Raw genomic sequence first — 47109 nt, forward strand, 5'->3', positions numbered from 1 at the left:
GGTGAACTGGACGCCTTGTCCGACGCCTGGGCCGCACGGCTCGCCGCCCTCGGTGCCGGGCCCGGCACGTTCGTACCGGTGCTGCTGCCCCGCTCCCCTGCACTGCTGGTGGCGCTCGTGGCCGTCCTCAAGTGCGGAGCGGCCTATGCCGCGCTGGATCCAGCCTGGCCCGTCCCCCGGCTGAGAACCGTCCTCGCCCCGCTCCGCCCGCCGGTGGCCATCGCACCTGGCCCGTTCGACGGCTGGAGCGGACCGGTGTGGTCCCCGCCGGACGGCGACCCCAGGGAACTGGCCGACCGCTGCACGCGATCTCCGCTTCCTCCCGCACCGCCCCTGACCGGCCACAGCCCCGCCGTCGTCTTCTTCACCTCCGGCACCACCGGCCGGCCCAAGGCGGTCCTCAGCAGCCACCGGGCCACCACCAGTCTCTTCTGTGACGCCTTTCCACCGTTTCCGGCCGCTCCCGTCATGCCGCAGGCCGCTCCCGTCGGCTGGGACGCCTTCACCCTGGAGAGCTGGGGTCCGCTGTTACGCGGCGGCACCAGCGTTCTGGTGCCGCGTGCCCCGCTCCTGCCGGCCGTTCTGCGCACTCTTGCCGACCGGGACGGCGTCGACACGGTGTGGCTGACCGCGTCCCTGTTCAACCTCTTCATCGACGAGGACCCGGACTGCTTCCACCCGCTGCGCCGGGTGCTCACCGGCGGCGAGCGGCTCTCCGTGCCCCATGTGCGTACTTTCCTGGAGCGCTGCGCGGCCGATCTGTTCAACGGCTACGGACCCGTCGAGACCTGTGTGTTCGCCACCGTCCACCGGGTCGTGCCGGAGGACTGCGACAGGCCGGGCGGAATCCCCGTGGGCCGCCCCGCCCCCGGCCGCCGCGTCCATGTGCTGCGGGAGGGCCGCCCCGTGCCGCGGCACACCGTCGGCGAGATATGCGTCGCCGGTGACGGTGTCGCCCTCGGCTACCTCGGTGAGCCGGAGGCGACCGGCCGTGCCTTCCCCGTCCTGGCGCCCGACGGGATCCCTGAACGGATGTACCGCACGGGCGATCTCGGCCGGTTCGGCCCGGACGGGCTGCTGCACTTCGCCGGGCGCGCCGACCTGCAGGTCAAGATCCGCGGGCACCGCATCGAACCGGAAGAGGTCGAGAACGCGTCCCGCGCCGTCGAGGGCGTCGGCGACTGCGCGGCCGTGCCCGTGTCCGCCGCCGACGGCACCTGCACCCGGCTGGCGCTCTTCTACACCTGGGACGGCACCGGCTCCGGGCCGCCGCGGCCCGCCGCCCTGCGCCGGGCCCTCGCCGCCGTACTGCCCCGGCATCTGCTGCCCGACGTGATGCGGCACACCGGCTCACTTCCCTTGACCGGCACCGGAAAGCTGGACCGCGCCGGGCTGGCCGCGACGCTGCGGCACCACGAAGGGCATCGGGAAACGGAGGATCCCGCATGAGCATTCCATCCGGCACCGACGCCCCCATGTCGTTCGAGCAGGAGTCCATCTGGCTCAACGATCAGTTCACACCCGGCTCCGGCCGCTACGTGGAGTCCTGGACCCACCGGCTGCGCGGCAGCCTCGACACCTCCGCCGTCGCCGCGGCCCTCACCGGGCTCGTCGCCCGCCACGCACCCCTGCGCTCCGCCCTGTTGCTTCAGGACGGCAGGACGGTACAGCGGATCTCCCCTCCCGCGCCGGTCCCCCTCGCCATCCGGCCGGTGGCTCCAGGCGAACTGGAAAACGCGCTGCGGGCCGCGGTGTCCGAGCCGATACCGCTGGACCGGCCGCCGCTGCTGCGAGCAACCCTGCTGCAGCGCGGCCCGGACGACGCGGTGCTCGCGGTGGCCGTCCACCATGCGGTGATCGACGGCTGGAGCCTGCGCGTCTTCGACGAGGAGTTCACCGCGTTGTACCGGGCGGCTGTGGAAGGCCGTCCCCCGCGACTGCCCGGCCCGGTTCCGTCGTTCGCCGAGCACGCCGCGGCCGGCCGCGCCGACACCGCGGGCGCCGAGGAGGACCTGCGGCACTGGCGCGCGGTGCTTGCCGGCGCGCCCGCCGAGACCTCCTTCCCGCTCGACCGGCCGCGCCCCGCACGGCTCGGTCCCCGGGGCGGCGATGTTCCCTTCACCATCGGACCCGAACTCGGTGCGGCCCTACGGAAGCTCTGTCGGACACTGCGTGTCACCCCGTTCACCGTGTTGGCCGCCGCTCTCAGCGCCTTGGTCAGCAGGCTCGGCGACCAGAACGACGTGGTGCTCGGCACGCCGGTCAGCCGGCGCGACCGGCTGGAACTGGAACAGGTCGTCGGCTGTCTCACCGACGTCATGCCGCTGCGCCAGAAGCTGCGCACCGGGATGTCCTTCCGTGAACTCGTCGCGGACATGGCCGCCGTCGTCCGGGACACCATGGCGCACCGCCGCGTCCCCCACAGCCGGCTGGTCCGAGAGCTGACCCGGTCGCGCGAGGTGTCCCGTTTCCCGCTGTTCCAGATCGTGCTCACCGTCGACGATGCCAGGGGCCCGGGGCTGCGGCTGCCCGATGTCACCGCCGAGCGCCTGTATCCGCACGACGGAACCGCCAAGTTCGACGTGTTCCTGCATCTGGTGCCGCGCGACGGCGGCTACTTCGGCCGTCTGGAGTACGCCGCCGAGCTGTTCACCCCGGCCACCGCACGCCGTCTCGCGGACCGCTACGTTGCGCTGCTCACCGACGCCACTGCCCACCCTGACCTGGCCGTCGACGACCTGGCCGTCATGAGCCGCGCGGAGCAGCACGCTCTCGCCGCCCGCTCCAGGCCCCTGGCCGTCCCCGCCGGACCCCCGCCGCCCGCACCCGAGGCCGTCGCCCGCACCGTACGGCGCGTCCCGGATGCGGTCGCCCTCGACGACGGCGGCGAGCACATCACCTACGGGCGGTTGTGGGACCGCTCCGGGTCCATTGCCCGCGCGCTGGTCGCCCGGGGGCTGGCCGGCCACGTCGTGGCCCTCCGCGGGCGGCGTACGGCCGCCACGTTGACCACTCTGCTCGGGGTGATCCGGGCAGGCGCCGCTTGCCTGTGCCTCGATCCGGCCGTGCCCGGGGAGCGTGCCGCGTTCATGCTGCGCGACAGTGGCGCGGCCGCCCTGCTCGTCGAGGACGACGCCCAGCCCGGGCCGCAGCCACCGGGGGTCTGCGTCCTGCGCCCCTGCGACCTGGCCGGGGCCCGGGACATCGCCCTGCCCGACCCCGGCCCCGAGGACCCCGCCTACGTCGTCTACACCTCGGGTTCCACCGGGCGGCCCAAGGGCGTGGTCCTCCCCCACCGGTCACTGGCCGCCCTCGTGGACTGGCAGTGCCGTGTCTCCCGCGTCGCCGACGGCGCCCGCACCCTGCAGTTCGCCTCATTCGGCTTCGACGTGGCGTTCCAGGAGATCTTCACCACCTGGGGGGCCGGCGGGCGGCTCGTCCTCATGCCGGACGAGGTCCGCGGCGATCCGCATCAGCTGCTCGACCTGGTGGAGCGGCATGCGGTGGAACGCCTGTTCCTGCCGTACGTGGCACTCCAGCAGCTCGCCGAGTACGGCGCCGCGCTCGGCCGCCGGGCCGGCAGTCTCCGCGAGGTGATCACCGCGGGTGAGGAACTCGTCGTGACACCGGCCGTCCGGGCGTTCTTCACCTCCGTCGCGCCCCGGGCCCGGCTGGACAACCAGTACGGCCCCTCCGAGACACACGTGGTCACCCGCCAGCCGCTCAGCGGCGACCCCGCCTCATGGCCCGACCGGCCGGCCATCGGCCGCGCGGTGCCCGGCAGCGCAGTGCGCGTACGCGACGCCCGGCTATGGCCCCGCCCCTTCGGTGTCCCCGGCGAAATCTGCGTCACAGGCGCGGCCGTCGGCAAGGGTTACGCCGGAAACACCCGGTCCGACCGCTTCGTCCCCGATCCGGACGATCCCGGCGGCACCGCCCTGCTCTACCGCACCGGCGACATCGGCACGCTCCTGGAGGACGGCACGATCCGATTCCTCGGCCGCGCCGACGGCCAGGTGAAGATCCGTGGCCACCGGGTGGAACCAGGTGAGGTGGAGGCTTGCCTGAAGAGCCTGCCGGGGGTCGGGGACGCCGTCGTCCTTGTGACCGGCGAGACCGCGGTGGACCGGCGGCTCACGGCCTGTTACACCGGCCGCGCCCACCCCCTGAAGGTCCGTGCCGGACTCGCCGAGCGGCTCCCCGCACCGCTGGTGCCCAGCGTCCTGCTTCCGGTCCCCGCCTTTCCCCGCACGCCCACGGGCAAGACCGACCGGGCCGCCCTGCGCCACCGGTACGCGGACGCCCGCTCCCTCCCGCCCGCGCCCCGGGACACCGCCGCCCCCGGCACGGCCGCGAACGAACTCCTCGCGGCCGTCACCACGGTGTGGGAGGACGTCCTGGGCATCGGACACATCGGCCCCGAAGACGGATTCTTCGAACTGGGCGGAGACTCTCTGCTCGCCGTCCGTCTCGTCGTCGCCCTGCGCACGGAACTGGGCCTGGACCTGCGCCCCGGGGACGTCTTCGACGCACCGACACCCGTCGCGCTGGCCCGGCTCGCACAGACCCCGGGCAGCGGTTCGAAGATGCCCGACCTCATCCGGGAAGCCGTCCTTGACCCGGCTGTCGTCCCAGCGGGCGGCCCGGCCGGACCGGCGGCTGCACCACGGGAGATCCTGCTGACCGGCGCCACCGGATTCCTTGGCGTGTTCGTCCTGCGGGACCTGCTGAAGCGCACCGGTGCCACGGTGACCTGCCTCGTACGCGCCGATGACGCCGCGGCCGCCGAGAAACGGCTCAGGAGCACCCTGGACCGCTACGGGCTGGCCTCGGTGTGGCGGGCGGACCGGATCAGACCACTGCCCGGTGACCTCACCCGGCATCGGTTGGGTCTGCTGCCCGAGGAGGCCGACCGGCTCGCCCGGACCATCGACGCCATCTTCCACGTGGCCGCCTCCGTCAACCTGACCTCGCCCTATGAACGCCTCAAGGCCGCCAACGTGGAGGGCACCGCCGAGGTGTTGAGACTGGCCGCGGCCCACCGGAACGTGCCGGTCCACCATGTGTCCACCGTCGGCGTGTACCCGCCCGAAGGCTCGCCCGGTACCCGGATCTCTGCCGACACCCCCCGTGGCGACGGAAGCCTGCTACGCCACGGCTATGCGCGCACCAAGTGGGTGGCCGAGGCCCTGGTGGACGAGGCCAGACGACGGGGGCTGACCGTGACCGTGTTCCGCCCCACCCGGATCAGCGGAGACAGTGCGACCGGGCTCTGCCAGCCCTCGGATTTCTTCTGGCTGCTCCTCAAGGGGTGCCTCCAGGCGGGTGCGGCCCCGGAGGACTATCCGTCCGCCTTCGACCTGGTGCCGGTCGACGGAGTCAGCAGGGCGATCGTCTCGCTCGCCGTCGATCCGGCCGCCGCGGGCCGTACCTACCATGTGTCCAGCGAGCGTCCCCTGCCCTTCGCGGAGGCGGTGCGACGCTTGCGGGTGCTCGGCCACAGGCTGGAGGACGTCCCGCTCACCGAGTGGCACCGACGGGTGGAGCAGGATCCCGGCAACGCCGCGTTCCCCCTGCTGGGTCTGCTCCCGCGCCAGGGCCCCGGGTCGGGCGGCACGCCCTCCGCCGTGCCGAGGATCTTCGATTCCGCCTCGACACACCGGGCCCTGGGAAGCACAGCCGCGGACCTGTCGGTCGACGAGGCGCTCTTCGCGCGCTATGTCGCCGCGTTCGAGAGGGATGCCTTCCTGCCGCCGCCCCGGGGGGCGCGGAGCGGCACCGGAACCATGGCGGACACACCTCCGCAGGGAGGGTGACAGCACAGTGCCGAATACCGCACTCCTCTTGGACGTTCGCGCGCTGAGGCAGGGAACCCGCACAGGAGCGACACATCGGCCCCACACGGTCTTTCGAAGGCGCCGTTAGCGTTACAGGCTGTTCGGCCCCTTGTGCACAACTGTCAGGAAGAAGCGGATGGACTACTGCTCCTCGTGCCGTCGGCACCTCAACGGAGCCCTGGTGTGCCCGGGTGCGGCGCGTACGCCCCGGACATAGCACCGTTGACCACAGGCGGTCGCACCGTCCCGGCCCCGGCCGCAACAGCGCTCTGGACGGAGGCGACGGCGACAGCGGGGACCGACGCGTACGGCGCCCTCGACGACGCAGGCAGCGTTTTCGAGGACTCCGGCGGTGACGGCGCAGGCGCCGGCAGTGCGCCCGAGGGGCTCGCGCCCGCGTCGCAGGGACGGGCGGGCCGACGCCGACAGCGGGCCCGCTGGAAGAAGAACCAGCGCCGGGCCGTGGTCGCGACCGCCGTCGCGCTCGTCGGCGGCGGCCTCACCGTGGCCTCGATGGAGGGCGGTTCCGGCCACCGCGCCCAGGCGGCGACGGCCGACAACCTCGCGAGCATGGGCACCGGTACGCAGCCGGTGGACCAGACCGCCGGACTCCCGCCGGCCGGGACGGGCAAGCACCGCAAGCTCCCCACCGCGAACTCCCGGCCTGCCACGACCGGCGGCGCCTCACAGCGGCGTTCCGAGGCCACCGCGACCCGCGCGGACTCGGCGAGGACGCGGCCCTACCCGGCCGCCACCCCGCACACGGAGCCGAGGGCCGCCGCGCAGCCGGCCGTGTCCACACCCTCCGCCGGCACGAAGACCACCGGCACGAGGACCGCCGGCACCGGCACGTCGGCGGCCCCGCCGCCCGCCTCGACGGCCGCCGGCGGCACGGGGTCGGAAACCTCGACGACTTCGGGCACGTCGAGCACTTCGGGTACGTCGGACGCGTCGTCTTCGGGGTCTTCGGGGGCATCCCCGTCGAACTCCGCACCGGCGGCGACCTCCCCGTCGGGGATCTGCGTGCTCGGGCTGATCTGCGTGAGCTGATCCCCCTCCCGGGTCGGCTGGTCACTTCCGTATGAACCAGCCCGGACAGCGTGCGGACGGGCGTCCTCCCGCACCTGGGGGTCCTTAAGCAGTTCCCGGGCGGTGCCGTCCAAAGTGGGGCCCTGGCCGTCGGGGCCGATGCGGGTGACGATGGAGACCCGGCTGGAGTGCAGGGAGTCGATCAGCTGGGCCCGCACGGTGACATTAAGGGAGCTGCTGCCGTCCTCTTCGGTGGTCAGCAACTCCAGGAAGACGGCCTGCTCCTGCGGCGTGAGGTCTTTGAAACCGCAGGTGAGGGTGAAGCTGTCGGCACGGTGGCCGTCGCGGATATGGAAGTCGTCGGCGGTGATCCGGTAGTAGTCCCCCGCCGTGGTCTGCAGGCACAGGCGTACGGCATCGATGACGGCGGTCCTGCCGCTGCCGTTCTCCCCGACCAGGACGTTGGTCGCGGGGCCGAAGTCCATTCGCAGGCGGCTGTCTGTATCACCTTCCTGTCCGGGAGCGGGACCGAAGATCCGGAAGTTTTCGGCATACAGGCTTGCCAGGTACACGAAACGGCCCCCCGATGGTTCCTACGTTCCACGCCCGCGTGACGCGGGTGCTCCGAGCTGCCCACACCCCCCAAAGACCGGTTCCGCAGGCGACTTTGACGCATCATAAGCACATTTCCTTCACTCTATGTCCACAGTTCTGAAACTGAGCCACGCGCCACATACACCTCAACCAATGACATCCAGCATCCGGGTCTGCGCCCAAGAGGGATCAGGCGTGGCATGCACCCAAAACCCAGATCCCCTTCGATGCCGCGCCGAGGACCCTCCTCGACACGAATAGGCCCGCCTGCCTCACCCCGAGGGTTCGGACCTGTTTTGCACGCGTAACCTCACGACCTGGGGTCTGCTGCAGGTTCGGGTGACAGGTTGGGTCACGCGGCTTGGAGGGCCGGTGTGGTCATGACGGTCTCGTATTCGACGGGGGTCAGGCGGCCGAGTGCGGCTTGTCTGCGGCGGCGGTGGTAGGTCCGTTCGATCCAGGTCACGATCGCGATCCGCAGTTCCTCGCGGGTGGGCCAGCTCCGACGGTCGAGGACGTTCTTCTGCGGCAGGCTGAAGAAGGACTCCATGGCCGCGTTGTCACCTGCGGCCCCGACTCTTCCTATCGATCCGGCCATCCGGTGGCGATCGAGTGCCCGGACGAATTTTCAGCGCGACGCCATCGACCTCCTCGGCCACGCCCTCCGCAACCCCGCCGAGATCACCGGCAAGCCCGACGGCAGCGACGAACCACCCCTCTGCGCAACCCGCGTCCGCTGACGTTGCCGTCAACTACTGCCGTCAGACACCCCAGGGGCCCCACCGGAGCAAATCCGGTGGGGCCCCTGACGATTACTCCAACTCCCGCGCGAACCCTATGGGAATTCCCGAACCTGTCGCCGGTGATTCACCGAAATCGCACTCTCCTGGATTTCGATTTCACCAGATCCGACTTGTCCAACGAGCCATTCGCGCAATTCACCGTACCCGACCGCAGGTGGAACATCGACGGCCATATAATTTGGAAGACTATGCGTCAATTCCCAACTGCATCCAGCATCTCGGAGTCGGGATTCGATACCCCTTCTCCCCTCTTTCTTCAGGAAGATGATCCGAATCGTCGAATGTCCTGACTCTTGCGTGAACTCCTCGAAGACGAGCTCACGGCGATCATTGTCAGGGCGAACTTGAATGAGGTCACCAAAAGAAACTCCACGAGCGAAGAATGGCGTGTTGACTATCCGAATCTGTAGCCTGACGCTCGTCTTCTCCCCCCATAGCCGCTCCACGGAGACCGGAGGCCAGTTCGCGCTCTCCGAATCGAGGTCAAACGCAACTTTGAACAGCTTGGCGCCGCTCGCAGAAGTGGGACGCTCATTCGACTCGCCCATGGCTACTCCTCCGGAAGGAAATCTCGAAGCTCATCATCCCACTGCTCTACCGTCTTTGCCGACTTGTCTCTGTTGCAAGCCCTGCAAGCTACGCAACCATTATGGGCGGCCCCGCACCCGCCTTGCGCCTTCGGTATCTCATGGTCGATCTGAGCATCGTCTGGTAGACCCTTGATCGCATTGCCGTTGGCATCGCGCGAAGCCCTGCGTTCTACAGTCCTACCGCAGTAATCACACTTGAGAATTCCGCCATTCTTAGCCTCGTTGGCATCGTAAACGGTCTGCCGTCCATTGTCCGTGAAATCCATCCCGGCGCGATCGTCTGGCGAAGTTCCGCAGTTATGAACCAGGATCGGCGTGGTCCCCGCCAGCACATAGTACGTGTGCTCGCCATTCGGTCGTCACCTGCATTTTCGCTGGTCAGCGAATTCCGGCTGGTCCGTAGGTGTGCGTGGAAGTGCCGTGCTGTGCGCCCCTGTTGCCGTCGGCGTTGCCGTCAGACGGCTGCGCGCGTGAGGGCGGTGGAGTGGGCTTTGGCCGGTGTCCTGCCCGGGTTGGGGTCGGGCATGGTCAGGGGGCCGTACGCTGGCCCGGCAACTCGGGCAGGCTGTGCCCCTGCCCGGAATGTGAACGAGTGGCCCCCTGGCCTTGCCCGACGCGGGCCCCGACTCGGGGAGGTGGGTAAAGCCCATGGAGCCGACCGACCCCACCGCCGGGCCTGCGCGCCGGCCAACTCCCTGCCGCTGCCTCGCCGCCGGCCTGGCGCTCGCCGTTCGGGAGCGTCTGATCTTCGCTCGCTTCCGGTCGTCCGCTACGCGCTTCTGCGCGGCCTGGTCGCTGACCGGCCCGCGGTGGCGGAGCCGAGAGCGGGCCGGGTGGGCGGCCGTGCCGCGCGCGACCCGCGTCAGCGGGTCGCCTTGAAGACGTAGAGAAAGTTTGGACGCATCCCGCCTTGGTGCTACGCCGTGGCCGTCGGCTGGTCGTTCGGCTGGAGTGCGGTCCGAAGCATCGGACTGGCGGGTGTGCTCCTGCGGACAGCCGGGGTGATCGTTGTTCGGCCGGTCCGGGGCGGTGTTGCAGGGGTACCGTCTGAGTGTTGCCGCAGAACGGAGTTCGCCGTGTCGCAGAGCATCGAGGAGCACACCGGCGCTCGGATCGCCCGCATCCGGAAGCAGCGCGGCCTGACGCAGCAGGGGCTGGCGATGCGCGCTCACGTGTCGAAGTCGCTGTTGTCGAAGGTGGAGTGTGGGCAGAAGGCTGCTTCCCCTGCTCTTGTTGCTGCCTGTGCCCGCTCGCTGGGCGTCTCCACGTCCGATCTGCTGGGGCAGCCGTACGCCGAGGAGTTGCGCCGGGACCGCATGGACGCCTTGATCCAGCCGATCCGTGAGGGACTGGAGAACTGGGATGTCGCGCTCGACTGGGAGACGGCTCCGCGCCGGGCCGCGTTGATCCGGGCTGATGTCCAACGGGCCCTCGTGCAACGCCGGCAGGCGCAGTACACGGACATGGTGCGCGACCTGCCCGGGTTGATCGACGAGTCGGTGCAGGCGGTGCACACCAGCACCGGGGAAGAGCAGCGGCTGGCTTACGAGTGTCTGGCCGGGACGTTCCGGTGTGTGTTCACCGTGGCGTGGAACTTCGGCTATATCGACCTGGCCACCGTTGCGCTGGACCGGCTGGCGTGGATCGCGCCGCGCGCCGACGAGCCGGGGCTGGCCGCCATGTATGCCTACCTTCGCGCACAGACCACGATGTCGTCCGGTCGATACGACGTGGGTCTGCGGGTGATTGACCGGGCTCTGCGGGATCTCGACGGCCTGGATGCGCGCCGCCCGGCAGGCGTTGAGGCCATGCAGGGTGTGATGCATCTGCGGGCTGCGGTGATCGCGGGGCGGATGCAGGACCGGGATGAGGCGGATGCCCGCCTTGCCGAGGCCCGTTCTCTGGCCCGGGTCACGGGCGAGTTGCCCGATTTCGGCGTCACCTGGGGGCCGGTGAACGTCGGTGTGCATGCGGTGGCCATCGCCTCGGAGATGGACGACTTCGGTCGCGCGATCGAGCTCGCCCAGGATGTGCACATCCCGCGAGGCTGGACCCGTTCCCGGGCCGGACACCACTGGATGGACCTCGGCCGCTCCCATGCCTGGGCCGGCCACCCGGAGGAAGCGCTGGACTGCCTGCACCAGGCCCGGCGCATCGCGCCACAGCAGACCCGCTACCACCCGACCGTGAGGGACACCGTGCTGGCCCTCAAACGGCAGGAACGGACGCGTAACAGCTTGCTGGCGCAGTACGCGGACTGGGTCGGGATATAGCAGGTTCCCGGCGAGAGGAGTTGCACCGCTCGGTGCAACCGGTGTGCATCGCCAGTCGGCAGGCTGACGCTCAGTCAGGACCCCCGCGACCGGGCGAACGGTCCGGGGGCGTGGCCAACGCTGACAAGGAGCGCCGACGTGCCGCACTGTATCGCCCACATCTTCGAACCACTGCTACGGCTGCTACGGCCCGCGCCAGGCCGCCACCGCGCACCGGATTCCCGCCCCACCCTCCCCGTTGTGGAGCCATCCACTGAATGTCCGCCTCACGCACTCGCTGCCCCGGTGCTGCAAGGTGAGGACACCGGACTGGTCCGCCCGTACCTGCTCGCGCACGAACAGCGGGAGCAGCAGCGCCGACGGGCACCGCGGCGCGCACTGTGGCTGGCCGTGCACGGAGTCGACATCGGTCCCCTGCTGACCCGCAGCATGGAGGTGGGGGCCTGATGAGCCTCACGAATCAGGTCCGCCTGCTCCCCTGGGCCGGGCCGGAAGGAAAACCCTGCTACCTCGCAGGCGACGGGACCGGATACCTGTCACGCCTCGCTGACAACATGGAGTCGGCCCAACTCGGCCTGGCCGGTGAACTCGTTCAGGAGGCACAACACACTCTGGACGGACGCCAGTGGACGCCTGGCGAACTGCACCTGCTGGCAGTCCAGTTGACCGAGGCATTGACGAACGTCCACCGGATCGCGGTGAGCCGGGGAGCACGTCTGCCCGCCCCCGCCTACGACGACCTCGACACCCTGGACGACCTGGAGACCGAAGACGAGGAGCGGGACAGCCGCCGCCCCGTCCCGCTCGACTGACTGCCCATCACGATCTCCTGTTCCGGCCGGCGCCCGTCGCACCCGGTCGGATAGGGCCGCAGCGGAAATCCCCGGAAAGCCATGGCTCTCCGGGGATTTTCACTGCATGCAGTCAGGCGCCCTTGGGGCGCTTGGCTTCTCGGCCCTGGCTTGCCTGCTCCAGGCGCTCAAGACGCTCGCGCATGTCGGCCATCTGCTCCAGGATCAGGTCCAGCTTGCCCGCCAGGCCGACGTCCCAGGATCCGGGCGGCGCGGACTGCGGCAACTGTGCGGAACCGTCGTCGGTGCCGCCCGCGTCTGGCGGTTCTTCCCAGAAGAGGCTTTCGCCGATGACGTACGCCAGTTCTTCCGGCTGCGGCTCGCTCGGGCGGGTGCGGGAGGGGATTTCCTTGCGCGGGTTCTTGTAGACCTTGCGGGCATGTCCTTCCAGGGCCAGCGTGGCCAGGGCCTGCTCGGTGTTCTCTTCGCTGTGGCCGATGGCCTCGGCGGCCTCCACTGCGGTCAGCCGGGTGCCCTTGGGCAACGAGCCATTGCGGATCTTCTGCACAAGGGCTGCCTGGGCGAGGTGCCGCCCGAGGGCGGGATCGTCCGCGTCGCGTACGTAGGCGTCGTGGCTGTGCTCTTCGTCCTCGTAGCGGAGCCATTCGTTGCGTACGAGCAGGCTAACCGCCGTGTCGATGACACGGACCGGTACCGCGTAGTGGTCGGCGAGCGCTTCACTGCCCGGCAGCTTGATCCCTGGCGTGAGGCTGCCGGAGCGGATCCGGCGTTCCAGATCCTTGACGACTTTCTCGAAGGCGTGCTCGAAGTCCGCAGACCTGCTCACGAAGGTGCCCTTGCCCTGGCGGGTCATGACCCAGCCCTCGCTGCGCAGGAGCCGCACCGCCTTCTGCACGGTCAGGCTCGATGCGCCGTACGCCTCCATCAGCTGGCTGTGCGACGGCAGCAACTGCCCCGGCTGGAGCTTCTCACCACGGATCTGCTGCTTGAGATCGTCCGCGATGCGCTCGAACGCCAGGCGCGCCTCGTCAGCAGGAGCCATCGTCATCCCTCGGATCGGCGTACATCGGTGGCGGAAGGACGGGCCGGCCGCCGTTCCCGCAGCACAGCGCGCTGCACCGGCCAGATTAGCGACCCCATGGACAGGGCGGGAGCAGAACAACAGCGAATAGGGATGGATAGAGTTGGATTGAGTCAGGTAGGGTCGGGTCGAGCGATCACCCACATGGGTGATTCGCACCCTTCTACCTGGAGGTTTGCCGTGAAGACCATGCCCATCGACCAGTCCCAGGCCTTGGTGATCCTGGCTTCCGAGCCCCGGCCGCGTTTCAAGGACCGTGACGGCCGGGAGCCCGCGATCGACCGCACGACCGGCGCCCACCTGCACTAGGTGGACGTGATGTTCGCGTTCAACGGCCGCGCCGAAGTGATCACCGTGAACGTGCCCGAGCCCGGCCTCGGCAAGGGCCTCAAGGTCGGCATGCCCGTCGCCTTCACCGGCCTGGTCGCCTCGGCCTGGGAGAACGAGATCAACGGCAAGGACCGGCACGGCATCTCCCTGCGCGGCGACGCCGTCACCGCCAAGGCGGGCGCCTGATGCCCGGGACCTCTCTCGGGCTCGCGCCCCTGGCCGTCGTCGGCCTCACTGCGCTCGGGCTGCTCGGCTGGGCCGGCTTCTGCTTCGCCCGCTGGTACCGCGCCGATGCGGAGACCCGGGCCAGTCTGCGGCAGGCGCGGCAGATGCGGTGGGGCTGGAAGCGGCTCGCGCCGATGCTGGGCCTGGCGGTCAAGGACGCCACCCCAACCGTGCTCCAGCAGTACGGCCCGCAGGAGCAGCCGACGAAGCCGCGCATGCTGGTGCCGCGTCTGCACACCCGCGCCGACGCCTTCGGCGTCACCGTCACCGCCGACGCGCTGCCGCAGGTCGGGCTGAGCGCCTGGCAGGAGGCCTCCGAGGGCCTGTGCGACGCCTGGGGCATGCGCCGCATCCGGATCAGCCAGCCCAAACCCGGAGTGATCGTCGCGCGCGGCTTCAGGCGCGAGCCGCTGAAGGCGGTGATCCGCTCACCGCTGCTCGGCCCGGACGGCTCACCGGTCTGCCGACCGGGTCAGTTCGTCTCCACCGATGACGTGCTGCTCGGCTGGGACGAGGACGGCACCCCTGTCGTGCTCAACCTCGCCTACTCCGCCCACGCGCTCATCGCCGGCGCCACCCGCTCCGGCAAGTCGATCACCGTCAACACCCTGCTCGCCCAAGCCTCGCTCATGCGGGACGTGCGTCTGATCGTGATCGACCCCAACCTCGGGGCGGTCGCGCCCTGGTGGCGTACCGCCCACAAGGTCTCCGACGCCATCCATCCCGACGAGCCGACCGAGATCCTGCGCTGGGTGCGCGAGGAGATGCAGCGTCGCGAGCGGTTGTTTTGGTCCGGCCGCACCGACCGCATCACCGCCTTCAGCGAAGAGCTGCCGCTGCTGCTCGTGGTGATCGACGAGGTGGCGAACTACACCCGTCACCCCGACCGCAAGGCGCGCGAACGGTTCGAGGCCGAGCTACTGGCCGTCGCCAGCCAGGGCGCCAAGTTCGGCGTACGGCTGTGGCTGCTCACTCAGAAGCCCTCCGCCGACGTTCTCACCACCGCCGTACGCACCAACCTGTCCGCCCGGATCTGCCACCGCGTCGACACCGTCGAGGACTTCCTGCACCTCTTCCCCGACGGCCGGGAACTGGACATCACCGCCGCCGACCGCACCATGCCCCAGGGCGTCTCCATCGCCTCCGTCGGCGACATGCGCACCCCCGTCCGGCTGCGCTCGGTTTACCTGCCCACCGAAGCCTGCTGGCAGATCAACGACCTGATGTGCGCCTCCGGACTCAAAGTCCGCGAACTGCCCACCCGCATCGACCTGGACAAGGCCGCGTGAACCCCACCGGCCGCTCCCGGTCCCGTACCGCAGTGATCCCCGGCAAGGGCGTGTAGTCGCCAAACCATCGCCCCTGCCGGGGCCTCCCTCCCCATCCGTTCACGGCACACGCGTGTGCCGCAGTGCAGAGAGGTCCCGCCAGCATGCCATCGCACGACCGCACCACCGCCATCCCACGGCCGCAACCGGCCGCCGCCGACCTGGCGGTGTTCGCCTCCTACCGGAACCTGCCGGGTCTCGTCCGGCAGTTGTCCTCGCTCGGCGGCTGCGCCCAGCCCATCCGCCTCGAAGGCCACCGCACCGAGATCAACGCCGCCACCGGCGAAATCCTGCGCGAACTGAAGTCCAAGGAGCTGCCCGCCGGGCACCTCCTGGTCCGCTGCGGCAACCGCCGCACCACCCGCTGCCCCTCCTGCGCCGAGCTGTACCGGCAGGACACATTCCATCTCATGGCCGCCGGTCTGCGCGGCGGGAAGAACATCCCTGAACAAGTCGCCGCCCATCCACGGGTGTTCGTCACGCTCACCGCCCCGTCGTACGGTCCGGTTCATGGCAGGCGCTCCAGTTCCGCCGCGCGCTGCGGGTGCGGACATACCCACGCCAAGGACGACCCGGCCCTCGGCACCCCGCTCAACCCGGACCGGTACGACTACACAGGTGCCGTCCTGTGGAACGCACACTCCCCCGCCCTGTGGGCCCGCTTCATGCTCCACCTGCGCCGCACCATCGCCGCCGTTGCCGGAGTCCCGCAGCGCCTGCTCTCCAAGCTCGTCCGGGTCTCGTATGCGAAGGTAGCCGAGTACCAGCGACGCGGGCTGATCCACTTCCACGCCGTGATCCGCCTCGACGGCCCCGCAGGCGGCCACACACCGCCGCCCACCTGGGCAACCCCCGAACTGCTGACTGACGCCGTCCACGCTGCCGCCGCCCGCGCGCACGTCGACGGACCGGAGATCGACGGCCACGCCTACGCCTTCGCCTTCGCCTTCGGCAAGGAGCTGGACGTCAAGGTCATCCGGTCCGCCGCCTTCCAGGACGGCACCACCATCACCGAGGGCAAGGTCGCCGGATACGTCGCGAAGTACGCCACGAAAGGCGCCGAAAGCGCCACCGGCACCCTCGACCACCGTCTGAAGCTGATCGCCGAACTCGGCCAGGAAACCATCCCCGACCACGCCGCACGCATGATCCGCACCGCTTGGGCCCTCGGAGCCCGCCGCGACCTCGAACACCTGAAACTGCGGGCCTGGGCCCACATGCTTGGCTTCCGCGGCCACTTCTCCACCAAGACCCGTACCTACTCCACCACCCTCGGCGCCCTCCGAGCCGCCCGCGCCGCCTGGCAGCGCCGCCACACCTCCGAACCCGAACCGACCACCCTCGTCCTCGCCCACTGGGCTTACGACGGCACTGGCCTCACACCCGACCTCGAACGCCTCGCCACACTCATCGGCCGCAGCCCGACGCGCCAACAGGAGGTGACAGCCGGTGCGTGACGACGAACTCCTCACTATCCCCGAGGTCATGGCCCGCCTCAAGATCGGACGCTCCGCCCTCTACGACCTCATCCGCACCCGACGCCTGGCCTCCCTGACCATCGGCCGCGCCCGCCGCATCCCCGCCCACGCCCTGCACGACTACGTCCAGCGCCACCTGGAAGAGGCCACCCGATGACCGCCCCCAAGCGCAAGAAGTCCCGCGCGAACGGCGAAGGCACCATCTACCAGCGCAAGGACGGCCGTTGGGAAGCCGCCGGCTACGTGCTCGCCGCCGACGGCAGCCGCAAACGTGTCCGCGTCTACGGCACCACCCGAAAGGACGCCGCCGACAAACTCTCCGAGAAGATCACCGACAGCAACCGCGGCCTGCCTGTGGCGACGGCCAACCGTACGGTGGGCGATTACCTCGCATACTGGCTGAACAGCGTCGCCATCCACCGACTGCGCGAGAACACCCACACCCGCTATGCCACCTGCATCCGCCTCCACCTCGCCCCCGTCCTCGGGACGAAGAAGCTCGCCCGCCTCACCGCCAAGGACGTACGCACCTTCCTCGACCGCCTCCGGACCACCTGTCAGTGCTGCACGCAAGGGCTGGATGCGCCCAGGCACCGTTGCTGTGCCATCGGCGAGTGCTGCGTCAAGCGGCTGTCCCCGCTGACCGTGACGTACGTGCACTCGGTCCTCAAGTCCGCCCTGGAACACGCCGTCCGCGAAGACGAACTACCGCGCAACGTCGCCCGGAACGTCAAAACCACTGCGCCCCGGCCTCGCCGCTTCACACCGCTCACCGCGGCTGAAGCACGCCAGCTCCTCCAGGCGTCCAAGACCGACCGGCTGCACGCACTGTACGAACTCGCCCTGCGCACCGGCCTCCGAAAAGGCGAACTCCTCGGCCTCCACTGGGAAGACCTCGACCTCAACAGCGGCACAGCGAGCATCTGCCGACCACTCCAACGCACCCCGAGCGGCGGCCTGACCATCCTGCCCACCAAGACCCGCGCCTCCGAGCGCCGCATCGCCCTGCCCACCGAGTGTGTCCACTCACTGAAGAGCCACCAGGAACGTCAGGAAGCAGAACGCAAGGTGGCCGAGGTGGGCTGGAAGGACAGCGGTCTCGTATTCGTTACGCCGACGGCGGACCGATCGACCCGGCCAACATGACCCGGCGCTTCGGCCGACTGCTCAATCGGGCCGGGCTCCGCCGCATCCGCTTCCATGACCTACGACACTCGACGGCCACCCTGCTCCTGGAGCAAGGCGTCGACCTCGTCGTCATCAAAGAACTTCTCGGGCACGCCCACATCGGCGTCACCGCCGGCGTCTACGCTCATGTCCGACTCCGCCTCCAACACCAAGCCATCAGTCGTCTCAGCGACGCCCTCCTTGACCGCGACTCGGGCGACATTCCACCCTCCTGCTGACTCCGCAGGATTGAGCAACCGGAGCCCGGACCGAGGCACCACGGTCCGGGCTCCGTCGTCCGCTGGCGTTGCCGTCAACGTTGCCGTCAGACAGCGCCGCCGAGGCTTGGATCGCTCGGTTCCGTCGGAACACGAGCCACTGTCACTAGGCCCGAAAAGGAGCGTTCCATTATCAGCCTGTCCTGTGACGAGTAGATCCAGAATTCCGGCATCGAATCAACGATTTCCGCCACATGCGACACCATCGCTTCCTGCGATACATCCACGCTGGGAATCGCCAGACTTCCCCACTGAATCACAAGCCCCGAACACCCCCTCGCGAAGTCCCGGATAGCATTTTCTAGGTCGATGGAATCTTCTTCCTTCGACCAAACCACAAGGCTGTCATCCGCATCCCTCCAGGCAATTGAGCCATCAGAATCACGCGGGAAGCGCCCCAGGCTTTGGCGCTCGAACAGGAGATGTTCACTCAGATCCAGAAGGCGAACGCCCTCACACCCCACCCAGACTGTCCGCCGCGAACCCTGCTGGCCTGCTCGAACAAGACGGATCATAGATCGAGGCAGGAGATCTGGCTTCGATCCATAAACTTCCTCAAGTGTCATGAATTGCCACCTAGAATCTTCATGAAGTCACCCTCAGTGCCGCTCCAGGGAACAGCCCACTTCTGGGCCGACTTCCCCTTCCCGATCTCTACATTGATATGCGGACCCTTCACAGGGTCGTAGTCCATCCGAAACCTCTTGAACACGCCATCCACTCGGGTGGTGAATCCCACGACCTTCCCATAAGTGCTTTGAGCTGCTTCAAGATTTCCGACAAACGGCTTACGGGTCGCGGGGTCAACCTCTCCCATTAGATCAAGTGCCTTATTTCGCGCCTGCTCGAAGCTGCCGAAGCTGTCGAGAACTACTTCCTTACAAGGGCCGGAATTGTGGACCAATACCGGCGTCTCGCCAGCCAGCACATAGTACGTGTGGAGGTCGTCAACGGTGAGGTTGTCCATGTCACGGTCGCCAGGGACTGTGGTGACATCGGCGACGTAGACGTGGTACCCGAGGGCAGTGCTGAGGGCATGCCCTGGAAGGAGTTGGCCGGCCGGGACCCAGGCGCGGAGAGTGTCGTCCCAGAAGGGGTGGGTGGCGGTGGTGTGGAGGGTCTCGGTGCTTCCGTCGGTGCGCTGGATGCGAAGGTCGATGAGGTCGTAGTCGTGATTGATGAGGGTGGCAGCGACTTTCCGGCTGCCCTTGTGTTTGCCGCTTGCGGGGTCGGCGGCCTCGACCTTGTCCCCAGTCTTGATGTCCGCAATAGGTTTGGTCTTACCATCGGCCATCAGTACCTGGGTGGATGGAGCGAAACTGTTACGACAACCACGAGGGAGTTTGATTCTGGTCGCGAGGGATTCGCCTTCAATCGCTTCACCCTCGCCTCGTGTTGCCGCGAGCAACGCCACGTCGAAGATGAGTTTTCCCGTACCTTGGGCGCTTCTGCCGTGCGTGTAGTCATCGTATACATCTGCGGCGCGGGAGGTGATGCCCATTGCGGCGGCTGCGGCTGGGTTGGCGCTGTAGACCATCTGGGTGAGTACGGCCATGCAGTCGTCGCCGGAGGTGATGCATCGAGCATCGGTCTTGATTTGCTCGATCGGGGTGGTGACGAATGAGACGGCTGTGGTTTTCGTCTCGTGCCAAACGGTCTTGGCTACGCCGCCGAGCCAGCCTCGAACACCTCCGCCTCCGCCTCCGCCTCCGCTACTGCTTCCCCCGCCATTGCCGCCACTGCCGCCACCCGCACCCTTATCACCGGAATACTCGGGACAGATGGGGTTCTGCAGGCTCGGGCACGATCCGCCTGAGACGTTATCGCCGCCGGGGTCCATCGGAACGAACAGTCCGGTTGGGTCGCTCTTGGTGACGGGGTTGTTGTTGGCGTAGGCGTAGCCGTTCATCTGGATGGGGTCGGCGATGTCCAGGACGGGGTCTACGCTGATGAAGTGGCCGGTGTCGGGGTCGTATTCGCGGGCGCCGAGGTGGGTGAGGCCGGTGGTGGTGTCGTCGGTGCCGCCGAGGTAGCTGCGGTGGGACTGCCAGCGACCGTCCGCGGTGCCGCGGGGAACGCCGAAGGGGTCGGTCTTCTGGCGTTGGATGGTCTGTCCGGTGGTGAGGCCGATGGCGGCGACCGCGGTGCCCTGCCGGTCGGTGGCAAGCGCGCTCAGTGTGCTGCTGGTTCCGCCGTCGGTGTGACGCATGACGGTGGGGGCGCCGGCCTGGCTGTAGTAGCGCTGGCAGTAGGCGACGTCGCCGTTGGTGTCGGTGGACAGTTCGGTGTCGGGCAGGTAGAGGGTGTGGGCGCTGGTGGTGGCGGCGATGATGCGGTTGCCGTCGGCGTCGTAGAGGTAGCTGGTCTGGTCGGAGAAGGCCCATTGCTGGGCGTTGTTGCCGTTGCAGGCAGTGATCTGCAGGTCGGTGCCGTCTGTGCTGTTGGCACCCGGGACGTCGAGGCATTTGCCGGAGCTGTTGTGCTTGAGGGTTCCGGCGGTGACGGTCCACTTCTGGTCGGTGTTGCCGGTGCAGGGGGCCAGGGTGACGGGGGTGTGGTCGGTGGTGGCGCCGCCGGTGGGCATGACGCATTTGCCGAGGACGGTCAGGGCGCCGGTCTGTGTGTCGAGGTGGAAGTCCTGGGCCTTGGTGCCGTTGCAGGTGTAGATCTGCAGCGGCGTCTTGTCGGCGGTGCTCGCGCTCTGCAGGTCCAGACATTTGCCGTCGAGGCCGATGAGCTGGCCGCTGCCGGCTTTCCCGAAGCCGGAGACGGTCTTGACCTTGCCGTCCCAGGTCCAGTCCAGGGCTTGGGTGTCGCCGCCGTAGGTGCGGGTTTGTGTGTTGCCGGTCTTGTCGTAGGTGAGGTCAGCGGCTGTGTCGATGGTTGCGGTGTCGGTGGTGATGCCGGTCAGGGTGTGCGGCTGGCCGCCCGTGGTGTTGCCGTAGGCGTAGTCGGTGGTGGTGTCGTCGGTGGCATCGACCTGGCCGCCGGTCACGGTGACGGAGGGGTCGTGTTCGGTCAGGCGTTTGCGGTTGCCGAGCGTGTCGTAGGTGTACGTCTGCCAGTAGCCGTCGTTGCTGCTGGTGACGTTGGTCGCTGTGACCTTGCCGGTGGTGTCGGTGTAGACCGGGGCGGCGGTTGTCTGTCCCAGCGCCTTGCAGTCGTCGTTGGGTGAGGTCCATGCCTCGTGGAGCTGGCCGAGTGCGTCGTAGTTGAAGCACTGCCGGTCGGTGGATCCTGCGCCGTCGGTGTCTTTGAGCTGGGTGACGTTTCCGGCGTTGTCGTAGGTGTAGTAGCGGTCGTTGACGCGGGTGGGGGCTGCGGTTTCCCGGTCGGTGACGGTCCGGTCGAGCTGGCCGGTGTTCTCGTCGAACAGGTTGGTGGTCCATACCCGGTTGGGCATCTCGCCGGTGACCGTGCGCAGGACTTCGCCGTAGGGGCTGTAGCTGGTTTCGGCGGTGTACCAGTCGAGTCCGGAGGTGGAGGTCGCCAGGCCGTCGGCGTTGTAGCGGGTGATCACCTTCTCCTGGGCGAGGCCGCCGACTGCCGGGGTCGTGACCGACTGCTGCAGTCCGGTCTTCGTGTAGGTGTAGGAGTAGGTGTAGGTGGCGTCCAGGCCCGTGGTTGCCGTGGTGGTGAGGCTGAAGGGGATGGTGATGTTCTTCCCCGTGGGCCGGTACTCCGCGTCGTAGCCGGTGACGGTGGTGGTGATCGGGACGCCGTCGTTGTAGCGGGTCGCCGAGACGGGCTGTCCCTTCGCGCCCGGGATGGTGTCGTAGGTGAACTTGGTCAGCAGGTCGCCCTGGTCGTCGTCCAGGCGCTGTTCGGTGGTGCGGCCGAGGGCGTCGTAGCCGGTCCACACGGTGATGCCACGATCGTTGGTGGTGGTGAGCTGGTGGTCCAGATCGTCGTAGGTCGTGGTGGTGGTGCCGGTGTCGGGGTCGACTGCACGGATCTGGCGGCCGCGGGCGTCGTATGTCCAGGACCAGTTGTTGCCCTCGGTGTCGGTTGCCGACGCCCGGTCGCCGCGTGAGTTGTAGCCGTACGTGGTGGACGTGTGGGCGGCGTGCAGCGCGTCGGTGAACTGGTCGATGCGCACCGTGCGCTTCATCGCGTCGGTGAAGCTGCGGGTCGCCGGAGAACCCACCGGGGGGACGACGGTGGTGGCGTCCTTGTCGTAGGCGTAGGTGGTGCGTTTGGCGGTCTTCGCACTCCCGGCCTCGTAGGGGGTGACGGTCAGTGGGCGGTTCTGTCCGTCGTAGGTGGTGACCGTGGCGCTGGGAACGGCGAAGTCCGATTTCAGCTCGAACGGTGCCGTGGACGGTGCGCCGGTGGCGTAGTAGCCGTTGTTGGTGCGGCGTACGGTGCCGGCCGCGTTGTAGAGGGTGTCGGTGACGATGCGTCCGCCGCCGACGGCGTCGGCCTGTGTCTGGCGTGGACGGCCGAGGCCGTCGTAGAGGGCCACCGTGTGGGCGTAGGTGCCGTCGTCGCGGAGTGTGGAGGTGGTGACGGCGGCCGGCTTGCCGACGGTGATGTCGTAGGCGAACGTCTTGGCGGGATCGTCGGTGGTCGGGTTCTGCGAGGCCGTCCACACGGCCGTGGTCCGGCCGAGGGCGTCGTAGGCCTGGGTGACCACGTGCTTGTTGGCGTCCTCGGACTTCACCGGGCTGCCGCGGCCCGGCTCGACCGTGACGGTGGAGCTGAAGCCCATGGTGTTGTTGGTCGCCGTGGTGGAGAACACCTGTCCCGACGGGGGGGTGTAGTCCGTCGTGCCGATGTGGCCCGCGGCGTCTTGGACCGTCTTGGCGCGTCCGTAGTCGTCGTACGTGGTCTTGTTCGTACGGATCCAGCCCGTACCCAGACCGTCCGCGCCCCAGACGCTGGTGGCTTCGCCCTTGGTCGGAGCGGTGCCGTAGGCCTGGCCGTCGTAGGCGGTACGGGAGGCCGAGACGACGTCGTCGCCGGTGGCGGTCGCAGCCTGGGCACAGGTGCCTGCGGTGGTCTTGGCCTGTTCGGTCAGCCCGATCAGCCAGGCGCTGGTGTTGTGCAGGTACGAGGTCTGGGTGCAGGTCTCGTCGCCGGTCTTACCGGTGTCTCCGAGGGTTTCCACCTGGTACGGCAGGCCGTAGGTGTCGTCGTACAGGGTGCTGGATTTCACCGTCCGCGAAGTGCGGGAGTCGGAGGGGTTGGTGCCGCTGGCGGCGGTGACGGTGATGCTCTGGTCGACCTGGGTGCGGTACGCGTGCAGATCGGGCACGTCGGTGCGGGCGCGCGTGGCGAGCAGGTGGGCCGACGGGTAGGAGACGGTGCGTGAGGCGACGCTGCCTCCGGTTCCGTCGTCGTTGGCCTGGGTGTAGGTGAGGGATTCCGCCGTCATGCCCTGGAAGGCGGGCTTGTCGGTGGTGATGGTGGCACCGGTGGAGTCCTTGACCGTCACCGAGCGGGTGCCGCCGCCGGGCAGCGGGTCGCCGTCCATGCCGCGGAAGTACCGGGTGACGGTCTTGCCGCGCACGATGCCGGTGGCGGGGTCGTTCGCGCCGGTCAGGACGGTGACCTGGTCGTAGCCGCGCCACTGGTCGTAAGTGCGGGTGGTCTTCTTGCTGAACTCGGTCTGGTTCTTCGCCCAGCCGGCGCCGTCGGTGGGGTACTGGTACTCGGTGACCAGGTCGGGAACGCCGTCGACGCGGGGTTTTTGGGTGATGGAGGTGACGACGTACTTGTTGAACCAGTCGATGGTCTCCGGGCCGGAGGCCGGGTTCCAGTACACCGGATAGCAGCGGGTCCCGTTCTCCTCCGGTTTCGGATGATCGGAGGTGGCCGTGGCAGGGCATGGGTCGGAGTACTTGACGTCGATCTCGCCGCCGTACTCGGTGACCACCCGTCTGATCCGCAGCCGGTCGTACGCCGGACGCGAATCGGACGGCCCCGTGATGACCCGGTTGGGCATAGCCTCGTTGTTGTGGGAGAACTCGACCGCGTTCAGCTTCTGCTCGGTGCCGTCCGTGGCATAGCCGGTGCGCTGGATCGACTCCAGCCACAGTGGCGGGGCCGTGTCCGTCAGAGTGCGCGGAAAGGTCTGCGTCAGGTTGTACTTGTCGACCTTCGAGAGCGTCGTGGAGCCTTGCGTCCGTTGTGCGTAGGTGGTCACCGAGGACAGTCGCTTGCGCGACCAGAAGGTAGGGGCGCCCACCGAGCAGCGTTTGCCTGCGGCGCCGGAGCAGTACAGGTTGGCCGGGGTGTCGTACCACAGGCGGTACTTGCCGTAGTCCTGTGAGGTGAACGCGTCGTTGGTGCAGGTCAGACCGGTCTCGGCTTCGTCGAAACAACGCTCGTCGACAGTGAAGGCCACCCGGGCGATCGGGTCGGCGGTGAACAGGGTGTTCGAGCGCTGGCCGTAGTCGATGCGCTTCAGGTATCCGCCGCGGTCGTAGGAGACCGGCTTGGTGTACTTCTCGTTCTCGCCGTAGTAGTTGGCTTCCTTGCCCCACCACAACGACATGGCGTTGCCATGGACGTCCACGACGTAGTCCAGGTTCCACCGCCAGCCCTGGTCACAGAACGAGGATGCGAAGTCACCAGCGTGGCAGGGCTCGTCAGGCTGGTTGCCGGCCACCGGCACGGTCAGGACCGAGCCGGTGGTCTCCTCACCGCTGCTCCAGCCGGGCAGATGGTTGAGGCCGAAGTAGTACTGGGTGCCGTCCCGGGTGGTGACTCGCCAGTACTCCCCGTCCTTGTCTCCGTTGTCCTTGCTGGGGTCTTTGATGCGCTCCACTCTGGAGCCGTCGCCGTTGGCCGTCACCCAGTCGCAGCTCGGGTCGTCCAGGTTCCCCTTCGGGCAGGTGGAGGCGTCCACCACCAGCTCGGTCGTGGAGCCGCCCAGGGACAGGACGGCGTTGTACGAGCCCCAGCACATGTCCGATGTCTTGTGGGTGGCGTTGTTCGCGTCACCGCCGGTGTCGTCGCGGCAACTGCGATAGGTGCGTTCGATCGAGCCAGGCTGGTAGTCCCAGCCGTCACCGATCCATGACGCCTGGTTGTTGGTGGCCGAGGTCCGCCCGTCGACGACCTGCGAGTTGTAGCCGAAGGCGACCTTTGGTGCAGGGCCTGCCGGCACCGGGGGCACCGTCACCGGCTGCGACCAGGAGAAGGCCCCCGCGGACCCACCCGCACTCCATGTGCCCGAGGCGGCAAGCGGCGTGGCCGTGTAGTCGCCCTTCGCGCCCGACCCGGAGTCCGTCGCTGCCAGCACCACGGACCCGGTGCCCGAGGTGGCCGCCTGTGGGAGTAGCGCCTTCAGCGCGCCGATCTTCGACGTACCTGGGTGGTATACGGCCGGATCGGTCGCCGAGGTGTTGTCATTGGACAGCGAGGCTTGGTCGGCCGTGGCCGAGGCGGCGGAGGCAGCGGCGACGTCGACAGTGGCCCTGATCTGGCCTGTGTTGTCGTCGTTGTCGGTGGCCAGAGGGGTGGCCTGGTTGCACGCCTCATCCAGGGGCGTGGTCAGGAAGCACTCCGGATACGTGACGAACTGCATCCGGTCGGCCCAGTCCGCGCTGTACAGCTGCTCGAAGTCGGAGTAGTCCAGGGCAACATCCACCGAGGCGTCGGAGGCTGTGGCCGGCGGAGTCACCGTGAGCAGGGTTCCGTCTACCTCGGCCGCGGACGTCTGTGTGGGGTTGGCCACGTCGACCTGCCAGGTGCCGTCCAGTGCGGAGGCTTCCTCGGGTGTGGCGTCGGCCGGGGCGCCCAGCAGCACCGGCAGTGAATCTGCCTGCCGCAGTTCCCCTGCGGCCAGATCCGAGAGGCTTACGTTCTTTGTTCCGCTGGCGGGAGGATCGGTGTGAGCCGGTTCGTAGTCGTGCGGCGGCACCGTGGCCTCACCGGTCAGATCGTCCAGCGCGCCGGTGTCGGCGTCGGCTGCGGTGTCTTCGGCGGGCAGGTCGATGAGATTCACGCCGGCGCGGTTGCCGTTCGGTGACGGGAGTGCGGCAGCCTGGGTTGGCAGCAGCCCCACCATCAACGCCCCGGCGAGCACTGCTCCAGCGCCCAGTCGCGTGCGGCGTGCCCGCCGACGCACTGTGGCGGTACCCGGCAGCGAACCACGGCCGGACCACGACAGCGAACCAAACACCGAACAGCCCCCCAAGGCGGCTGGTGAGTAATACGCGAATCAGCCCGCGCATCCCACCCGCAAGTCGATAAGAAATACCGACGGATCCTCTGCCGGAAAACTCTGGTCGTCAAACAAAAGGCAAAGATATGTGGCGCCTGTCACACTCGGAGGAGTGGGCAAATAAAGGCTTTTCGATCTTCGCGATATCGCAACGGGCAAAATGCTCATGCACACCACATCAACACATACGTGAAGATGAGCGTCAGAGGCGATCAAGCCCACCTCGCGAGTCCGACCTGCACAGACGCCCTAGCATCCCGAGAGAACCTCGAGACGTCCTGGACGCCACCTTCACGGCGCACTCACGCACGGAGCGCCTTCCGTCTGTACGCACTCGGCGCCGCATGAATTCAAATCCGTGCTGGTGCGCGACGTATCTGTGAGGCATGATCTGCTGGCGCATTCATGTCCGTGCGGAAAACCCGACGGCGCCGAATGGCCAGCACAGGTTAACTGAGGGTTAATTCCGGCCCAATGAGGGGCGACATTATCTCCGTCTTCCGTCCACCTGTGACGGTGGACGGCCGTGGTCGGGGCCGGTTTCCGGGGAGGGAAGACGTATTCGTGGACAGACAATGGCTCCGCCTGCCCGGCCGTAGGCGGCGGGCCGCTCTGGTGGTGGCAGCCGCCGTGGCCGCAGGACTCGGTCTGAGCCAGCTGCCGGTCCTGCACCACACTGACACCGGCCGGGCCGGCGCCGCGCGGACCGGGGCTCCAAAGCTGCTGGACGAGACCACCGCCCTCGACAAGGCCCGCTCCACAGGACGGTCTGTGGAGGTCACGGCGCTGCGGGACGCGAGCAGCACCACGTACGCGCGCCCCGACGGCAGTTTCGAACTGGAGAGCCGCGCCGTGCCGTTCCGTGCGAAGGCCGGCGGGGTGTGGCGGTCCATCGACACGCACCTGCACCGCACCGCGCACGGTGGGTGGGTTCCCAACGCCGTCAACACTCCTGTCGTGTTCTCTGCCGGCAGCCGCGGCAAGCGGGTCAGCCGTTCCGAGAACCGGACCGCCGTCCGGCCGGCTGCCTTCACCGCTGCCCAGGACTCGGCCTCAACCGATCTGGCCACCCTCAGCACCGGCGGGCACCAGCTCACCCTGACATGGCCCGGCTCCCTGCCCGCCCCGGTCATCAACAACGACCGCGCCCTCTACCAGGACGTCCTGCCCGGCGTGGACCTGCTGCTGACCGCCCGTGACTCCGGGTTCTCCCACGTGCTGATCGTGAAGAACGCCGAGGCCGCCGCCAACCCCGAACTCGCCGCCCTGTCCTACGGTCTGGCCTCCCCCGACCTGACGTTCACCCTGGACCCGGTCACCCACGTCATCCACGCCAAGGACGCAGAGGGCCAGGAGGTCGCGGCCTCCCCCACTCCCTACATGTGGGACTCCGCCGGCAAACCCGCCGTCACTCAAGGCGACGACCCTGAGCCGCCGCGTCCGTCGGAGTCGCCGGCCCCCGAGGCGGGCCCCGACGTGGATCCTTCGGAAGAACCGGAGGACTCCGGCACCCCGTCCGGCCAGCCCGACTGGAACAGTGACACCGCCGCGCCGGAAGAACCAGAAGAAGACGACGCCAGCCCCGCCTCGTACAAGGCGGGCAGCACCTCAGCTCTCGTGCAGCCCGCATCCCTCACCTCCGCGGACGACACCGCATCCGTGCTCGCCCTGGACGGTCTGGCAGGCCCTCAGCCCGGCACCCACGACGCGGTGGCCGACGTCACCCTCACCGGCAGCGGCACTCTCACCGTCAAGCCGGACACGAGACTGCTGACCGCTGACTCCACCGTGTACCCGGTGTTCATCGACCCCTCGTTCAGCGGCCACACCAACAACTGGACCACCGCCTACCAGCCGCACCCCAGCTCCAGTTTCTGGAACGGCACCAACTTCAACGATGGCACCGACACGGCCCGTGTCGGCTACGAGTCCACCACCGCTGGACTGTCCCGCTCCTTCTTCCAGCTCTCCCTCTCCAGCGCGCTGCGCGGCGCCAATGTCTCCTCGGCCTACTTCTACGGCTTGGAGACATACTCCTGGTCCTGCTCCCCCCGCAGCGTCCAGCTGTGGCACACCAGCAGCATCAGCTCCGCCACGACCTGGAACAACCAGCCCTCCTGGATCGACCAGATCGACGCCCAGACCGTTGCCAACGGCTACAACAGCGGCTGCGCCGACGACTGGGTGAAGTTCACCGCCACCTCTCTCGGCCAGGACGCCGCCGACAATGGCTGGGGCTATGTCACCCTGGGCCTGCAGGCAGCCGACGAGAGCCACCCCGACCCGTGGAAGAAGTTCGAGGCCAGCAGCAGCAACTCCCCCTACCTGAAGATCACCTACAACCGGAAGCCCAAGGAACCCACCCACCTGTCCATGAGCCCCGGTCCCGGCTGCGACACCAGCGGGGAATCCTCGGTCGGCAAGTCGGACCTGACCTTCGCGGCCACCGCCAGCGACCCGGACGGTGACCTGCGGTACCTCGACTTCGAGGTCTGGCAGGACGGCAGCAGCAGCAAGATCCTCGACGGCAACCACACTGTCGACGCCAACGGGCACGCCAGCGTCACCGCCACGGCGAGCAAGTTCGCCAACGGCAAGACGTACTGGTGGCGGGTGCGCGCCATCGACTCCACCGGCGCCGCCTCCACCTACGCCCCGGACGGCAGCGACAACTGCGGATTCGTCTACGACGCCACCAAACCCAACTCCCCCAAGGTCACCTCCACCCAGTTCCCCGAGGACGACGGCACCGGCGCCCTCTGGAGCACCGTCACCTACGGCACCGCCGGGGACTTCACCCTCAGCGCCAACGGAACCGCCGACACCACCAGGTACGAGTTCTCCTTCGACTCCACCAGCTTCGGCGGCACCAAGAGCCCCACCACCGCCGGCGGCAGCGTCACCGTCTCCCTCAAACCCCACCACGCCGGCCCCAACGTCCTCTACGCACGCGCCCTCGACTCCGCCGGCAACCCCTCAAGCCCGATCAAGTACCTCTTCTACGTCACACCCCGCGACCACGCCGACGGCCCCGGCGACCTGACCGGCGACGCCATGCCCGACGTCATCGTCGTCGACCAGTTCAAGGACCTGCGGGTCTACCCCGCCGGCAGCATCGGCGACCTCTACGCCTACAACCGTGCCGCCTACGACCAGAAGGGCCTCATCGAAACCAACACCGGCTACTCCGACGACTACTGGACCGGCGCCCTGCTCACCCACAACGGCGACTTCCTGCCCGGCGACGGCCTCCAGGACATGGTCGCGCGCATGCCCGACGGCAAGCTGTACGTCTACCCCGGCGACGGATACGGCAGCTTCGACGTCAGCCAGCGCACCCAGATCCTGCTCCCCGCCGACGCACCCGACCCCGCCAGCCTCGACCAGATCCTCGCCGCCGGAGACATCGACGGCGACGGCCGCCCCGACCTGCTCGCCACCGAAGGCAACCACTTCTGGGCCTTCCTCGGCTACACCGGAGGAGCCTTCAGCAGCACCGTCCTGGAAAACGGCGGCACCGCCTGGCCCGACCGTGACCTCGTATCCGTCGGCGACCACAACAACGACGGCACCGTCGACCTGGTCTTCCGCACCCTGTCCACCGGACAACTCACCCTGCGCTACGGCAAGCCCAAGCCCGGAGGCGGCACCGTACTCGACTCCCTCGGTACTGCCGGAAACTCACTCAACGGCAAAGACAACACCTACGCCGCCTCAGGCTGGACCACCGCCACCGTCCGGCTCCTCCTCGGCACACCCGACGCCAACCACGACGGCATCCCCGACATGTGGGCTGTCATGAACGACGGCTCCGTACGGATGTACAGCGGCGGCACCACCACCGTCGGCACCTACACCACCGTCGTCAGCAACGGCTGGAGCGGCAAACTCACCATCGGCTGACCGCCAACACGACACCGGGGGCAGCCATAGTCGATGTTCCTCTCATGAGTCCCATCTGCCCCTCTGTCAACACACCCCGCATCTCGGGGGAAGCTCAGAGCAGGTCCAGGGTCGGCACCAGGATCAGGACCCGGCGCGCGGACAGGCGGTTCGCCGACTCCACCCCGATCAGGGTCTTCCCCGACCCGGTGGCAGCGATCACCTGGGTACGGAGACCCTCGGGCGGGATGCCCTGGCCGGGCTGCTCGGAGAGGTGGCGCAGCACCGCGTCCACGGCTTCCACCTGGTGCGGGCGAAGGGTCATACGCGTCATTCCGGATCCATTCTGGATCGCCTTCAAATCGCACTTCGGGATCGAGAGCTTCTACTGCCGGCCCGGCATCGACGGCGCTCACGAGAAGGGCGGGGTCGAAGGGCAGATCGGCTATTTCCGGCGCAACCCCTTCACCCCAGTGCCCGAGGTCGCCTCGTTGTCGGAGCTGAACGAGCTGGTCGAGCAGTGGGACCAGCACGACGGCCGGCGCCGGATCGGGTCCCGGCCGCGAACGATCGACGAGTACTTCGAGGTCGAGAGGCCGCTGCTGATGCCGCTGCCCGAGGAGCCGTTCGAGACCGGGCGGGTGTTCACGCCTCGCGTCGACCGCTACAGCCAGATCGCGGTCCGCACCAACCGCTACTCAGTGCCGGTGAGGCTGATCGGCAAACGGGTCAGGGTGATGCTGCACGCCTCTCACCTGGTAGTTTACGACAAGAATGTGGAAGTGGCCCGCCATGAGCGGCTGATCGCCAAGGGCAGCTGCCGCCTGGAACTGGACCACTACCTCGAAGCCCTGATCCGCAAGCCAGGCGCCTTCCCCGGCGCGACGGCACTCGAGCAGGCCCGCTCCGCCGGCAAGTTCACTCCTGTCCATGACGCCTGGTGGGCCGCAGCGGTCAAGGCACACGGCGACACCGAGGGCACCCGGGCCTTGATCGAGGTGCTCCTGATGGCCCGGCACATCCCGCACGAGTACCTGGTCGCCGGTCTGGCGACCGCGTTGCGGGCCGGGGCCCTGACCGCGGACGCGGTCGCCCTGGAGGCCCGCAAAGCCGCCCAGACCGAGGATGAAACCGCTCCAGCCACCTCGTCTGCGCTGGCCACCGGGCAGCCGCCGGCGACCGTGACGTTCCTGCACGAGTGGAAGCTGAACCACCTGCCGCCGGACACCAGGCCACTGCCCTCGGTGACGCCCTACGACCAGTTGCTCCGACGTCGCGCCAGCGGCGGTGACCACCGAGAGGGAGAAGCACAGTGACCCTGCCCCGCCAGCGAGGACTGACCGAGCAAGCCGCCACCACCGCCATCGACACCGCCTGCCGTCTGCTGCGGCTGCCGTCGATCCGCAACGAGTTCGCCGACATCGCCGACCGGGCCGCCAAGGACCAGATGACCTACCGCGGCTTCCTCGCCGAGCTGCTGATGGCGGAGTGCGACGACCGGGCCCGCCGACGCTCGGAACGGCGGATCAAGGCAGCCGGGTTCCCAAGGGAGAAGTCACTACGGACCTTCGACTTCGACGCCAACCCCAACACCGACGCGGCCACCATCAACACCCTCGCCAGCTGCGAGTGGATCAAGAAGAGCCAGCCGCTCTGCCTGATCGGCGACTCCGGCACCGGCAAGTCCCACATGCTCATCGCCCTGGGCACCGAGGCCGCCATGAAGGGCTACCGCGTCCGCTACACCCTCGCCACCAAGCTGGTGAACGAGCTGGTTGAAGCCGCCGACGAGAAGCAGTTGAACAAGACCATCGCCCGCTACGGCCGCGTCGACCTTTTGTGCATCGACGAGCTCGGATACATGGAACTGGACCGGCACGGCGCCGAGCTGCTGTTCCAGGTTCTGACCGAGCGGGAGGAGAAGAACAGCGTCGCCATCGCCTCAAACGAGTCGTTCGGCAGCTGGACGAAGACCTTCACCGACCCCCGTCTCTGCGCCGCCATCGTCGACCGGCTCACCTTCAACGGCACCATCATCGAGACCGGAACCGACTCCTACCGCCTCGCCAGCACCCGAGCCCGTGCCGAACACGCAGAAGCGGGCTGATCAACCGCTCCACCGCCTGGCCGGCAACCGCTGAAGGCCGGCCAGGCCGACATCATCCGAGCGGGACAGGCCCTCCAACCCGGGGACCAGCGTCCAGATGAGCTGCGATGCGCGTAATCGTCCGGGCATTGTCCTCGAACAGATGCGCCTGCATGCCCGCCGCCTGAGCAGCCTCAACATTTACTGCGAGATCGTCGATGAACAGACAGCTCTCCGGCCGCACCTCCAGGCTGGCGCATACGGTCTCGAAGGCACGCGGGTCCGGCTTCTCGATGCCGATCTCGTGCGAGTACACGATCTGCTCGACCAGTTCGTCGAAGTGATACAGCGCGGTCTCCCGTTCCCGGGCACCGACGAAGCTGTTGCTCAGGATGCCCAGCCTGCAGCTTCCTCGCAGCCCACGCACGTAAGCGATGAGCTCCTCGTTAGGCGTTCCCAGGTACTCCGCCCAGAGATCAGCCATGAAGGCTTCAACCTGGGGCGCGTCGAGCCCCAAGCGTGCTGCCACCTGCTCGTGAACCTCTCGTTCACTGATACTCCCGACGCTCCCGGCTTGCCACACGTCGCGCATCCGCCCATGCACAGTGCCGAACGGCAACCTCAGCCGCTCTTCCCACCGCTGCACACACCCCGTTTCCGGCGTGATCTCCAGCACGCCACCGATATCGAGAATGACGCAGGTCGCCGTCACTCGAACTCCCCCTCTTCGTCCAGCCCGGCTGGCGAGCGCACACCGCTCGCTCGTGTGATCTACGGAGACACTGTCGCCCTTCCCTCTGGGGCAAGGTCAAGCGATCTTGAAACCTTGTGGCAGCCCTGTTGCGAGCCGCCGACACGACTCGGCTGCATCGGCAGGCGCCTTCAAAACTCGTGACGAACCGCAGAGTCCTCGGCCGGACGATGACGTCAGAACTCGTCAACAAACGCTGCCGCAAGAAGTGATCGAAGCCACTGGTAGCCGCCGTCGGCGATGGTCGTCGTGGTGCCGACAGCCTCCTTGGCCCCGGATTCCTCCCAGCCGCGAGCGTCGTGCCGGTTTCCCGGCAAGGGGCGTCCGACCACGACGACCAGCCGGGTGTCAGCGTCGATGACGACCTGGTGCGCAGTGGAATAGCGATAGTTCTTCGACTGCTCGGCCACCGAGTGGTCACGGGTGGGCACCAGGGTGCCGTCGACGATGAGCACGGTGCCTTTGCGGAACCGCTTCCGCTGTTGAAGCGCCAGCAACGGGCCGATGTGGTCGATGATCCGGTCAGCGGCCGACTTGGAGATCCCGAACAGCAGAGCAAGCTGTCGCATCGTCAAGTTCGTGCGCCAGTACGTCGTCACCAGCAGGACACGGTCCTCCAGCGGCAGACTCCAGGGCCGGCCGCGCTGCTGATCCAAGGCTTGCTCGCGTCGCACCGAGGCAACCAACTTGCCGAAGCAGCGCGAGCTCAGTCCAGTGAACGGCTCTATCCAGGACGGCACTGACGCCGTGATCACACCAGCCACCACATGATCGTTTCACTCGGCGAGAAGCAGCCACCGCCCCCATGTCTTCTCGGCCCGAGCCGGTCCAAAATGCCGCCATGGCCGACGAAGAGCACACCAAACCCGCCGCGCGCTCCTTCCTGTCATGTGTCACCGAGGTGGCACGGCTGATGGACCTCGGGGATGCGGCCGACGTGCCGGACGCACGCCGCGCGCGGCACCTGGCCCATGCGGTCCGCAAGCCGCTGCTCGAACGAGCCCACCTCCCCGAGGAGTTCTTCGCCCCGTTGCTGGCCGCAGCCGTCTACGACCCAGACCCCAGCTTCTGCCGCTGGTTCGTCGAACCCGCGGTCTACGCCTTCGGGCGCCGCCGAGTCATGACCACACTGCTCGACTATCTACGGACCGGCACGGACGCGGAGCAGGCAGGCGCCAAGCGGGCCTGGTACTGCGCCCACGTGCCGCTCCGCGCAGACCGGTCCCCTGCCTACGCACCTGGCGGAAGCCGCGATCCCGCACTGGACGAGTCCCGCGACGTAATGAACGAGTGGCAAGAAGCCCTTCAGGGATCAGCCATGTGAGACGGTGCCGTCACCCTGGGGCTGTTGCTCACGCCGCCCACTTACGGGACAGCGCTTAGGCGGCGAATCCGATGTTGGTGACGTATTCGTACTGGCCCCACTGGGAGCCGAGGTCGACCACCGCGTCATCGACCCATGCGTGGTCGAGGGCGTCGTCATCGTCGGCGGCCCATGCGGCGACGATCCGGTCCCAGCGCCGGACGTTCAGCGTGCGGAATTCCACCGCCCGCTGTTGGGGTCGGGTGACCTGGGACTGGTTGAGCGGGTGGAACTCCACGCGGGTGCCGCGGCCGTCGCGGTTGAGGCGGGCGAGGAGGTAGCGGGCGACGTTCTCGCGCCGCACGGTGCGGTAGGCCTGCTCGATCGCGGCGAGGTTCGCGCGGGAGGGTGAGCGGGTGCCGGCGAGCCAGGCCCGGATGGTGCGGGGCGTGGCGGTCAGGCCGGCCTCGCGGGCGGCCGTACGGGCGTGGTCGGAGCGGGTGAGGTAGTGCAGGCGGGCGAGCAGGCCTCGCCGGGCGGTGATCGGGGTGGCGATGTACCCGGCGAGGGTGTCGAGCTGGCGGGCGACGGCTTCGTGGCCCTTGATGCCGCGCGCGCCGAACTTGCCGAAGTCGAGGTTACGCTCGGGCATGTCAGGCCTCTTCCGGAGTCGTGGGGTCGGCGCTGCCGACGGTGTAGACGTCCTTCACCTTCACCTCGGTCACACCGCGCCCTTCGGGAAAGATAGCGCGCCAGTCCCCGGCCACGTGCAGCTCGTCGGTGCCCATCGCCCGCACCACCATCAGACCCTCGTCGTAGGCGCGGTGGGCCTTCCACCACAGGTTCGCGAACGCCTGCGAGCGGATGAGGTGCATCCAGTCGGTGCGGTACAGCTCCCGGTTGTAGTTCGACTCCCCCATGGTCGACACGAACTTCGAGTACATCGCCTTGACGTACTCCAGCGTCACCTCGTCGCCGTCGGCGATCGCCCGGTCCCGGGCGTCTTTGAGCGTGATCCGGAACTTCTCCAGCAAGCCCTCCGTGGCTCCCGACGTCCACGACTCGTGGATGACGGGCGGGTCGCACAGTCCGTACTTCGGGCCGGAGACTCGCAGGAGCAGGCGCAGGGTTGGCTCGGTCACCCACAGCGGGCCCGGTTCGTCGCGCTGGCCGATCGGGTTCGGGAGGTGGGCGTCGTGGTCCCAGTCGGGCGGGGTGATCAGGTGGATGCCGGCGCGGCGTCGGTCGTGCTGGCCGCCCTCGGTGTGCTCCAGCTGCCCGAGCGGCAGGTGGGTCTTGAGCGCGGACAGGTAGGCGCCGTTGATGTCCAGCGCGGTCACCTCGTGCTGCCCGGCCGGGAGTTCCGGCCGGGTCCACTTCGGGCGTGCTTCCCACACCTGGTCGGCGCCGCGGGCGGTCTGCTTGCGCAGCACGTCCGGCAGCCACGGATGCGCAACGACGTCATAGCGGCCGCCCGTGCGGGACTGGTCCAGCAGGGCCATCGCGTCCGGGATCGCCCGCTTCACCAGCACCGCCGTCGCCGCCGCGACATCCCCGCCCTGCTCGGTCAGCGCGGCCGCAACCGCCGAGGAGATCCGCTCGGCGAGCGGGTCCGGGGCGTCAGCGGGCTTCACCCGGCGGCCGACCGCTACGACCTTCACACCCTGCCGGCTGCGGGGGGACTGCCGCTCCCCGCCGGTCCGGCCGCTCTGTACCAGGCCGGAAACCGGGGTCGGCGCGGGAGGGGGTGCCGGCTGCGGGGCCGCAGGTGCGGTGGTGCACTCGGTGGGGTCCAGGTGCTGGGGGAACCCGGCGACCTGGTGGCGGGCCGGCTGCCCGCACAGCACGCACGGCTGGGGCACGGCGAGCACGTCGCCGTCGTCGCTGTCGTCACCGGGGGCCTGGCCGCCGCTTTCGGGGGTGGCCGCGGCTGTCTCCGCCGAACTGGAGCTGTCGGCAGCAGACGGACCGGCGGTGGTCGTACGGGCGTCGAGCTTGGCCTGTGCCTGCTCCAGGAAGTACGCGTAGCGCTCGCGGGGCTCCCCGGCGGGCTCGCGGCCGGCTTCCCAGCCGCTGAGCGTCGACGCACTCACCCCGACCGCCCGAGCCACCTGAGCCTTCGACAGGCCCACGCCCTCGCGCAGTTGGCGGCGGACATCCGGGCGCGGCAGCGGGACTTCGTCCCGCACACCGGCGAGCAGCGCGTCGATGGCGGCGCGGCCGCTGGTGTTCGTGTCCCGGTCCATCGGGACTTCCTTCCTTGACCGTCCGTGTGGCGCTGCGCGAGCCGCTCTGCATCCTGTCCGGCAGCAGGCGGCGGGGAAAGTCCGGTGGCTGTTCCGGAACCATCGCCATAATAACTTACAGTGAGGCATTATGGTGTCTGCAAGACATCTTCTCCAGCTTGCCGAAGGGCGCGTACCGATGGCCACGGACCCTCCCCCCGCTCTCTCCGCGCCCGCGGCGGAGGAGCTGTGGACCGTCTCCGTGGTGGCCGAGTACCTGGGGTTCACGGGGGGATCGGCGACCGGTTCGGCCCGCAGGCAGCTGTCGCGGTGGGGCATCGCAGCGGTGGGACGGGAGCCCGGGCGCAGCGGCCAGTCACTGTATCGGGCAGCGCAGGTCCGCGCGGCGCACCTGGCACGCCCCGGGCGCGGCCGGCACGGGGCCCGCAGGAGCGAGGGCGGGCGCTTCACGACGTCCACCGACACCGAGAACCCCGCTGCACCCGCCTGGCGCGCACAAGGACGGCCGGCCACTTCCCGGCGCACGGCCGCCCTGCCACCCATGAGTCACCAGAGCTCACCGGACCCGGAGGACCCCCTGTCGTGACCGTCACGCTGCGCCCGCATCAAGTCGAGGCCGTCGACGCGGTCCTCCATCACCTGTCCGAACAGCCCGGCCAAGGCATTCCCCCCGAGGGTCTGCGCACGCAGGTCATCGCCGCCACCGGTTCCGGAAAGACCCTGATCGGCGTGGCAGCGGCGAGCCGCCTGTCCGCACGCCGGGTACTGGTCCTGGTGCCCACCCTGGACCTGCTGTTGCAGATGGCGAGCGCGTGGCGGGAGGGCGGGCGGCGTGGGGCGATGATCGGGGTGTGCTCGCTGCGGGGCGCGGACAGCCAGGGGGTGCCGTGCACGACGGACCCGGACGAACTGATCGCGTGGACCGCCGGCGACGAGACCGTGACGGTGTTCGCGACGTACGCGTCGGTCGGCATGGGCACCCTCCAGCGCGCGCACGTCGCGGGCCTGCCGGTGTGGAGCCTGGTGGTGGTGGACGAGGCCCACCGGGTCAGCGGTGACGGGCTGAAGCCGTGGGCGGCCGTCCACGACCAGACCCAAGTGCCCGCCGTCCGGCGGCTGTACATGACCGCCACGGCGCGCGTGTGGGAGGCCGACGGTGACCGGCCGCGGCTGGTGGCGTCCATGGACGAGGACTCGCCGCTGTTCGGGCCGGTGGCGTACAAGCTGAAGCTGTCCGAGGCGATCCGGCTCGGTTTGGTGGCGCCGTATCAGGTGCTGTGCCTGGACATCCGCGACCCCGGCCTCTACGCCACTCTCACCACCGAGGCGACCGGATCCGACGCGGTACGCGGAGCGCGGCTGGCGGCCGTGCAGACCGGGCTGATGCGGGCTGCGGTTGAGGAGCGCTTCCGGCGGGTGCTGTCCTTCCACAGCCGGGTCGGCGAGGCGATGGCGGCCGCCGTGCCGGTGACGGCAGGCCGTCTCGCCGAGGACGACCCCGGCACCTTCCCGCCGGCCGAGCAGGTGTGGGCGCAGTGGCTGTACGGCGAGCACGCCCCCGCCCACCGCCGCCACGTCCTCGAGGAGTTCGCCTCCGACTACCTCACCGACCCGGGCCCGGATGGTGCGGACGTGCGCGCCGAGCTGCGGGTGCTGTCATCGGTGCGGGTGCTGGGAGAAGGCGTCGACACCGCCGAATGCGACGCCGTGCTCTTCGCGGATGCCCGCGGCTCCATGGTGGACATCGTGCAGATGGTCGGGCGTGCTCTGCGCATGCGGCCCGGCGTGGGCAAGCTGGCCACGCTGATCGTTCCGGTATTCCTCGGGGAAGGCGAGGATGCGAACGAACTGCTCACCTCGGACGCCTACGGCACCCTCGCAAAGATCCTCGGTGCCCTGCGGGCATACGACACGGACACGATCGAGGCACTCGCCGACCCTCGTGTCCGCAACGCCCGTCCGGCCGCTGAGGACGGCGAGTTGGAGCGGGACGGCGACGACGGCCAGGAGGAGGACGTCGTCGACCGGGTCGGTACGGCGGCGGCCGGTGTGCTCAGGTTCAGCGAGGAACGCGACCCAGCCGCCCTCGCGCAGTTCGTCCGGCTGCGGGTCATCGACCCCGAAGCTGCGTACTGGCTGCGCGGGATCGAAGCCGCCACCCGTTGGCTGCGCGAGACCGGCAACACCGAGCTGCGCGTCCCGTACACGTACGTCACGCCGGAGGACTGGGGCGCGGTCGGCGGCCATCCGCTGGGGGTGTGGGTAGCCGATCAGCGCCGCTACTACGCGGCCGGGACCCTGGAAGCGGCCCGCGTGAAGCAACTGGAGGCGCTGGGGATGGTGTGGTCGGTACAGGCGTCCGCATGGGAGGCCGGCCTCGCCGTCGCCCGCTCCTACGCCGCAGCACACGGGCATCTCCTCCCGCCCACCGGGGCCGTGTGGGGCGGCGACAACTTCCCCATCGGCGTCTGGGTCAAGAACGCCCGCGCAGCGGCCCGCAAGACGGCTGAGAACGCCGAACGACGTCAGGTTGGGGAATCGGTCCCGTACGCGGGGGAGCTGTCAGAGGGCCGTCTGGAGGCTTTGGCTGATGTGGATCCTGGCTGGTGCCCGGCATGGGAGATCGGATGGCAGCGCAGCTACCGGCTCACCCTCGCCCACGTGAAGGCCGGAGGCGCACTCCCGGCCGGGCCCGGTGAACTGATCGTCCAGGGCGAAGACCTGGGCGTGTGGATGGCTGGCCAGCGGACTGGCTGGGAGCGGCTGATGCCGGCGCAGCGGTACCTCTTGGAGGCGATCGGCATCCAACCCGCAGTGGAGGGTGAGCCGGTGCCGGGCGCGCCCCGCACGCAGGATGCTCGATGGAACGCCAACCTCGCGGCCGCACGGCAGTTCCACGTACGGGAGGGGCATCTCCAGGTACCCCGCAAGGCCGTAGAGATCGTGGACGGCGAGGAGATCAAGTTGGGGGCGTTCCTCGACAACACCCGCCGCCGCGCCTCGAAGTTGAGCCCGCAGCGCCGCGCCGACCTCCACACCCTCGGCATGCGCTGGTAGCAGCGGCCAGACACAGCGTTGCCCGCCCCGGGAAGCCGGGAGCGGGCAACGGTCGTACACGTGGTCGTGAAGGGGGGTCGCCTACGCGGCGAAAGGCTCCATGAGGCTTCAGCCGAACGATCGTCCTCATGGGCTATAGGTGAGGCCCGGGGAACACTGTCCCCTCCACAACCACGATCTCTACAACAGGGGCAGTGTGCTGATCAACTCGGTGAACCGCCGCGGTCTCAGCCCGGCGAATGACGCCCTCTGGGGCGGCTCCGATGCCGTGAGACCAGGGCAGAGATCAGGGAGTGTCGCTGTCTGCCTCACCCAGCCGGGACATCAGCGCGTCGTCGATGATCTTCTCGTCGGCCTCTGGCAGTTCGTCCCCGGCACCGCCGACGGCGGCCCAGCGGCGAGCGAACTCCAGAGCATCGAGCAGGTCCTGGTGGGTGCCGTCGAGGACCGGCTCCGCACAGGCCGCCGGATCGGCACCGCGTTCCACGCAGAAGCCGGCCATCGTCGCCAACATCGGGCGCGGACCGGTGGGCGGAAAGGCAGGGAGTAGCGCGGCCAACCGGGGGCCCACCGGCACGCATTCGGTGCCCGTCGCCGACTGCAGACCACTCATCGCCGCGTTGAACGCACGCTCGGTGCGGCCACCGTCTCGAGCGGCCACTGCCTGCTCCAGCTCTGACATGACGGCGACCAGGTCCGCGGCCTTCTGCTTCCTTCTGAAGATCACCGGCACGCCTTAGGCCCGAGGCATGACAGGTGGCATCAGGCCACCGTCGTTCGAAGATTCCGGACCTCTCCGTGCTGTCGAAACTGGTGAACATTTGCTGTCGGTTCTCGTGAACAGAGCCAGCAGCCCGTTCTCGGCGATGTCCTCCAGGACCGCAGCAAGCTGGTCGGCCTGCTCGCGGGTGGGGGCTGCGTAGGCGCGGACCGCGTCGGTGGCCGCGGGCTCCAACTGATCCCGGACGGCTCCGTCAACCGGCCTCTGACCTGAGGGCAGAAACTGGCCGCCGTCCGGGCACCGGTCGAGCACGGCTTCGCCCACCTGAAGAACTGGCGGGTCCTCGGCAAGGTCCGCACCGACCCGACGTGGGCGACCGCCCTGGTCAGGGCCCTGCTGGTCCTGACGAACCGCGAAGTCTCCCACTGACCGCGAACAAGTCCAGGAACTCGAACAGATCGCCGCACACGGCGAGTTCCTCCGCCTGTAACGGCGGCTCAGCGAGCGCGGCCTGCCCGACTGATCGTCGCCGAGGTGGCCAGGTCACACGGGTGGTTGCGGATCGTACTGAATACCGCGGCGCACCTGACGCGCGCGTTCCGGAGATGACAGCCGGGCGACGAGGTGGAGAGCCATGTCGATGCCGGCCGAGACCCCCGCGGAGGTGACCATGTCACCGTCATCGACGAATCTCTCGTCGGCCCGCACGTCGATGGTCGGGTCGAGTTCCTTGAGCCGTTCCAACGCGCCCCAGTGGGTGGTGGCCGGACGCCCGGTCAGCAGGCCGGCTGCGGCGAAGACCAGCGAGCCGGTGCACACGCTCGTCATGAGCGGAACCGACCGGCGCTGGCGTCGTACCCACTCCAGGTGCTGGCTGTCGTTGAGCTGAGGCCGGGTTCCCCGGCCGCCGGGATGCAGCAGGACGTCCAGCGCGGGCATGTCGTCCATCGAGTAGTGCGATCCGACCGTGAGTCCCTTCGAACAGGTCACGGGCTTGCCGTCGGCAGAGAAGCAGAACACCGCCCACTTGTCCTCGGGGAAGACCCGCGTCCAGTAGGACAGGACCTCCCAGGGGCCGACCGCATCCAACTCCTCCACGTCGGGGAACAACAGGATCCCGATCTGCCGCACGTCTTCGTTGCTCATACAGTGATCCAAGCAGGCTCGATCTCGCGCAGCCACGAGGTTTCCGCCTGGCCCTCAAGCCGTCCTCGCCCAGCACGTCACCGACGCGTCAGAACGTTCCCACCAGGGCATACGCCAGTCCGTTGAACTCCAACCCCAGATAACCTCAGGGTCTTCGCCGGGGGAACTGCACGGCCCGGATACGGCGTTCGACCCGGCGGCGGTCGAGGTCCTCGCGCTCGGCCATCAGCAGTTCGGCACCGATGATCTTCACTGAAGTCACCCGCCCACGACCAGCACGAGCATCCCGTGCACCGCGCACACCAGACCCGTGACCTGCAACTTCACGATGCACACCACTCAGTGAAGCAGGAGCTTCCGCAGTGCTGGTGACCCCGCCGATCAGCCAGTAGCCGGAGTGACTGGAGCCGAATGGCTTGTGCTGGCGTCTATGCCCCCAGAAGCGACGTCTGGGGGGCAGATGGCAGAGGAGCCGCAGAGGCACGTACGTCTACGGCTAGCCAGGCGGCGCACCGCCCCCGCCCGGGTGTGGGCTCGTACTCGTGAAGAGCCGCCCGACTCGCCCGCGGAGCCGACTCCGCAGCCCGAGCCAAGCCCTGGGCCGGACCCGGAGCCGGGCCAGGCAACGCCCCGAACACGGCGAATCTGGAACCGCGTCCAGCACGCGAGGTGGTCGCACATGATCACGGTGACCGCTACGGCGCTCGCTGCCCTTGCCGCAATCGGCGGCCTCTGGGCTCAGGCCGTCACGACCTACTGGAGTCAGCAGACTGCGAAGGACCAGCTCCAGCAATCCCAAGAGGAGAGCAGGAGAGAGATAAGCGCCCAGGCGGTGACTGTCTCCGCTTGGGTTGAAGACCCCGACGAAAACGGAAGCGATTGGGAATTACATATCTTGAATCGATCTCCGGATCCAGTGCCATCGGCGCGCGTAGCGTTGAAGGGGTCAATGAGCTTCAAAGGATCCGATGTGAGCATTGGCGCCGATCTGTATCTGAATACGTCACGACTGTCTCCCTGCACGGAACTCGTCTTCTCGCGGAAAAGCGTCACGCATTGGGATCGTGAAGGGACGGATGGGACGGATGGAGGAGCTGCTGAAAATACGGTATGGATAAGTCAGCTTTACGGCTTCACCTTCACGGACCGTGATGGAATGCAGTGGTGGCGTTTGAGAAACGGGCATCTCGTTCGCTCGCTGGATGAATTCGATTTTCCCGATGAGGACGGGAAATCGGTCTTTAACATTGATGCTGTGCCAGACGTAAGGAAAGCGGCGTCATGTGGCAACGTTGACTGAAATCATCTCGCCCAATGTCCGCCCGGGCCTCTGGCGAGAGCCAGCCTGACTCCTGAATTGCTGTACGTGGCAGTGTCGGGCTATGCCGTATGACGAGCAATGCTCGGAACCTGTGGATCTGTGCCGGGAGGAACGCGGAGGGCGTACCTTTCCGATGATCCTTTGAAGGTCTCCGAGCAGGCCCGCGTTCGCAGCGCGGGTCGGGAAGGCACGTCCGTGCTGAGCGTAGTGAACGCCGACGGCGGTATCGAGTCCGGCTCCCTGATCGACGAGATCGTCCGCGAGGGCGCCCGCCGGATGTTGGCGGCCGCGCTGGAGGCGGAAGTCAACCAGTACATAGCCGAGTTGGTTGCCGAGACCGACGAGCGCGGACGGCGCCTGGTTGTCCGCAACGGACACCACCGGCCCCGCACCGTCGTCACTGCGGCCGGGCCGGTCGAGGTCACAGCGCCGCGCGTCAACGACCGGCGTGTGGACGAGGCCACCAGCGAGCGCAAGCGGTTCTCCTCCAAGATCCTTGCACCGTGGTGCCGCAAGTCACCGAAGATCTCGGAGGTCTTGCCGCTGCTCTACCTGCACGGACTGTCGTCCGGGGACTTCGTGCCCGCCCTGGAGCAGTTCCTCGGCGGCACCGCTGGGCTCTCGCCCGCGACGGTGACGCGCCTGACGAAGCAGTGGAGCGACGACCACGCCGCCTTCCAGGACCGGGACCTGTCAGACCGCGACTTCGTCTACGTGTGGGCTGACGGGGTCCACCCGAACGTGCGGCTCGGCCAGGCGCACTCGTGCGTCCTGGTCCTGCTCGGCGTCCGCCTGGACGGCACCAAGGAACTGATCGCCTTGGCCGAGGGTCTCCGTGAGTCCACCGAGTCATGGGCCGACCTGCTCCGGGACTGCCGCCGACGCGGCATGCGCGACCCGGAGCTGGTCATCGGCGACGGAGCGATGGGCCTGTGGAAGGCGCTGGTCGAGGTCTTCCCCACCACTCGGCACCAGCGCTGCTGGCTCCACAAAGCCCGGAACATCACGAACTGTCTTCCGAAGTCCGCACAACCGGGGGCGACCAAGGCGATGCAGGAGATCTACAACGCGGAGGACAGGGCCCACGCCGAGAAGGCGATCGAGGCGTTCGCCCGCACCCACGGCACGAAGTGGCCCAAGGCCCGATCGAGTCGACCTTCTCCACGGTCAAGCTGCGGACCAAGGTCACTCGCGGCGCCGGCAGCCCGGCCGCGGCCCTGGCCATGGTGTTCAAGCTCGTCGAGTCCGCCCAGGCCCGCTGGCGCGCGATCACCGGAGCCCACCTCGTACCCTTGGTCCGCGCCGGAGCCCGCTTTGAACGCGGACACCTCGTCGAGCGCCCCGAAGCACACGCGGCCTGAATTCCTCATGACCTAAAGGAATTGACCATTCCTCTGGTATCCCCGTGTCCGCAGCCACTGTTGCTCAGGAGATTTCGTAGGCCCCGTCAAGCCGTGCTCGCCCGAGGACATGGCCCGCAAGGGCGGTGAGCATCTGGTCGAGGGAGAAGCCGTCCGGCAGGCCTGTGGCCCGGGACAGAGCGAAGATCTGGAAGACGTAGGTATGGGGGCCGTGCGACCGGATAGGCATGGGTCCGGCGTAGCCACGGCGCCCGAGCGGGCCCTTGCCGAGCCGGAGGCCGGGCACGGGGCTGGGGTTCGCGAGGGCGTTCTCCGCGATGCCGGTCAGGGCGGGGTCGATGCCGAGCGCGAGCCCGTGCGTGGCCGGCTTGCCGAAGGGGACGTCGGGGTCCTGCACGATGAGCGCGAGCTCGACGGTGCCCGCCGGGGGCGGGGTCCAGGCGAGGGCCGGCGAGATGTTCGCGCCGAACACGCAGCCGCGGTGTCGGGCCGGGATGGGGGCGCCGTGGGCGAAGGCGGGGCTGGCCAGCGTGAGGTTGCCCGGGGCCTGGAGCTCCGGATGGGCCCAGGCGAGGGTGTGGTGACCGGCGCGCCGGTTGCGCAGTGCGACACCTAGGGGGTTTGCCAGCATGGCTGGGGCAATTCCTTACGGTCATTGATTAGGTATACGAAGCACTTCTTTAGGTATACTAAGTAGCTATGGAGAAGCGTGCAACCTGCGACGACCCCACGGCCGAGCGGTCCGCCGCCGATACCGCGGACCACGACCTCGGCGGACAGGTGCGCGCCGCCGTCTGGAGCCTGTTCCGCCGCTTCCGCAGCGAGCGGCCCGACGGGGAGCTGGGCGACGTCGCCCTGGACGTACTTGTCCATCTGCACAAGCGCGGACCGCAGACGCTGACTGCCCTGAGCGAGCGCGGCGGGGTCTCGCCCGCCTCGATGAGCCAGACGGTGAACCGCCTGACCTCGGCTGGTTACGCCGTGCGCTCCCGCGACGCGGACGACCGCCGCAAGGTGCTGTTCAGCGTCACCGAGGAGGGCGACCGGCTCGGCGGCGCCACACAGGCGCGCCGCAACGCCTGGCTCGACGCGCGACTGGACGCCCTCGACGTCGAAGACCGCGCGGTGATCGCCCGGGCCGCGGCATTGTTCGCCGCCATCGCCGACTCCTGAACCCCTCTCCCAGCACACCGATCCACAAGTCTTGACAATTGCTCTGGCCATGTACGCGAGTCGCGACGTCGTTTCGATGCGAGGTGGGGAGTAGCACGCTTGCGCGAATACCCGATGTGCGCGTCTTCGGGCGTCACCCGCACGTCGGCCGGCGGCCTGGGGCGGGCACTGCGTGCGGCCGCCTACTGGTAGCAGGGAGGACCGCACAGCACGGTGACCGTACCGCTCTCGCTGGCCGCCGGGGAGGCGGTGCATTGGGTGGTGGCCGCGGGGGTCTTGCTGGTCTCCCAGGGCATGGGGGCCGCCACGGCCTGGGGGGCGAGGGCGGTGAAGGCCGCGGTGGCCACGAACACGGCGGCAACGGCACGCCTACGCAGACGCATCTGAACTCCTAGATTCACCAGTGAGGTTCGGCTGTGGGCGCGCCGCTCGGACAACGCCAGCAGCCAGTCTCAACGTGCACGCCACCCAGAGCCAGGGATTCCCGCGCAGTTCCATACATCTCTATACGATCACCACGACCGGCGAGCCGTGTTCCGCCCAGGCCCGACAACCGCTCTGGCGCCCCCCACACTCATCGACATTGATCACATGTCGGAGTCCCAGAGTGAGAACGGAAGCCTGGTACGAACGCCTCCCGTTCTCACCTACACAGCCACGCCGGACAGGGACCTGAAACGCGCCTGCCAGCCCTGTCCGGCCCGGTCACCTCACCCGGCTCGGACGTCGGCTACTCCCATGCGCCGCGCTCGGGGTTCCAGGTGCCCCGGGCGGTGCTGTCGAGCATGGGGCTGATGAATGCGGCAGCAGCCTGTGCGGCTTCCGGGTAGCTAGCGCAACCACGGAGTCCGACGACCAGTGCGGCCTGCTTGGGGTATCCGTCGTGCCAGTCGGGGCCGGGGGCTTCGAAGGCGTCGGGAAGCGTGAGGGAGGTGCCGCTCTGCCGCCGGCGTTCCGCCTCGGTGTGCAAGGCCGAGGTGACGGCCTGCGCAGGAACAGCTTCCTGCTGGCTGATCAGGAGGAGGTCCGCGAGATCGCGGTACCGGATGGACCCGTACTGAGCGTTCTCGCCGTGACGCTCGTACATGGCACAGATCTTGTCGGCAATGTGGTCGATGACCGGGTAGAGGCGTACCTCGGGCCAGTCCACGGGCCACTCGATGTCCACGGCCGACTTGAGCGTGCGGGTTTCTGGGATGCCGGAGAGCGTACGGCCCACGACGAGGTCGACTTTGATGTCGGACACCTGGGAAGAACCGCAGTAGACCTTGAAGTGCTGTGCGCCGCCGCGGCCTTCGTCACTGTGGTTGTCATACCTGGTCGGGGTGTAGCGCAGGAAGTCACCGAGATCGAGCGAGGCTGCCTCGATCACCAGCTGGCGGACCTCGTCGGCGGTTCGGTCGGGATCGGTGCTCTGCAGGTCGATGTCCTGGCTGAGGCGGGCGGCGCCGCGGTAGCGAACCAGCAGGGCCTGGCCGCCCTTAACCTCGCGCTTTCACGAAGCGAGCTGTCCGGCAGGCGGTCAGGAAAGCAGAAAGTGCCTCTGAACAGCAAGAATGAGGATTGTCGAGGTCCTTGTTCCTGCCACCGCCGGAGGCACTTCCCAGGTGAAGCACTCTATCGGGTCCTATCCCCGTGTCCGCGTCCAGGACGACGGCCGCCAGATCGTCTCCAGGCCGGGACGGTCCTGCTCGTCGAAACGGCCCGCAAGGCCGGTCTTGACCAGGCCATATCGGCACCTCTGGCGCCGTGGCGCAAGCCGCGGGCCGTCCACGATCCCGGCAAGATCCTCCTGGACATCGCCCTGGCGGTCGCACTGGGCGGGGACTGCCTCGCGGATGTCGCGGTGCTGCGGGCCGAGCCGGCCGTCTTCGGTCCGGTCGCCTCCGACCCGACCGTCTCCCGCCTGATCGACGCCCTTGCCGCCTCCGGCGAGAAAGCATTGCAGGCGATCCGGTCCGCACGCTCGGAAGTCCGTGGCCGTGTCTGGTCGTTGGCCGGTGAGAATGCGCCGGACGCCGACGCTCAGGTCACCGTCGATCTCGACGGCGTCCTCGTGGTCGC

General features: G+C 68.5%; 32 protein-coding genes and 6 pseudogenes (1 of these 38 cut by a window edge). 20 read left to right on the plus strand and 18 right to left on the minus strand.

Going from position 1 to position 47109, the window contains the following annotated elements:
• Both ACFXI4_RS33150 and ACFXI4_RS33155 read left to right on the plus strand, forming a co-directional pair.
• A protein-coding gene (locus tag ACFXI4_RS33150) for an amino acid adenylation domain-containing protein (protein ID WP_384997855.1) crosses the window boundary here: on the plus strand, positions 1-1449 show its 3' portion. The gene continues 162 nt to the left of window position 1, outside the view; the window shows 1449 of its 1611 coding nt (coding positions 163-1611); its start codon lies beyond the left edge, outside the window; its stop codon occupies positions 1447-1449.
• Positions 1446-5816 carry an amino acid adenylation domain-containing protein gene (locus ACFXI4_RS33155; RefSeq protein WP_384997857.1) on the plus strand — a complete coding sequence of 1457 codons (4371 nt, stop codon included), beginning with the start codon at positions 1446-1448 and terminating at the stop codon, positions 5814-5816. The genes ACFXI4_RS33150 and ACFXI4_RS33155 overlap by 4 nt, the downstream gene beginning before the upstream one ends.
• A 761-nt stretch (positions 5817-6577) precedes the next feature.
• Here the strand turns inward: ACFXI4_RS33155 and ACFXI4_RS33160 are convergent.
• From ACFXI4_RS33160 to ACFXI4_RS33175, 4 genes and pseudogenes are all read right to left on the minus strand, one after another.
• Positions 6578-7438 carry an AAA family ATPase gene (locus ACFXI4_RS33160; protein ID WP_384997859.1) on the minus strand — a complete coding sequence of 287 codons (861 nt, stop codon included), beginning with the start codon at positions 7436-7438 and terminating at the stop codon, positions 6578-6580.
• 374 nt (positions 7439-7812) lie between these two features.
• A pseudogene (locus tag ACFXI4_RS33165) lies at positions 7813-8088 on the minus strand (integrase core domain-containing protein); the annotation flags it as partial.
• Positions 8089-8295: 207 nt separating this feature from the next.
• Positions 8296-8811, minus strand: coding sequence for a DUF4265 domain-containing protein (locus tag ACFXI4_RS33170; RefSeq protein ID WP_384997861.1), 516 nt, complete (start codon positions 8809-8811; stop codon positions 8296-8298).
• Between the two features lie 2 nt (positions 8812-8813).
• Positions 8814-9119: an HNH endonuclease gene (locus ACFXI4_RS33175; RefSeq protein WP_384997863.1), complete on the minus strand. Its 306-nt coding sequence runs from the start codon at positions 9117-9119 to the stop codon at positions 8814-8816.
• Positions 9120-9929: 810 nt separating this feature from the next.
• Between ACFXI4_RS33175 and ACFXI4_RS33180 the strand changes: the two genes are divergently transcribed.
• From ACFXI4_RS33180 to ACFXI4_RS33190, 3 genes are all read left to right on the plus strand, one after another.
• A complete protein-coding gene (locus ACFXI4_RS33180; RefSeq protein WP_384997865.1) occupies positions 9930-11126 on the plus strand; it encodes a helix-turn-helix domain-containing protein in 1197 nt (398 codons plus the stop codon).
• A 285-nt stretch (positions 11127-11411) separates the two neighbouring features.
• Positions 11412-11573 (plus strand): hypothetical protein, encoded by a 162-nt coding sequence (locus ACFXI4_RS33185; RefSeq protein WP_331462012.1) that lies wholly within the window; start codon positions 11412-11414, stop codon positions 11571-11573.
• A complete protein-coding gene (locus tag ACFXI4_RS33190) occupies positions 11573-11938 on the plus strand; it encodes a hypothetical protein (protein WP_286256085.1) in 366 nt (121 codons plus the stop codon). Before ACFXI4_RS33185 ends, ACFXI4_RS33190 begins: the two co-directional genes overlap by 1 nt.
• Positions 11939-12050: 112 nt before the next feature.
• On the opposite strand, the gene ACFXI4_RS33195 is transcribed toward ACFXI4_RS33190, so the two are convergent.
• Positions 12051-12986, minus strand: a complete 936-nt coding sequence (locus ACFXI4_RS33195) for a GntR family transcriptional regulator (protein ID WP_384997867.1) — start codon at positions 12984-12986, stop codon at positions 12051-12053.
• 213 nt (positions 12987-13199) lie between these two features.
• Between ACFXI4_RS33195 and ACFXI4_RS33200 the strand changes: the two genes are divergently transcribed.
• The 6 genes and pseudogenes from ACFXI4_RS33200 (at position 13200) to ACFXI4_RS33225 (ending at position 17786) form a co-directional block, all read left to right on the plus strand.
• Positions 13200-13328, plus strand: a complete 129-nt coding sequence (locus tag ACFXI4_RS33200; protein WP_384997869.1) for a hypothetical protein — start codon at positions 13200-13202, stop codon at positions 13326-13328.
• 9 nt (positions 13329-13337) lie between these two features.
• Positions 13338-13535: a hypothetical protein gene (locus tag ACFXI4_RS33205; RefSeq protein ID WP_384997871.1), complete on the plus strand. Its 198-nt coding sequence runs from the start codon at positions 13338-13340 to the stop codon at positions 13533-13535.
• Positions 13535-14863 (plus strand): FtsK/SpoIIIE domain-containing protein, encoded by a 1329-nt coding sequence (locus ACFXI4_RS33210; protein ID WP_384997873.1) that lies wholly within the window; start codon positions 13535-13537, stop codon positions 14861-14863. The genes ACFXI4_RS33205 and ACFXI4_RS33210 overlap by 1 nt, the downstream gene beginning before the upstream one ends.
• 143 nt (positions 14864-15006) lie before the next feature.
• Complete coding sequence (locus ACFXI4_RS33215; RefSeq protein ID WP_384997875.1) at positions 15007-16359, plus strand: replication initiator; 1353 nt, start codon at positions 15007-15009, stop codon at positions 16357-16359.
• A complete protein-coding gene (locus ACFXI4_RS33220) occupies positions 16352-16537 on the plus strand; it encodes a helix-turn-helix domain-containing protein (protein ID WP_384997877.1) in 186 nt (61 codons plus the stop codon). Before ACFXI4_RS33215 ends, ACFXI4_RS33220 begins: the two co-directional genes overlap by 8 nt.
• Positions 16534-17786 (plus strand): annotated as a pseudogene (locus ACFXI4_RS33225) (tyrosine-type recombinase/integrase). The gene ACFXI4_RS33220 and the pseudogene ACFXI4_RS33225 overlap by 4 nt, the downstream one beginning before the upstream one ends.
• Positions 17787-17872: 86 nt before the next feature.
• Here ACFXI4_RS33225 and ACFXI4_RS33230 read toward each other — a convergent pair.
• Both ACFXI4_RS33230 and ACFXI4_RS33235 read right to left on the minus strand, forming a co-directional pair.
• Entirely contained in the window at positions 17873-18391 is a 519-nt protein-coding gene (locus ACFXI4_RS33230; RefSeq protein ID WP_384997879.1) for a hypothetical protein, read from the minus strand.
• The gene (locus tag ACFXI4_RS33235) at positions 18388-25779 is read right to left on the minus strand and encodes a ricin-type beta-trefoil lectin domain protein (RefSeq protein ID WP_384997881.1); all 7392 of its coding nucleotides are present in this window, start codon (positions 25777-25779) and stop codon (positions 18388-18390) included. Before ACFXI4_RS33235 ends, ACFXI4_RS33230 begins: the two co-directional genes overlap by 4 nt.
• 783 nt (positions 25780-26562) lie before the next feature.
• Between ACFXI4_RS33235 and ACFXI4_RS33240 the strand changes: the two genes are divergently transcribed.
• Positions 26563-29901 (plus strand): FG-GAP-like repeat-containing protein, encoded by a 3339-nt coding sequence (locus ACFXI4_RS33240; RefSeq protein ID WP_384997883.1) that lies wholly within the window; start codon positions 26563-26565, stop codon positions 29899-29901.
• 97 nt (positions 29902-29998) lie between these two features.
• Here ACFXI4_RS33240 and ACFXI4_RS33245 read toward each other — a convergent pair.
• Positions 29999-30214, minus strand: a pseudogene (locus ACFXI4_RS33245) (DEAD/DEAH box helicase family protein); the annotation flags it as partial.
• 157 nt (positions 30215-30371) lie between these two features.
• On the opposite strand from ACFXI4_RS33245, the gene ACFXI4_RS33250 reads away from it, so the two are divergent.
• Both ACFXI4_RS33250 and istB read left to right on the plus strand, forming a co-directional pair.
• Positions 30372-31196: a hypothetical protein gene (locus ACFXI4_RS33250; RefSeq protein ID WP_384997885.1), complete on the plus strand. Its 825-nt coding sequence runs from the start codon at positions 30372-30374 to the stop codon at positions 31194-31196.
• Positions 31193-31987 (plus strand): IS21-like element helper ATPase IstB, encoded by a 795-nt coding sequence (gene istB, locus ACFXI4_RS33255; RefSeq protein WP_384997887.1) that lies wholly within the window; start codon positions 31193-31195, stop codon positions 31985-31987. Before ACFXI4_RS33250 ends, istB begins: the two co-directional genes overlap by 4 nt.
• A 52-nt stretch (positions 31988-32039) precedes the next feature.
• Here the strand turns inward: istB and ACFXI4_RS33260 are convergent, their stop codons facing one another.
• Together ACFXI4_RS33260 and ACFXI4_RS33265 are read right to left on the minus strand one after the other, a co-directional pair.
• Positions 32040-32678 (minus strand): HAD family hydrolase, encoded by a 639-nt coding sequence (locus tag ACFXI4_RS33260; RefSeq protein WP_384997889.1) that lies wholly within the window; start codon positions 32676-32678, stop codon positions 32040-32042.
• A 263-nt stretch (positions 32679-32941) separates the two neighbouring features.
• Positions 32942-33481, minus strand: a pseudogene (locus ACFXI4_RS33265) (transposase family protein); the annotation flags it as partial.
• Between the two features lie 77 nt (positions 33482-33558).
• Between ACFXI4_RS33265 and ACFXI4_RS33270 the strand changes: the two are divergent.
• Positions 33559-34041, plus strand: a complete 483-nt coding sequence (locus tag ACFXI4_RS33270; protein WP_384997891.1) for a hypothetical protein — start codon at positions 33559-33561, stop codon at positions 34039-34041.
• A gap of 55 nt (positions 34042-34096) precedes the next feature.
• Here ACFXI4_RS33270 and ACFXI4_RS33275 read toward each other — a convergent pair whose 3' ends face one another.
• Both ACFXI4_RS33275 and ACFXI4_RS33280 read right to left on the minus strand, forming a co-directional pair.
• Positions 34097-34672 (minus strand): transcriptional regulator, encoded by a 576-nt coding sequence (locus ACFXI4_RS33275; protein WP_384997892.1) that lies wholly within the window; start codon positions 34670-34672, stop codon positions 34097-34099.
• 1 nt (position 34673) lies between these two features.
• Positions 34674-36266, minus strand: coding sequence for a helix-turn-helix domain-containing protein (locus ACFXI4_RS33280; RefSeq protein ID WP_384997894.1), 1593 nt, complete (start codon positions 36264-36266; stop codon positions 34674-34676).
• 582 nt (positions 36267-36848) lie between these two features.
• Here ACFXI4_RS33280 and ACFXI4_RS33285 point away from each other — a divergent pair.
• A complete protein-coding gene (locus ACFXI4_RS33285) occupies positions 36849-39323 on the plus strand; it encodes a Helicase associated domain protein (RefSeq protein WP_384997897.1) in 2475 nt (824 codons plus the stop codon).
• 286 nt (positions 39324-39609) lie between these two features.
• On the opposite strand, the gene ACFXI4_RS33290 is transcribed toward ACFXI4_RS33285, so the two are convergent.
• The 3 genes from ACFXI4_RS33290 to ACFXI4_RS33300 all read right to left on the minus strand — a co-directional run bounded on the left by ACFXI4_RS33290 (position 39610) and on the right by ACFXI4_RS33300 (position 41190).
• On the minus strand, positions 39610-40050 hold the full coding sequence (locus ACFXI4_RS33290; protein ID WP_384997900.1) for a hypothetical protein: 441 nt from the start codon (positions 40048-40050) through the stop codon (positions 39610-39612).
• Positions 40051-40059: 9 nt separating this feature from the next.
• Complete coding sequence (locus tag ACFXI4_RS33295) at positions 40060-40323, minus strand: hypothetical protein (RefSeq protein WP_384997918.1); 264 nt, start codon at positions 40321-40323, stop codon at positions 40060-40062.
• Positions 40324-40587: 264 nt separating this feature from the next.
• Positions 40588-41190, minus strand: a complete 603-nt coding sequence (locus ACFXI4_RS33300) for a DJ-1/PfpI family protein (RefSeq protein ID WP_384997903.1) — start codon at positions 41188-41190, stop codon at positions 40588-40590.
• 679 nt (positions 41191-41869) lie between these two features.
• On the opposite strand from ACFXI4_RS33300, the gene ACFXI4_RS33305 reads away from it, so the two are divergent.
• Entirely contained in the window at positions 41870-42490 is a 621-nt protein-coding gene (locus ACFXI4_RS33305) for a hypothetical protein (protein WP_384997906.1), read from the plus strand.
• Between the two features lie 216 nt (positions 42491-42706).
• Positions 42707-43872, plus strand: a pseudogene (locus tag ACFXI4_RS33310) (IS256 family transposase).
• A gap of 64 nt (positions 43873-43936) precedes the next feature.
• Here ACFXI4_RS33310 and ACFXI4_RS33315 read toward each other — a convergent pair.
• Complete coding sequence (locus ACFXI4_RS33315; RefSeq protein WP_384997909.1) at positions 43937-44503, minus strand: YbhB/YbcL family Raf kinase inhibitor-like protein; 567 nt, start codon at positions 44501-44503, stop codon at positions 43937-43939.
• Between the two features lie 68 nt (positions 44504-44571).
• Between ACFXI4_RS33315 and ACFXI4_RS33320 the strand changes: the two genes are divergently transcribed.
• Positions 44572-45045, plus strand: coding sequence for a MarR family winged helix-turn-helix transcriptional regulator (locus tag ACFXI4_RS33320; RefSeq protein WP_384997912.1), 474 nt, complete (start codon positions 44572-44574; stop codon positions 45043-45045).
• A 182-nt stretch (positions 45046-45227) separates the two neighbouring features.
• Here ACFXI4_RS33320 and ACFXI4_RS33325 read toward each other — a convergent pair whose 3' ends face one another.
• Both ACFXI4_RS33325 and ACFXI4_RS33330 read right to left on the minus strand, forming a co-directional pair.
• Positions 45228-45428 carry a hypothetical protein gene (locus tag ACFXI4_RS33325; RefSeq protein WP_384997915.1) on the minus strand — a complete coding sequence of 67 codons (201 nt, stop codon included), beginning with the start codon at positions 45426-45428 and terminating at the stop codon, positions 45228-45230.
• A 347-nt stretch (positions 45429-45775) separates the two neighbouring features.
• A complete protein-coding gene (locus ACFXI4_RS33330; protein WP_384997921.1) occupies positions 45776-46513 on the minus strand; it encodes a nucleotidyl transferase AbiEii/AbiGii toxin family protein in 738 nt (245 codons plus the stop codon).
• A 139-nt stretch (positions 46514-46652) separates the two neighbouring features.
• Between ACFXI4_RS33330 and ACFXI4_RS33335 the strand changes: the two are divergent.
• Positions 46653-47109, plus strand: a pseudogene (locus tag ACFXI4_RS33335) (transposase); the annotation flags it as partial.

Origin of the sequence: Streptomyces sp. NPDC059224 (genome assembly GCF_042754285.1) — a bacterium.
Classification (GTDB): domain Bacteria; phylum Actinomycetota; class Actinomycetes; order Streptomycetales; family Streptomycetaceae; genus Streptomyces.

What these genes read in the sequence shown, in the direction of transcription:
- ACFXI4_RS33155 (WP_384997857.1), top strand. Translation starts at nt 1,446, where the DNA reads ATGAGCATTCCATCCGGCACCGACGCCCCCATGTCGTTCGAGCAGGAG.
- ACFXI4_RS33170 (WP_384997861.1), bottom strand. Translation starts at nt 8,811, where the DNA reads ATGGGCGAGTCGAATGAGCGTCCCACTTCTGCGAGCGGCGCCAAGCTG.
- ACFXI4_RS33175 (WP_384997863.1), bottom strand. Translation starts at nt 9,119, where the DNA reads ATGGATTTCACGGACAATGGACGGCAGACCGTTTACGATGCCAACGAG.
- ACFXI4_RS33190 (WP_286256085.1), top strand. Translation starts at nt 11,573, where the DNA reads ATGAGCCTCACGAATCAGGTCCGCCTGCTCCCCTGGGCCGGGCCGGAA.
- ACFXI4_RS33195 (WP_384997867.1), bottom strand. Translation starts at nt 12,986, where the DNA reads ATGACGATGGCTCCTGCTGACGAGGCGCGCCTGGCGTTCGAGCGCATC.
- ACFXI4_RS33205 (WP_384997871.1), top strand. Translation starts at nt 13,338, where the DNA reads ATGTTCGCGTTCAACGGCCGCGCCGAAGTGATCACCGTGAACGTGCCC.
- ACFXI4_RS33210 (WP_384997873.1), top strand. Translation starts at nt 13,535, where the DNA reads ATGCCCGGGACCTCTCTCGGGCTCGCGCCCCTGGCCGTCGTCGGCCTC.
- ACFXI4_RS33215 (WP_384997875.1), top strand. Translation starts at nt 15,007, where the DNA reads ATGCCATCGCACGACCGCACCACCGCCATCCCACGGCCGCAACCGGCC.
- ACFXI4_RS33230 (WP_384997879.1), bottom strand. Translation starts at nt 18,391, where the DNA reads ATGACACTTGAGGAAGTTTATGGATCGAAGCCAGATCTCCTGCCTCGA.
- ACFXI4_RS33270 (WP_384997891.1), top strand. Translation starts at nt 33,559, where the DNA reads ATGGCCGACGAAGAGCACACCAAACCCGCCGCGCGCTCCTTCCTGTCA.
- ACFXI4_RS33275 (WP_384997892.1), bottom strand. Translation starts at nt 34,672, where the DNA reads ATGCCCGAGCGTAACCTCGACTTCGGCAAGTTCGGCGCGCGCGGCATC.
- ACFXI4_RS33280 (WP_384997894.1), bottom strand. Translation starts at nt 36,266, where the DNA reads ATGGACCGGGACACGAACACCAGCGGCCGCGCCGCCATCGACGCGCTG.
- ACFXI4_RS33300 (WP_384997903.1), bottom strand. Translation starts at nt 41,190, where the DNA reads ATGAGCAACGAAGACGTGCGGCAGATCGGGATCCTGTTGTTCCCCGAC.
- ACFXI4_RS33305 (WP_384997906.1), top strand. Translation starts at nt 41,870, where the DNA reads ATGATCACGGTGACCGCTACGGCGCTCGCTGCCCTTGCCGCAATCGGC.
- ACFXI4_RS33315 (WP_384997909.1), bottom strand. Translation starts at nt 44,503, where the DNA reads ATGCTGGCAAACCCCCTAGGTGTCGCACTGCGCAACCGGCGCGCCGGT.
- ACFXI4_RS33320 (WP_384997912.1), top strand. Translation starts at nt 44,572, where the DNA reads ATGGAGAAGCGTGCAACCTGCGACGACCCCACGGCCGAGCGGTCCGCC.
- ACFXI4_RS33325 (WP_384997915.1), bottom strand. Translation starts at nt 45,428, where the DNA reads ATGCGTCTGCGTAGGCGTGCCGTTGCCGCCGTGTTCGTGGCCACCGCG.